This is a genomic window from Empedobacter sp. UBA3239, assembly GCF_002362875.1.
GTDB classification, from domain to species: domain Bacteria; phylum Bacteroidota; class Bacteroidia; order Flavobacteriales; family Weeksellaceae; genus Empedobacter; species Empedobacter falsenii_B.
In genome coordinates, this window is record NZ_DEVJ01000085.1 from 21,218 (window position 1) to 68,943 (window position 47,726).

Sequence of the window (47,726 nt, forward strand, 5' to 3'; positions counted from 1 at the left end):
TGATAAAGGATTTTTTTTATTCATATTATTTATAAAGGAAGAATTGCTTTTTCGTATTTCTGATTAATCATAATTGCAGAAGCTTCGTAAAAAGCAATAAATCCGCAGATGATTCCTGTCCAACCAGCAAAATGTAAAATACTTTGACTTCCTGTAAAGTTACCTGCTGCTAATAACAAGAATAATAAGGTTAACGAACCAAATAATAATTTTCCGACCAAATTACCTTTTAATGTTTGTAAAAAGTTGATTAATGTAAATAATCCCCACATTCCTAAATAACATCCCATTGCATTTCCGTCCGGTTTTTCTACGCCAAACATCGGTGCTAACCATATAAATACAAGTGTTAACCAAAAAGCACCATAAGACATGAATGCAATACTACCAAAGTTGTTTCCTTTTTTCCATTCCATAACGCCAGCCACAAATTGTGCTCCACCTCCAAAGAAAACACCCATTCCCATAATCATACTATTAACAGGAAAAAAGCCTGCATTGTGTATGTTTAATAAAACAGTTGTCATTGCAAAACCAAATAATCCTAAAGGTCCAGGGTTTGCTGTTTGGTCTTTAATCGAGTAAATATTATTCATGTTATTTATTATTTTTAGACAATAATAATCTGAAAATAATAAATAAAAAAGAATTTATTCATAAAAAGTGTGTAACGTACACTACAAAAGTATTTTAAATGAATAAATTATTGATATTTAATAAATTGGTTACTAAAATTTTTATTGTCTTAAATAAATAAAAAAATCCGTTAATTATTATTAACGGATTTTTGAATTTGAAATATAATGTGATTATTTCTTTTTGTTCTTTTGTTGTTGCTCTTGCATTTCTTGAGCTTGTTTCATCATTTCTTGCATTTTCGAAGCAAACTTACCTGTTTTTTTAGGTTTCGTTTTATTTGTTTCGATGATTTGATGAATCTTCGCTTCGTGAATCATATATTTCTTAATATATAACACGATGAAAATATTAATCGCATTGGATACTAAATAATACCAAGATAAACCTGAAGCGTAATTGTTAAGGAATACAAAGAAGAAAACTGGCATTACATACATCATGTATTTCATGAATTGCATGTTTGGCATTCCTTCTTGTTGTGGCATTTGGAAGTTATCCATAGATCCAGAAACTTTAAAATAAATCATCATTGCAACAATGTATAATAAAGCGAATACACTTAAGTGACCATTAAGGAATGGAACCCATTCTGGTAATTTGATTAAATCATCGAATGCTGTTAAATCATCTACGAACCAGAAAGGAACACCTCTCAAGTCGATTAAGTTCGGGAAGAAACGGAATAACGCATAGAAAATAGGAATTTGTAATAATGCTGGTAAACATCCTGCTAATGGATTGATTCCTGCATTACGATAAATTGCCATTGTTTCTTGTTGCTTCTTCATCGCATCTTTTGGATCCTTGTATTTTTCGTTGATTTCATTCAACTCTGGACGAACAACTTTCATCAATGCAGATTGACGGTATTGTTTGTACATAATTGGAGATAAAATCAATTTTACAACGATTGTCATCAAGAAGATTACCCATCCTAAAGGAATACTCATTGCTGCCAACCATTTAAATACATTCAAGAAGAAATATTTATTCAACCAACCAAATAATCCCCAACCAAAGTCAATTAAGTTTTGGAATCCTTTGTCGTTATAATCTTTCAACATTTTATAATCCAATGGAATAAAATCCCATGTGAATTTTGTATTGATTTCATTATTTTTTAACTCTAATTTTGAGTTTAAGTGATAGTGTTTACTATAAGTTAAATCCTCTTTATCAGAGTTTTTAGAACCACCTTTTGTTGTTTTAAACCCTTCATCATTTGATAAAACTGTTGCGAAGAATTGTTGTTTGTTGGCTACCCAAGAAATAGCTTCCTCTTCTTCCCATTCGTCAGAACCAAATAATTCGTATTCGATGTCTTTGTTTCCTTTGAACTGAAAATAAGTATGTGACCAATATTTTTCTTGATCTTTCCCTTTTTCAGTACTGAAACCATCCATTGTCCACGCTAAATCTACATTTTTATCAGAAGTGATGTTAGATAAACCTTGCGTTTTAACTTCGAAATCGATACCATAAGAATCGCCTAATGTATAGATGTATTGAATTTGACTATTTTGCGCATTTGCTGTAAACGTCACAATTGTATTGTTCGCATTTTTCTGTACTTGAGGTACAAAAACTAAATCCGAAACATTAAGAACAGCTCCTTGTTTTGTTTTGAATGATAAATTGAACTTACTTGATCCATCTTTTATCAAATGTAAAGGATCTTTGTGTCCATCTTTTTTGTCATTGTAAGCTGTATATCCAACGATTTGTACGTCAGAAATTTGAGCTCCTTTTGGCGAAAAAGTAACTTTTAGTTTATCATTACTAATTTCAACATCTTTTGCTAATGTAGGATCTACAGTTTGAAAAGCTTGTGTTGTAGCTGTTTTATTTAATTGTTCCTGTTTTTTTGCTTGCTCTTGCTTTTGAACTAATTCTTTTTTCTGAGCTTCGACCTCCGCTTCCGAAGGTTTGTTTAGAAAATAGAATACGCCAAAAAGAATTGCAATTAAAATAAAACCAATCGTTTGGTTAAAATCAAATTTTTTCTCTTGTTGCATTTAATAAATCATTTTGTTTATTCAATAAAGAAGCTTCGATAAAACTTATAAATAAAGGATGTGGCGAAGCAACTGTACTTTTATATTCCGGATGGAATTGTACACCTATATAATATGGGTGTTGATTATGTTCTAAAATTTCTACTAATTCTGTTTCAGGGTTTTTACCAACTGGAATAAAATTGTTTTCAACAAATTCATCGTAAAAATCATTGTTGAATTCATATCTATGACGATGACGTTCTAAGATTTCGGTTGTGTTGTAAATTTTCTCAATTTTTGAATTTGGAGTTAATTCACATTTCCAATTTCCTAAACGCATTGTTCCTCCTTTGTCCGATACATCTTTTTGATCTTCCATCAAACTGATAACTGGATAAGGCGTTGTTAAATCCATTTCTGCTGAATCTGCTTTTTCGTAACCTAAAACGTTACGCGCAAATTCAATTGCCATAATTTGCATTCCCAAACAAATTCCTAATGTTGGAATATTATTTCTTCGTGCATAATTTGCAGCAATTATTTTACCTAAAATACCACGATCTCCAAAACCTGGTGCAATCAAAATTCCCGAAACGCCTTTCAACTGCTCTCCAACATTGTCTTCTGTAATATCACCAGAATATACCCAACGAACTTTTACATTCGTTTCGCAAGTTGCAGCAGCATGTGTAAATGCTTCTGTAATTGATTTATAAGAATCGTGTAACGAAACGTATTTACCAACTAAAGCAATTTCTATTTCGTTTTTAGGATTTTTATGATTTGATAAGAATTTGTTCCAAACTGTAAAATCTGGTTCTTGATCAGTTGGCAAATCTAAGCCTTTTAAAACAACTTCGTCAAAATTTTGTTTATGTAATAAGAATGGAACCTCATAAATTGTGTCTGCATCCATACTTTCGATTACATTTTCTTTGCGAACATTACAGAATAAAGCCAATTTAGCTTTTACATCTTTTGGTAAATGACGCTCCGTACGTGTAACTAAAACATTGGCATGAATACCATTTTCCATTAATGTACGAACAGAATGTTGAGTAGGTTTTGTTTTTAATTCACCCGCAGCAGCTAAATAAGGGACTAATGTTAAGTGAATAACAGAAGAATTATGTTCTCCTAATTCCCAAGTTAACTGACGGATAGATTCGATATAAGGTAAAGACTCAATATCTCCAACCGTACCTCCAATTTCAGTAATGATGATATCATAATCACCTGTATTACCTAATAATTTGATACGACGTTTTATTTCGTTTGTGATATGAGGAACAACTTGAACTGTTTTTCCTAAATAATCTCCACGACGTTCTTTTTCTATAACTGTTTGATAAATACGACCTGTAGTAACTGAGTTAGCACGAGACGTTGCACGGTTCAAGAAACGCTCATAATGTCCTAAATCTAAATCGGTCTCTGCACCGTCTTCCGTAACGTAACATTCTCCATGCTCGTAAGGATTAAGTGTTCCTGGGTCTACATTTATATAGGGATCCAATTTCTGAATTGTTACTCTATATCCTCTTGCTTCTAGTAGCATTCCTAATGATGATGCTACGATTCCTTTTCCTAACGACGATGTTACTCCTCCGGTAACGAAAATGTACTTTGGTGCTTTGTTTGTTTCCATTGAATCTTTAAATCAATGGTTGCAAATTTACGAATAAATAATGGGGTAAAAAAAAGTGGGAGTGAAATTTAGAAAAATAAAAATAGGCAAGCGATCTACATCACACCGCTACGACCGTATACCTTTGCTACGTTCCCGTCCTGGAGGATTCAACAGGAGCTGGTTGTGTAGGACTTGCCTGATGCAAAGGTAAGAAAGTTTTGTAAAAATAAAAGTGTTTATTGAAAAAACTTTCTTGTTGCTTAGGTCTGATTGAATTAATAGATTGATTTACAAATAAAAATTAGAACTAAAAAAGTAATTGATATTGTAAAAAATAATTGAAGAAAAGAATTTATGAAGATAAATTCCTTTTTAAATCATACAATTTAATAGAGAAAGAATTACGAGATATAATTATCTTTGCAGAATGATTAGTTTTAATAAAATTTTCAAAAACTCTTTGGTGCTTACAGCAATTACATTAGCATTGTTTTTCGCGCTTTACTTTTATTTTTCTTTAAACGGAACAGTTTCTGTAAAAGATTATTACACTTACAGCTTCATGATTTGCTGTTTTATTGTATTACCTTTGTATGCATTATATTGTTTTTTAATAATTTTCAATTTATCGAAAAATAAAGCAAAAAATCATCAAACTTCAGAAGAATTAATGACTTTCAAAGAAGGTTTTAAAGTTGGTTTCTACACGATTTTCTTTGCAGGAATCATGAGTTTGATTGTTATTTTTGTATTCTTCAATACTTATGGAGAATGGGCACAAGATAGTTTGAAACAAGGGTTATTAGATACTTTTACGTCTAATATGTCTGATCCAAAAGTCGCAAAAGATATCGAAACATTTAGAAATTCGGATGATTATAAAACACTTAATTTATTTACTGTGAAAAACTTCTTCGGATTATCCTCAATTTTCTTATCTTTCTACATCGCAATTGCAGCGATGTTTTCACAATTCTTAAAAAAACGTGTTTTTTAACATATGGATATTTCAGTTGTTGTTCCTTTACTGAACGAACAAGATTCCTTAGAGGAATTATTCTACAGAATCAAAAAAGTCTGTGAACAGAATGATTTTACATTCGAAGTTATTTTCGTTGATGACGGGAGTACAGATGATTCGTGGCAAATTATAGAGTATATTGCCAACTTCAATACAGAAGTGAAAGGAATTAAATTCCGTAAAAATTATGGTAAGTCTCCAGCACTTAGCGCGGCTTTTAAAGAAGTGAAAGGTGATGTTGTGATTACTATGGATGCAGATTTACAAGATTTTCCTGAGGAAATACCGTCGTTATACAAAATGCTGAAAAACCAAAAAGCAGATATTGTTTCGGGTTGGAAAGAAAATCGTCAAGATAATAAATTGACAAAAAATCTTCCTTCGAAATTATTCAATGGTGTAGCACGTAAAACCTCTGGTGTAAAATTGCACGATTTTAACTGTGGTTTGAAAGCTTATCGTTGGGAAGTAACGCAAAATATCGAATTGTATGGTGATATGCACCGTTATATTCCTGTTTTAGCGAAAAATGCGGGATATTCGAAAATTATTGAGAAAAAAGTAAAACATCAAGCGCGTAAATATGGTGTTTCAAAATTTGGAGCAAATCGTTTTGTAAATGGTTTCTTGGATTTGATTACACTTTTCTTTGCGTCAAGGTTTGGGAATAAACCAATGCATATTTTCGGTTTATTGGGTACATTGATGTTTATTTTAGGGTTTTTCGCTTCATTTTATTTAGGAATCGAGAAATTATATAAAGTTTATATTTCCCATACACCAGCCAGATTAATCACAGATAGTCCTTATTTTTATATTTCGTTAGTTTTTATGATTTTAGGAACGCAATTATTTTTGGCGGGATTTTTGGGCGAGTTAATTGTTCGCAATAATCGCGAAAAACAATTGTATTTAGTTCAAAAAGAATTGAATTTAAACTAATTAAATAACCAACTACTATGAAGAAAATATTTTTATTAGGATTTTTAGGTTTAGTTGCAACTTCGTGTTCATCATCAATTGATGGAGAAGGTGCTGCAACGGCTCAAAAAGAATATACAGCTGATAATATCAAAGATTTGAGCGTTTCGTGTAATTGTAATGTTATTTTAGTTCCAGGAAATAAATCTGGAGTTAAAGTAGAATCGCATCAAAATATTATTGATAATTTAGAAGTTGAAGCAAAAAATAATGCGGTTACAATCAAAGAAAAATCAAATGTAGACCATTATAGTGCCTATGATTTGTACGTTTATGTGACACGAGATTTAGAAAAGATTGATGCAAATAAACAAACTTCTTTGACTACTTCTGGAACATTGAATGTTGATGAATTGACTATCTCTGCGAAAGATCAAGCGAGAATTAATCAAACTTTTTTGATTACAAACAACTTTGATTTGAAAGCAGATGATCAATCTAATATTATGTTAGAAGGAACTGCTGGAACTATGAAAGTGAAAGCTTATGGCGAAGCACAATTGAATTTATTCAAATACGAGGTCAATGAAGCTAATTTCACAACAGATGATAACGCTTTATTAGACATCAATGCACGCCAAACCTTATATGGTTCTGCAAAAGGAAACTCAATTGTAAATTTTATGGGCGATCCTAATAAGGATACAAAAATTGCCGACCGCGCCCAAGTATTAAAAAAATAAAAGATAAGAATGACTTCAAGTTTAGATAATGCTAAATTATGGCTTTCTGACGCTTATGATGCGGAAACAAGAAAAGCTGTTCAAGATTTAATTGATAATAATCCAACCGAATTAGACGATTCTTTTTATAAAAACCTTGAGTTTGGAACAGGAGGAATGCGTGGTATAATGGGTGTTGGAACAAATCGTTTAAACAAATATACACTTGGTGCAGCAACGCAAGGTTTAGCAAATTATATTAATCAACAATTTCCGAATAAAGAGAAAAAAGTTGCGATTGCATACGATGTTCGTCACAATTCGGATACGTTTGCAAAAATGGTTACCGATGTTTTGACTGCGAATGGAATCAACGTTTATTTGTTTGAATCTTTTCGCCCAACGCCAGAATTGTCTTTTACAGTTCGTCATTTAGGTTGTGATGCTGGAATTGTGTTGACAGCTTCCCACAATCCTCCGATTTACAATGGTTACAAAGTTTATTGGAATGATGGAGCGCAAATTGTTCCGCCACAAGATGGAGAAATTATTAATGAAGTAAATAATGTAAAAGTAGAAGAAATCAAATTTCAAGGTAACGATGCATTGTTAACGTATATAGGTAAAGAAATTGATGAAGCTTTTATTGATGCATGTGTAGCGAACGGAAGTTTTACACAAGATGGTAAGGAAGATATAAAAATTGTTTTTACTTCTATTCACGGAACTGCCGTTGCAATTACGCCAAAAGCTTTTGATAAAGCTGGTTTTACTCAAGTTCATCAAGTTGCTGAACAAGCAATTCCAAGTGGAGATTTCCCAACAGTAAAATCGCCAAATCCAGAAGAACCAGAGGCTTTGACTATGGCAGTTACTTTAGCGAATGAAATTGGTGCTGATGTTGTGATTGGAACAGATCCTGATGCGGATCGTGTAGGTGTTGCAACGCGTAACAATGAAGGTGAAATTGTTTTATTAAATGGTAACCAAATGAATACTGTTTTGGCTTATTATTTATTAGAAAAATGGCAAAAATCGGGGAAATTAGTTGGAAATGAATTTATCGGATCGACAATCGTAACGTCTGATATTTTCTATGATATTGCTGCGAAATTCAATGTTGATTGTAAAGTAGGATTAACAGGTTTCAAATGGATTGCTGATATGATTCGCAAATTCGAAGGCAAAGAAAGTTTTGTTGGAGGAGGAGAAGAATCATTCGGATTTATGGTTGGAGACTTTATCCGTGATAAAGATTCTGTTACAACAGCTTTATTGGTTTCTGAAATTGCTGCTGTACAAAAAGCAAAAGGAAGTTCTCTGTACAATAAATTAATGGAAATCTATCTTGAAATCGGAAAAGCATATCAAGAAGATTTAATTAGTATTGTAAAACCTGGAAAAGAAGGTGCAGAGTTAATTGCTAAAATGATGGTTGAATTTAGATCAAATCCTCCAAAAGAATTAGCAGGATCTAAAGTTGTTCGTGTAAAAGATTTTCAATCTTCTATCGACAAAGATTTAATTTCTGGTGAAGAAAAAGCGATTGAGATACCAAAGTCAAATGTATTGATTTTCTATACAGAGGATGGAAGTAAAGTAGCTTGTCGTCCTTCTGGAACAGAACCAAAGATTAAATATTATTTCTCTGTAAATGCTTCACTTTCTAACAAAGAAGATTATCCAGCTGTTCAACAAACGTTGTTAGCGAAAATCGATTTATTGAAAGAAGATTTTAGCAAATAATCATTCAAGAATAAATATTAAAATAAATAGAAAATGGCCGTCAATTTTGACAGCCATTTTTTATATGATTAAATTTTTAATGTTAGAAAAACATCGAAAATAGATAATAAAATCCTGTTGCAATAAGTGCAGAAACTGGAATTGTCAAAATCCAAGCCCATAATAAACTAATTGTAACTCCCCAACGAACGGCAGAAACTCTTTTTACCATTCCAACACCAATAATAGATCCTGTGATCACGTGAGTTGTAGAAACTGGCATTTTGATATGTTCAGTAAAAAATAATGTAATAGCTGAAGCTGTTTGAGCAGTGAAACCTTCGATAGGAGTAATTTTTGTAATTTTATTTCCCATCGTTTTTAGGATTTTCATTCCGCCACCTAAAGTTCCTAAAGCAATTGCAGAGAAACACATAATCGGAACCCAATCGTGAATATCAGTACTACTTGTTGTGATGAACCAATGCTTCCAATTGAAAACATCATTCAAAATCCAATCATTCATATCCGTATTAACAATTGCAGTTTGATTAGCAAGTAAAGCAAACGTGATCACTCCCATTACTTTTTGAGAATCATTCAAACCATGACCAATACTCAACATCGCAGAAGAAACTAATTGCAATTTCTTGAACCAAGCATCTGCTTTATGTGGTTTTGCATTTCGACAAAGATTCAGCGTGATGATGTAAATAACATTACCAGCGACTAAACCAATAATTGGTGCAACCAAAATAAAAGCGATAATCGTTAAGATAATCGTACTGTTAATAGCAGAAAAATCATAACCTGTTGCAGCTAATGCACCTCCAGCTAAACCACCAATCAAGGTGTGAGATGAAGAGGAAGGGATTCCTAATTTCCAAGTTAAAATATTCCAAGTGATTGCTGCAGAAAGCGCCGCCATAACAACGATAGATGGATTGGATCCAAATGCGACGACAACATCTTCTTTAATAATTTTTGCGATTGTGTCTGCAACTCCAAATTCTCCAATGATAAATTTGGCAATGAAGAAAGCAACAAAATTGAAGAATGCAGCCCATATAACGGCTTGAATAGGAGTTAAAACCTTTGTAGTAACAACCGTTGCAATAGAGTTTGCGGCATCGTGAAAACCATTTAAGAAATCAAATAAAATGGCTAAGCCGATAATGATAAATAATACAGTTAATTGCATGGCGCAAATTTAAAACTTTATTAAACTTATCATTTATCAATTTCGAAAATTATTTCAAAAATAAAAAAGGAGCTAATAAAAGCTCCTAAATATTAATGATATTGATTGTTATTTTTAAACAAATAATGTTACGATGTAGTAGATTAATGCAGCTAATAATGCAGAGACTGGGATAGTAAGAACCCACGCCCAAAGTAAACTGATTGTAACTCCCCAACGAACTGCAGATACACGTTTCGTTAAACCTACACCAATAATAGAACCTGTAATTGTATGCGTTGTAGAAACTGGAATTCCGAAATGCTCAGAAATATAAAGCGTCATTGCTCCAGAAGTTTCAGCAACTACACCTTCCAATGGCGTTACTTTTGTAATTTTAGAACCCATCGTTTTGATGATTTTCCATCCACCACCCATTGTACCTAATGCGATAACAACAAACGATGTAATAGGAACCCACATCCAATGCGCTACGAAATACTGGAATTTATCTTCTGCTTGTACATAAGCCGGATCAAAATCGACATTAATGTGATAAAAGATAACCGCTGCTCCAATAATACCCATTACTTTTTGCGCATCATTCATACCATGTCCTAAAGAGAAAAGAGCAGAAGAAACTAATTGTAATTTCTTGAACCACCATTCTGCTTTTGCAGGTTTGGCTCTTTTGCAAATATGAAGCGTGATTATGGTTAATATCGAGGCGATAATCATACCAATTAATGGTGCTAATACGATAAAGCAAATAATTGGAATTACTTTTTTGTAAACAATTACATCTTCTCCACCAGCAGAAAAACCACCGGCGTGAGCTAATGCAGCTCCAATGAAACCACCAATTAATGTATGAGAAGAAGAAGAAGGAATACCAAACTTCCATGTTAATAAGTTCCAAGAAATTGCAGCGATAATTCCAGCTAAAATAACTTCTAGTGTAATAAAATGCTCGTTAATCGACTTTGCAATAGTGTTACCAATCTTAAATTCTCCAATCCAATAAACTGAAATAAAGTAAGCAGCAAAGTTGAATGCGGCAGCCCAAAGTACAGCTTGAAAAGGCGTTAAAACCTTAGTTGCAACAATGGTAGCAATTGAGTTTGCGGCGTCGTGAAAACCATTAATATAATCAAAAACAAAAGCTAAGACGATAATAGTAATCAATAACATTCCTGGCGTAGACGATAACATGCTCGAAAACGCTGAAAAAAAATCTGTCATAATCTTTTAGATTAAGTTTTGGTTATGAATGTTTTACCGCTACAGCTTCCAATACGTTAGCAACACTTTTACACTTGTCTGTTGCAGATTCTAATGAAGATAAAACCTCCTTATACTTGATGATATTTTTAACATCAGTTTCGTTTTCGAAAATTTCCTGAACTGCTTTATCAAAAATACGATCCGATTTATTTTCTAATTTATTGATTCGTTCACATATTTCGTAAATACGATTTACGTTTCTCAAATCTTTCAATTGCTCAATTCCCTCTCCGATTAATTGACAAGCCTCTAAGTTAACAGCTGTAATTTTGCGGATAGATTTTGTAATTTTATCTACTTGATAAATATTGATACGATTCGCTGCTCCATTTAAATTATCTGCAACATAATCGATAGATTTTACTAATTGATAAATATCTTCTCTGTCAAAAGGTGTGATAAAGTTTTTGCTTAACTCTAAATTTGTTTTTTGAGTAAGATATTCAATTTTGCTTTCTATCTTAGAAATTTGCGCGATGTAATCTTCGCGTTCTTCAACTGGAGCGTTTACACATTCATGTAACAATTCAGCTAATTTGATTAAACTTTTTGAAGCTTCCTCGAACAAAGGATAGAATACTTTATCCTTCGGAGTAAATAATTTAAAAAATGAGTTTACCGACATTCAATAATGTTTTGAAGTGCAAAATTAATTTTTCTAATGTAAAATTAACATTAAATAAATATTATGCGAACGTTTTTATTAAAATATATCGATAATTATATGATATTCAGATTAATTAAAAATACGAAAAGTTATTAGCTTAGAGAAAAATAATATAGGATAAAGTTTTAATAAATTTTGTTGTCAATAGATGTAGATAAGATACTATCACTTATCAAAAATTAGGTTTATTGATAATTTACTTGTTTTGTTATTCTTGAATTAAAATTCTGTAAAATATAGTTTATAATTCTTTAAAAAATTATAAATCAATGTAAAATAAATCCATTATTATTTGTTTTTGTATAAATTATTTGTAGTTTTGCATGCCCAAAAAATGGGTTTAATCCAAATTTAAAAGGAAATTTAATTAGTATGCCAACAATTCAACAATTAGTTAGAAAAGGTAGAAAAAAACTAACCAAGAAGAGTAAATCGGCTGCATTGGAATCATGTCCACAACGCCGCGGTGTTTGTACACGTGTTTACACTACAACTCCTAAGAAACCTAACTCAGCAATGCGTAAAGTTGCTCGTGTTAGATTAACAAACGGGAAAGAAGTTAACGCGTACATCGGTGGTGAAGGTCATAATCTTCAAGAGCACTCGATAGTATTGGTTAGAGGAGGTAGAGTTAAAGATTTACCAGGTGTGCGTTACCACATTGTACGTGGAGCGTTAGATACTGCGGGAGTAAACGGACGTACTCAACGTAGAAGTAAGTATGGAGCGAAACGTCCTAAAGATGCTAAAAAATAAATTTAAGGTAAGATGAGAAAGACAAGAGCTAAAAAAAGACCTTTACTTCCAGATCCTAAATTTAATGATCAGTTAGTAACTCGTTTCGTAAACAACTTAATGTACGACGGAAAAAAATCTGTAGCATTCAAAATTTTCTATGATGCGTTAGAAATCGTAGATTCTCGTAAAGAAGATGCAGAAAAAACTTCATTAGACATTTGGAAAGAAGCATTATCTAATGTAATGCCTCACGTAGAAGTACGTTCTCGCCGTGTTGGTGGAGCTACATTCCAAATTCCAATGGAAATTCGTCCAGACCGTAAAATTTCAACAGCAATGAAATGGTTAATCAAATATTCTCGTAACAGAAACGAGAAATCGATGGCTCAAAAATTAGCTGGAGAAATTATTGCAGCTGCTAAAGAGGAAGGATCTGCCGTTAAAAAACGTCAAGATACTCACAAAATGGCAGAAGCTAACAAAGCATTCTCTCACTTTAGATTCTAATACAAGATGGCAAGAGATTTAAAATACACAAGAAACATTGGTATTGCTGCTCACATCGATGCAGGAAAAACTACAACGACAGAGCGTATCTTATTCTATTCAGGTAAGAATCACAAAATTGGAGAAACTCACGAAGGATCAGCTACAACTGACTGGATGGAGCAAGAAGCTGAAAGAGGTATTACAATTACTTCTGCAGCTGTAACAGTAGATTGGACATTCCCAACAGAACAAGGTAAACCATTACCAGACGCTAAAGGGTACCACTTTAATATTATCGACACTCCTGGTCACGTTGACTTTACAGTAGAGGTAAACCGTTCTTTACGTGTTTTAGATGGTTTAGTTTTCTTATTCTCAGCAGTAGATGGAGTTGAACCTCAATCTGAAACAAACTGGCGTTTAGCAGATAACTATAAAGTTCCTCGTTTAGGTTTCGTTAACAAAATGGACCGTCAAGGAGCTGACTTCTTAAATGTATGTCGTCAAGTACGTGAAATGTTAGGGTCAAATGCTGTTCCTATTGTATTACCAATCGGTGACGAAGCAGACTTTAAAGGAGTTGTAGATTTAATTAAAAACCGTGCAATTGTATGGCATGATGAGAATCATGGTTCTACATTTGATGTTGTTGAAATCCCAGCTGATATGGTTGACGATGTAAGACAATTCCGTGGTCAATTAATTGAAGAAGTAGCTGCGTATGACGAGAACTTATTAGAGAAGTACATGGAGGACGAAAACTCTATTACTGAAGAAGAAGTTCACGCTGCATTACGTGCTGCAACATTAGATATGTCTATCATCCCAATGACTTGTGGATCTTCGTTCAAAAACAAAGGTGTACAATTCATGTTAGATGCTGTATGTCGTTACTTACCATCACCAAGTGATAAAGAAGCGATCCCAGGAACTGACCCAAAAACTGACGAGCCTATCTCAAGAAAACCTTCAGTTGATGAGCCATTCGCAGCATTAGCATTCAAAATTGCTACTGACCCATTCGTAGGTCGTTTAGCATTCTTCCGTGCTTATTCAGGTGGATTAGACGCTGGATCTTACGTATTAAATACTCGTTCTGGTAACAAAGAACGTATTTCTCGTATCTTCCAAATGCACGCTAACAAACAAGAGCCTATCGAGAGAATCGAAGCAGGTGATATTGGAGCTGCAGTAGGTTTCAAAGATATCAAAACAGGAGATACTTTATGTGATGAAAAAGCCCCTATCGTATTAGAGTCTATGGACTTCCCAGATCCAGTAATTGGTATCGCAGTTGAGCCTAAAACGAAAGCTGACGTTGATAAATTAGGTATGGCTTTAGCTAAATTAGCTGAAGAAGATCCAACATTCCAAGTAAAAACTGATGAGGCTTCTGGTCAAACAGTTATTTCTGGTATGGGTGAGTTACACTTAGATATCATCGTTGACCGTTTAAAACGTGAATTTAAAGTAGAGGTTAACCAAGGTGAGCCTCAAGTAGAGTACAAAGAATCATTCTCTCGTCCAGCTAATCACCGTGAGGTTTACAAAAAACAATCAGGTGGTCGTGGTAAATTTGCTGATATCGTTTTCGAAATGGGACCAGCAGATGAAGGAAAAGTAGGTTTAGAATTCGTTTCAGAAATTAAAGGTGGTAACGTTCCTAAAGAATTTATCCCTTCTATTGAGAAAGGTTTTAAAGCTGCAATGAAGAATGGACCTTTAGCAGGATTCGAAATGGATTCGTTAAAAGTTACTTTAAAAGATGGATCTTTCCACCCTGTGGATTCTGACCAATTATCTTTCGAGTTAGCTGCTCAAATGGGTTACAAAGCTGCTGCAAAAGCCGCTGGTGCTCAAATCTTAGAGCCTATCATGAAGTTAGAGGTTTTAACTCCAGAAGAAAACATGGGTGATATTGTAGGTGACTTAAACCGTCGTCGTGGTCAAGTATCAGGAATGGATGATAGAAATAACGCTAAAGTTATTAAAGCTATGGTTCCATTAGCAGAAATGTTCGGATATGTAACTTCATTACGTACATTATCTTCTGGTCGTGCTACATCTACAATGGAATTCGATCACTACGCTCCAGCACCAACAAACGTGTCTGAAGCTGTAATCGCTAAAGCAAAAGGTAACGCTTAATTCAAGAAAAATGAGTCAAAAAATTAGAATAAAATTAAAATCTTACGATTATTCTTTAGTTGATAAATCAGCTGAAAAAATCGTAAAAACTGTAAAAGCTACAGGAGCTGTTGTTAATGGACCAATTCCATTACCAACTCACAAAAGAATCTTTACAGTTTTAAGATCTCCACACGTTAACAAAAAATCTCGCGAGCAATTTCAATTATCAGCTCACAAAAGATTATTAGACATTTATTCTTCTTCATCTAAAACAGTTGATGCTTTAATGAAGTTAGAATTACCTAGTGGTGTTGAAGTAGAAATTAAAGTATAGTTAGCTGTATTTTAAATAAATATAAACCCTGAGACGTGCACATCTCAGGGTTTTTTTATGAATTGCTATTAAGAATGCTTTGATTGATATTTTTCGCTGTTTGTAAACTTTTGAAAAATAATCAATTGAAAGTTTGTTGTTTACAAATTAATTCATACATTTGCATGCTAATTTTAGAGAAGATCTCTAGTGGTCGAAAGTCCACATTCTCTGAAATATTAAACAAATTATTAACATATTTTAATCAAATGTCAGGTATCATTGGTAAAAAAATCGCGATGACTAGCTTATTTGATGAGAACGGGAAAAATATTCCTGTGACAATCGTAGAGGCTGGGCCATGTGTGGTTACTCAAGTCAGAACCGTAGAGAAAGATGGGTACGTTGCTGCTCAACTTGGTTTCGATGACGCAAAAGAAAAAAACACGACTAATGCTTTAAAAGGTCACTTTAAAAAAGCAGGAACGACTCCAAAGAGAAAGTTAGTTGAGTTTTACGGTGAAGAATTCGTGAACTCTTTAACTCTAGGAGGAGAAGTTAACGTTGAATTATTCAACGAAGGAGAATTTGTAAGCATTACAGGTACTTCAAAAGGAAAAGGTTTCCAAGGTGTTGTTAAACGTCATGGTTTCGGTGGGGTAGGTCAAGCTACACACGGTCAACATAACCGTTTAAGAGCTCCAGGTTCTATCGGTGCTGGTTCAGATCCATCTCGTGTATTCAAAGGAATGCGTATGGCTGGAAGAATGGGTGGTAAACAAGTTACTGTTCAGAACTTAAAAGTACTTAAAGTGGATACTGAGAAAAATCTTTTAATTGTTAAAGGTGCTATCCCAGGTCCTAAAAATTCATACGTAATCGTTAGAAGATGGAAGTAGTAGTATTAAACATCAAAGGTCAAGAAACTGGAAGAACAGTATCTTTAGACGAGGCAGTTTTCGGAATTGAGCCTTCTACACACACAGTGTACTTAGAAGTTAAACAATATTTAGCAGCTCAACGCCAAGGAACGCACAAAGCAAAAGAAAGAGCTGAGATTGCGGGATCAACTCGTAAAATCAAAAAGCAAAAAGGAACAGGTACAGCTCGTGCTGGTTCTATCAAATCTCCAGTGTTTAGAGGAGGAGGTAGAGTTTTCGGACCACGTCCAAGAAACTACTCTTTCAAATTAAACAAAGCACAAAAGAGATTAGCTAAAAAATCAGTTTTATCACAAAAGTTAGCTGAGAATGAAATCAAAGTTGTTGAAAACTTTTCTTTCGAAGCTCCAAGAACTAAAGAGTTCAAAACTGTTTTAACTGATTTAGGATTAGAGAACACAAAATCATTATTCGTATTAGGTGAATCTAATAGCAATGTATATTTATCTTCTCGTAACTTACAAAAAGTTAAAGTTGTTACAACTGAGGAATTAAATGTATTTGATTTAATCAATGCTTCTCAAATCGTATTTTTAGAAGGTTCTTTAGCAACAGTTCAAGAAAATTTAACAAAATAAGACGAAGAAAATGGGAATCATAATTAAACCAGTAATTTCAGAAAAAGCAACTAATAACAGTGAGTTGTTAGGGCAATATTCGTTTTATGTAGACACAAAAGCTAACAAAATTCAAATTAAAGAAGCTGTAGAAAAAACTTACGGTGTATCTGTAGTTTCTGTTAGTACTTTAGTATCTGCTCCAAAAGTAAAAACTCGTTACACAAAAACAGGTTTTCAAACTGGAAAAACAAATAAGTTGAAAAAAGCGATCGTTAGCTTAGCTGAAGGTCAAGAAATAGAGTTGTTCGGATAATTTAAGAATTAAAAAATGTCAGTAAGAAAATTAAAACCTATCACCCCGGGACAACGTTTTAGAGTGGTTAATGAATTTGCGGCAGTAGATAAAAATGCTAAGCCAGAAAAGACATTAGTTGAAGGAAAATCTAAATCGGGTGGACGTAACAACACTGGTAAAATGACAATGCGTTATATCGGTGGTGGACACAAACAAAAATATCGTATCATCGACTTCAAACGTGATAAAGAAGGTGCTGCAACTGTAGAATCTGTACAATACGATCCAAACAGAACTGCATTCATCGCTTTATTATCTTACGAAGATGGTGAAAAACGTTACATTATTGCTCAAAATGGTTTGAAAGCTGGACAAGTAATTGTTTCAGGTGAAAACGTAGAACCAGAAGTAGGTAATGCTATGAAGCTTAAAAATATGCCATTAGGTACAGTAATCTCTTGTATTGAATTACGTCCAGGGCAAGGAGCAGTTATGGCAAGAAGTGCAGGTACTTATGCTCAATTAGTTGCGCGTGATGGTAAATATGCTATCGTTAAGTTACCAAGTGGTGAATCAAGAATGATTTTAGTGGAGTGTAAAGCAACAGTAGGTGTTGTTTCTAACACAGACCATCAGTTAGAAGTTTCTGGTAAAGCTGGTCGTTCTAGATGGCAAGGTCGTCGTCCAAGAACTCGTCCAATGGTTATGAACCCTGTAGATCACCCAATGGGTGGTGGTGAAGGTCGTGCGACAGGAGGTATCCCTCGTTCTCGTAACGGTATTCCAGCGAAAGGTTACAAAACTCGTGACAAGAAGAAAGCGTCTAACAAATATATTGTTGAAAGAAGAAAAAAATAATTTATGGCACGTTCATTAAAAAAAGGACCATTCATCCACTATAAATTAGAAAAGAAAGTTCTTGCTAACGTAGAAAGCGGTAGCAAAAACGTGATCAAAACATGGTCAAGAGCATCAATGATTTCTCCTGATTTTGTTGGTCAAACAATCGCAGTACACAACGGAAAGCAATTTATTCCTGTTTATGTTACTGAGAATATGGTAGGTCATAAATTAGGTGAGTTCGCTCCTACACGTACTTTTAGAGGTCATGCCGGAGCTAAAAACAAAGGAAAAAAATAGTAAAGGGCCATGGGATCTAGAAAAAGATTAAGTAACGAAAGAATCAAAGAAGCTAACAAGCAGGTAGCTTTTGCGAAATTAAATAATGTTCCTACTTCTCCTCGTAAGATGAGATTAGTAGTAGATATTATCCGTGGAGTTGAAATTCAAAAAGCTTTAGGTATTTTAAAATATACTAAAAACCACGCTTCAATCCGTTTAGAGAAATTGTTATTAAGCGCTATCGCTAACTGGCAAATCAAAAATGAAGGAGCTGATGTTGAAGAAGCTGGATTATATGTTAAAGAAATCTCTGTTGATAGTGCACGTCAATTAAAAAGAATTCGTACTGCACCTCAAGGTAGAGCACATAGAATCAGAAAACGTTCAAACCATGTAACTTTGGTTTTAGGAACTAAAGAAGATAAACAAAAAGTACAAGATTAAGAATATGGGACAAAAAACTAATCCAATCGGAAATCGTTTAGGAATCATCAGAGGATGGGATTCTAACTGGTACGGTGGAAATGATTACGGTGATAAAATTGCAGAAGATGCAAAAATTCGTACTTATTTAAGAGCACGTTTGTCTAAAGCCGGAGTTTCTCGTATTTACATCGATCGTACTTTAAAATTAGTTACAGTAACTGTAACTACTGCTCGTCCAGGTATCATTATTGGTAAAGGTGGACAAGAAGTTGACAAATTAAAAGAAGAGTTAAAGAAAATCACTGGTAAAGAGGTTCAAATTAACATCTTCGAAATTAAGAGACCAGAATTAGATGCAATCTTAGTAGGGGATAGTATCGCTCGTCAAATTGAGAATCGTATTTCTTACCGTCGTGCTATTAAAATGGCAATTCAATCAGCAATGAGAATGAACGCAGAAGGAATCAAAGTTCAAATCTCTGGTCGTTTAAACGGTGCAGAGATGGCACGTTCTGAAACTTATAAAGATGGACGTATTCCTTTGTCTACATTCCGTGCAGACATTGATTACCACATTTCAGAAGCTCATACAACTTATGGTCGTTTAGGGATCAAAGTATGGATCATGAAAGGTGAGGTATATGGTAAGAGAGAATTATCTCCTTTAGTTGGATTACAGAAAAAACAAAAAAAGTCTGACAACAACAGAAAGGGAGGTGAAAGATCTAATAATAGAAAGCGATAATTTAGTTTAACAACTAACATAAAGAATTAAGTAGATATGTTATCACCGAGAAGAGTAAAGTTTAGAAAAACCCAAAAAGGTAAGATGAAAGGTGTTTCTCACAGAGGAACTCAATTAGCTTACGGGACTTTCGGGATCAAATCTTTAGACGAAGCGTTTATTACAGCACGTCAAATCGAGGCAGCTCGTATTGCTGCAACTCGTTTCATGAAGAGAGAGGGTCAATTATGGATTAAAATATTTCCAGATAAACCAATTACTAAGAAACCAGCAGAGGTACGTATGGGTAAAGGTAAAGGTGCACCAGAATATTGGGTAGCTCCTGTACAACCAGGTCGTATCTTATTCGAAGTAGGAGGTGTGCCAGTAGAGGTTGCAACTGAAGCATTGCGTTTAGCAGCTCAGAAGTTACCTGTTAAGACTAAGTTTATCGTTGCACGTGATTTCCAAAATTAATAATTTCAAAAATTAAGAAAAAATGAAAGCAGCAGATATTAGAAATCTAAGTGTTGAGGAGTTACAAGCTAAAATAGCTGAAGAACAAGCGAACTACGATCAATTAAAATTGACAAACGCTGTTTCTCCTGTAGCAAATCCAATCGGTATTAGAGACTTACGCAGAACAATTGCTCGTTTGAATACCGTGTTAAACGAAAAACAATCATAACAGTAATCTGTAACTGATGGAAAGAAAATTAAGAAAAGAAAGAGTAGGTTTAGTTACATCAAACAAAATGGAAAAAACCATTGTTGTAGCTGAAACTAAGAAGCAAAAGCACCCATTCTATGGGAAATTCGTTTTAAAAACGAAGAAATATACAGCGCACGACGAAAATAACGAGTGTAACGAAGGTGACACAGTGCGTATCATGGAGACTCGTCCTTTGTCTAAAAACAAAAGATGGAGATTAGTAGAAATCATTGAAAGAGCTAAATAAGATAAGTTATGTTACAACAAGAATCTAGATTAAAAGTTGCAGATAACACAGGAGCTCGTGAAGCATTAGTAATCCGCGTTTTAGGTGGTACTAAAAGAAGATACGCATCAGTAGGTGACAAAATCGTAGTTGCGATCAAAGAAGCTACACCTTCAGGAAACGTTAAAAAAGGTGCTGTATCAAAAGCTGTTGTAGTTAGAACTAAAAAAGAAGTTCGTAGAAAAGACGGTTCATATATCCGTTTCGACGATAATGCATGTGTATTATTGAACACTCAAGGAGAAATGCGTGGTACTCGTGTATTCGGTCCAGTTGCTCGTGAGTTACGTGATAAAGAATATATGAAAATTGTATCATTAGCCCCAGAGGTATTATAATAGAACAACATGGCAAAGTTAAAAATTAAAAAAGGAGACAAAGTAGTCGTTTTATCAGGATCTAACAAAGGTCAAACTGGTACTGTGTTACGCGTATTCCCTGACAAAGCTAAAGCTATCGTTGAAGGGGTTAATATTGCAAAAAAACGTGTAAAGCCAAGCGCACAAAATCCACAAGGTGGAGTTGTTGAAAAAGAAGCTCAAATCTATTTATGTAAATTGGCTTTAGTAGATCCAGAAACTGGGAAAGCAACGAAAGTAGCGATCAAAGAAGAAGGAGGGAAAAAAGTAAGAATTGCTAAAAAATCAGGAAAAGCTATCTAAGATGAGTACAACAACATACACACCTCGTCCGCAGGTTAAATATAAAGAAGAGATTGTAGCTGCTCTTAAAGAAGAGTTCGGATACAAATCTATTATGCAAGTTCCTAAATTAGAGAAAATTGTTTTATCTCAAGGTTTAGGTGCGGCTACAGCTGACAAAAAAATCGTTGATTACGCTATCGAAGAGTTAGAATTAATCACTGGTCAAAAAGCAGTAGGAACAATTTCTAAGAAAGATGAAGCAGCTTTCAAATTACGTAAAGGAATGCCAATTGGTGCTAAAGTAACTTTACGTGGTGAGAAAATGTACGAATTCTTAGATCGTTTAGTATCTGCAGCTTTACCACGTGTACGTGACTTTAGCGGTATTTCTTCTACAGGTTTCGACGGTAGAGGTAACTATAACTTAGGTATCAAAGAGCAAATTATCTTCCCAGAAATTAATATTGATAAAATCAAGAAAATTCAAGGTTTAGATATTACCTTTGTAACTTCAGCGAACACAGATAAAGAAGCAAAAGCTTTATTATCTAAATTCGGATTACCATTTACTAAAGAAAAATAAGAAGTCATGGCTAAAGAATCAATGAAAGCGCGTGAGCGCAAAAGAGAAGCATTAGTTGCTAAATATGCTGCGAAACGTCAAGCTTTATTAGAAGCTGGTGACTACGAAGCATTACAAAAATTACCTAAAAACGCTTCTCCTGTACGTTTACACAACCGTTGTAAATTAACAGGTCGTCCAAGAGGATACATGAGAACTTTCGGGATCTCTCGTGTAACTTTCCGCGAAATGGCGAACGAAGGGTTAATCCCAGGTGTTAAAAAAGCGTCTTGGTAATTTACCAATAGCTTTAGAAATATTAAATCCTTACTCTTTATTGAGTAAGGATTTTTTTGTTTTTGTAAGGTTTATATTTCTTTGATCAATTCCCTAAAATCAGCTATGTAATTTGGCTGAAGACAAAAATCTGAATTGTTGTAAATTTTATAATTTAAACCAGCATCTTTTGCTGAATTAATTCCGGTGAGTGAATCTTCGATAACTAAAACTTCTTCCTTTTGCTTTTCGCATAATGATAAAGCTTTTAAATAAGGTTCTGCATTTGGTTTGCCTTTTGAAACATCATCTGCTGAAATAGTGTGATCAAAATAGGAATGAAGTTTTAATTGTTGAAAAGCATACTTAATTTGTCTTCTAGAGGAATTGGAAACAAGAACAATTTGAATTTGATTGGCTTTTAAATGTTCCAACATCTCAGCAACGTGGTCATTTAATTGTACAAACTGATGAAAGTTTTCGACATAAAATTTTTCTGTCCAATCGATTATTTCCTCGTACAAATGATTTGTAAAGCGTTGCTGATTTTCTAACATCAATTGGATTGCTTCATTTGTTGTGAAATTCATTCCGTCATTTTCTACCAAACATATCGTATCCAACCGATATATTTTAATGACTTCATCAAACATCAGCTCCCATAATTGTTGACTATTTACGATTACCCCATCAAAATCAAAAAAGATGGCATTTATTTTCTTTCCCATGTGATATTTTCATAAGATGCATTCCAAAACTGAAATTCTAATTCGCTTGCTTTGACAAAAGCTTCTAGCATTTGTTCTTTTATTTTTTCAGTTGCTCCTTCTGCAATCTTATCAACATAACTTTTCGCTTTTTTTACACCTTCACCAAATTCATCTCCACTATAGGTCTCAATCCATTTTTGATATGGATTATTTTCTTTTGTTTGATTTTTGATGATTTCATCACCAACTTCTTTATAAATCCAAAAGCAAGGCAAAACAGCAGCTAATGCAATTTCAATAGGTTCGAATGCAGCTGTACTTTTTAAGAAATGTGAATAATGGTGACAAACAGGTTGTGTTTCGATGATGATGTTTTGCGATAATCCAAAATCCTCAAAATAGGATTCGTGTAAAGCACGTTCAACAATTAATGCATTTTTTCCGAATTCGAAAAAGTCAATGGCTTGTTGATTGTCTTCAGATTTTGATCCAATGGCAGCTAATACTCGCCCAAAATGTTCCAAATATTTTGCATCTTGTAACATGTAAAACTGAAATTTCTCTATTGGTAATGACCCATTTTGCAATTCAATTATAAAAGGCATATTTAGAATATCATTGTAAATAGGCGCGATGGTTTCCCAAGCTTTAGTTGTGAATGTCATAGGTTTTTAATTTTTGTGGATTAAATAAATGATTAAGAGGTCCATTTCCTTTTCCAATTGTTAGGTCTTTACTTCCTAATATTGCTTGTTCAACATATTCTTGTGCTAGTTGTACACTTTGTGTGAGTGAAACCCCCAAAGCTAAATTACACGCAATTGCAGAAGATAGTGTGCAGCCTGAACCATGCGTATTTTTTGTCTCTATTTTTTGAGAGGTATAACTTTGTACAGGTTGTTCTTTTTGAAATAAATAACTGATAATTTTTTCTTGCTGAAGATGTCCGCCTTTTAATAAAAGATTCTGACAACCTAAATTTAAAATCGTTTCTCCATAAGAAAGCATCAATTCAGCAGAATCAATTTTATGATTTACCAAAATACTTGCTTCATCAAGATTTGGCGTGATAAGCGTGGCCAAAGGAAAAAGCTTTTCTATGCAAGCTTCAAGTGTTTCTTCTTTGATTAACCGATGTCCACTTGTCGCAACCATGACAGGGTCATAAACAATCGGTCTATTGTAATTTTTTAATTCCTCTGAAATGATATGAACCAATTCAACACTATGAACCATTCCAATTTTTATTGCATCAGGATAAATATCCTCTAATATGGATTGAATTTGTTCACGAATTGCTTGTGCAGGAATTTCGTAAATATTTTGTACGCCTTGTGTATTTTGAACAGGCAAGGCTGTCAATACATTTGTTGCATAACAGCCATGAGCGGAAATTGTTTTGGTATCAGCTTGTATGCCAGCGCCACCGCTTCCGTCAAATCCGGCAATTGTTAAGACACTATATGCTTTTTGGATGGTATTCATTTTCGTTAATAATTTGTTTTAAAATTTGGGCAGATTTTTTTGGATTTTTGCTTCCGCAAATTGCAGAAACAATTGCAACACTATCTGCACCGGCTTGTATGATTTTAGCAATATTACTTTCATTAATTCCGCCAATTGCAATCAATGGTTTTGATGTTTTAGTTTTCAAAAATTTTAATCCTTCAAAACCCCACTCAGTAATCGTATTGGTTTTTGTTGGAGTCGAAAATATTGGACTTACCCCTAAATGATGTACATATTTCATTTCATCATCATTCAACTGTTTGATAATTTCTAAAGACCAACCAATATTTTTTAGAGCTTGTGCATTTTTGTGAATTTCAGAAGGTAATATATCCGACTGCCCGACATGTATTCCTCAAGCGTTAACAGCGGTTGCGACTTCTAATGAATCGTTAATAATCAAAGGGATATTGTAGTGATCCGTAATTTTTTTTAATATTGTAGCTTTTGAAATATACTCGCTGACAGTGCAATTTTTTTCCCGAAGCTGAATGATATCAACCCCACCTATAATTGCTTGCTCTGCAACATCTAACCAGTGAAGATGCGTACAATCTTTTTCAGAAATGACTAAATACAAAGGATAAGGAAAAGTAGGATTAATCTTCATGAACTGAGATTTTCAAATTTGCTTGAATTTCTTCTGCAGATATATGGTATAACGTGTCATACAAATTCATTTGTAAGGTTCCTGGGCCATTACTTTTTTTCTGTGCCAATTCACCTGCTAAACTAAATATGGCCATGCCGCTAAGCGTTTCGAGGAAAGGATTTTTATTAAGGCCAATAAAAGCACCGATGCTAGCTGTTGCTGAACAACCTAAACCAGTAACTTTAGTCATCAATTCATGACCATTTTTAATTTCAATTATCGGATTGTTGGATACAATAAAATCTGAAGCACCTGAAATGCAAACAACAGATCCAATTTTCTGGTTTAAATTGTGTGCTGCTTTTATCGCTTGATTACTTTGATGTGTACTGTCGACTCCTTTTCCCTGAACAGCTTCGAAGGTATCTAAAGCTAAAATTTCTGAAGCATTTCCTCTTATGACAGTAGGATGATAGCGAAGCAGTTCTTTTATAAGTTCATTTCTGAAAGTTGAAATTCCAGCTCCAACAGGGTCTAATACCCAAGGTTTATTCAGTTGATCTGCTTTTTTTGCTGCAATTAGCATGCTTTCTGCCCAATAATCATCAAGAGTTCCGATATTGATGACTAATGCATTTGAGATTTTGACGATATTTTCCACTTCTTTGTGTGCATGTATCATAACAGGCGATGCTCCAATTGCCAAAAGAGCATTTGCAGTATTGTTCATTACCACAAAATTGGTGATGTTGTGAACAAGCGGATTTTTTGTCCGGACAGCATGTAAATTTTGAATAATTAGATTTTCCATTAATTGATAATTTTTTAGATGAAACAATTAATGGCTAAAGAGGATTTTCTTTGAAAATAAAGCGTTGCAAATATTAAATAATTGCATATATATTGCTTTTCCCTACGTCGGTGTTAACCGTATCAGGTTCAAAGGGACTCTCTCAATTCTTTTCAGAATACCCCTAAAGCCAAATCAAATTTATATAAATTGTTTTGACTTTCAGCTATTTTTTAAGAATAAAAATAGAAGATTACATCAAGAATTAATTGTTGAGATCGATTAAAATGATAAATAAATATAAAGATTGAGTTTCATGTTTTATCTTAATTCCTAGTTATAAAACGATTAAAAATAAATTATTTAGATTAATAGTTTGTAATTAAAAAATATGCAATATATTTGCAACCCAAATGCATAGTGCATTTTGGTAAAAGTTTAATTTTAAAAGTAGTGCTTACGCGCTATACTATAGAATTATTTATGTATACAGATCCAATTTCAGATTTTCTAACTCGCGTTAGAAATGCAATGATGGCAGGACACAAAGTAGTGGAAATCCCTGCATCTAAAATTAAAAAAGAGATCACTAAGATCTTATTTGAACAAGGTTACATCTTGAACTACAAATTCGAAGGACAAGATCAACCTCAAGGAACAATCAAAATCGCTTTAAAGTACGACAAAGTTACTAAAGAGCCAGCTATCCGTAAAATCAAAAGAGCTTCAACTCCAGGTTTACGTCAATACGCAGGATCTAAAGAATTACCTCGTGTATTAAACGGTTTAGGTGTTGCTATCATCTCAACTTCTAAAGGTGTGATGACAGACAAACAAGCTCGTCAAGAGAATGTAGGTGGTGAAGTTTTATGTTTTGTTTATTAATCTTTTAAAAAATTAAGAAATTATGTCAAGAATAGGACACGCACATATCAACATCCCTGCTGCAGCAACTGTTGAATTTAAAGATAACGTAGTTACTGTAAAAGGTAGCAACATTACAATGACAAGAGAGTTAAAAGAAGGATTTGATGTAACGATCGAAGACGGAGTTTTAACTGTAGTTCGTCCAAACGATTCTAAAGATAACAAAGCTTTACATGGTTTATACCGTTCATTAATCAATAACATGATTACTGGTGTAACAGAAGGTTTCAAAAAACAATTAGAATTAGTTGGTGTTGGTTATAGAGCATCTAACAACGGACAAAAATTAGATTTGTCATTAGGTTTCTCTCACAATATCGTTATTGAATTACCTACAGAAATTAAAGTTGAAACTTTAACAGAAAAAGGTAAAAACCCAATTATTACATTATCATCTCATGATAATCAATTATTAGGAATGATCGTAGCGAAAATTCGTTCTTACCGTAAGCCAGAGCCTTACAAAGGAAAAGGAATTAAATTCGTAGGAGAAATTATTAGAAGAAAAGCAGGTAAATCTGCATAAAAATCATTGAAAAATGGCATTATCTAAAGTAGAAAAAAGACAAAAAATAAAAAGACGCGTGCGTCGAAATATTTTTGGAACAGAAACTAAACCTCGTTTATCAGTTTACCGTTCTAACAAAGAAATTTACGCTCAAATTATTGACGATAACAATGGAGTAACTTTAGCTTCTGCATCATCTCGTGAAAAAGGTGTTGCTGAAGGTACAAAAACTGAAGTATCTACATCTGTTGGTAAAGCTTTAGCTGCAAAAGCTATCGCAAAAGGAATTGAAACTGTAGTTTTTGACCGTAACGGTTTCGTGTATCATGGTAGAATCAAAGCTTTAGCTGAAGGAGCTAGAGAAGGTGGATTAAAATTCTAAAAAAGAGAAAGAAATTATGTTAGGATTTAAAAACGTAGAAAGAGTAAAACCAACAGGATTAGATTTAAAAGATCGTTTAGTTGGAGTACAACGTGTTACTAAAGTAACAAAAGGAGGTAGAGCATTCGGATTCTCTGCTATTGTTGTAGTAGGAGATGGTAATGGTGTTGTAGGTTACGGTTTAGGGAAATCTAAAGATGTAGCTTCTGCAATCGCTAAAGCAATCGAAGATGCTAAGAAAAACTTAGTACGTGTTCCATTATTTAACAACACAATTCCTCACGAACAAGAAGCTCGTTTCGGTGGTGCGCAAGTATTCATCCGTCCAGCATCAAAAGGTACAGGGGTAATTGCAGGTGGTACAGTACGTGCGGTATTAGAGTCAGTTGGTGTACATGATGTATTATCAAAATCTAAAGGTTCTTCTAACCCTCACAATGCAGTAAAAGCTACTTTCCGTGCTTTATTAAGCTTACGTTCTGTAGAAACTATTGCACGCCAAAGAGGTATTTCTGTAACTAAAGTATTCAACGGTTAAAAAAAAGTAAAATGAGCAAAGTAAGAGTAAAACAAACACGTAGTGCAATCAACCGTGATAAATCTCAAAAAGCTACATTAGTTGCTTTAGGTTTAAAAAAGTTGAATCAAGTTGTTGAGCACGAATCTACTCCTCAAATCGAAGGAATGATCCGTAAAATCTCACACTTAGTAGTAGTAGAAAGAGCTTAATCGCTTTTAACCTTTTAAAAATTATTAAAAATGAATTTAAGTAATTTAAAACCAGCTGCTGGTTCAGTACAAAATAAATTCCGTAAAGGTAGAGGTGAAGGTAGTGGAAACGGTTTGACAGCAGGTCGTGGACACAAAGGTGCTAAATCTCGTTCTGGTTATTCAAGAAAAATCGGTTTCGAAGGTGGACAAATGCCTTTACAAAGACGTTTACCTAAATTTGGTTTCAAAAACATCAACAGAGTTGAGTACACAGGAATCAATTTAGACACAATTCAACAATTAGTTGATAACAACAAAATTACAGATACTTTAAATAAAGAAACATTAGTTCAGTTAGGATTAGCTCACAAAAATGACTTAGTTAAAATCTTAGGTCGTGGAGAGTTAAAAGCTACTGTTAATGTTACTGCTGATAAATTCACTCAAACAGCTCAAGAGGCTATTGAGAAAGCAGGAGGTAAAGTAGAATTAGTTAACGCTTAAGAATATATTTTATAGATGAAAGGGTTTATACAGACCATAAAAAATATCTGGAGCATAAAAGAATTGAAGGATAAGTTACTTGTAACTATCCTTCTATTGTTGGTTTATAGATTCGGTTCTCATATTCCACTTCCAGGTGTCGATATTAACGAGGTTAATCGTTTTGTTGCAGACCAAGAAAATGCAAATTCAGGAATTTTAGGATTATTAAACTCTTTTACCGGAGGTTCTTTTAAGAGAGCTTCCGTATTTGCGTTAGGAATTATGCCTTATATCTCTGCTTCGATTGTTATACAATTGATGGGATTAGCAGTACCTTACATCCAAAAACTACAAAAAGAAGGAGAAAGCGGACGTAACAAAGTAAATCAAATTACGAGATGGTTAACAATCGGGATTTGTTTGGTGCAAGCACCAGCATACCTTACATTGGTAACTTCTCAAATTTTACCTTACGATCCAACTTCATCATATGCTATCTATGTAATTCCTCCAACCAAATTTTGGTTCTGGTTCCCTTCAACAATTATTTTGATTACAGGGACAATTTTTGCCATGTGGATGGGAGAAAAAATTACTGACAAAGGTATAGGTAACGGTATTTCAATCTTAATTATGGTTGGTATCCTAGCCGACTTACCAAAAGCAATATTTAATGCATTTGAAGTAGACCCTTCAAACGGTATTTTCTTCTTGATAGAAATGTTAGGGTTAATCCTAGTTATTGCAATGTGTATTATGATTGTTGCAGCGGTGCGTAAAGTACCAGTACAATATGTAAGAAGAGCGCAAACTTCAAGTAGTTCATATATGAGATCAGTTACAGATTCTGTACGTTCATATATTCCACTTAAAGTAAATGCAGCAGGTGTAATGCCTATTATCTTCGCACAAGCAATTATGTTTTTACCAGGAACATTGGCAAACTATTTCTTAGACGAAGGAAGTCCAGTAAAAGCATTCTTCGCGAAAATGGCAGATCCATTTACGTGGGAATACAATTTGATCTTCGGATTACTAATTATTATCTTCACATATTTCTATACTGCGATCACAATCCCAGTAAACCAAATGGCAGAAGATCTTAAACGTAACGGAGGAATCATCCCTGGAATCCGTCCTGGAAAAGAAACTGCAAATTTTTTAGACGAAATTTTATCAAAAATTACGTTACCTGGAGCAATTTTACTAACTTTGCTTGCTGTTTTGCCAGCGATTGTAAAATTATTAGGTGTAGAACAGAGCTTAGCAATGTTCTTTGGAGGTACATCAATGTTAATTATGGTGGGAGTTATCTTAGATACTGTACAACAAATTAATACATATTTATTAAATCACCGTTACGATGGTTTAATGTCTTCAGGTAGAACTTCAAGAGATATCTAATAAGATTTTATTAAAAAGATTTATGGCTAAACAAAAACATATTGAACAAGACGGTACGATTACAGAAGCATTATCAAATGCAATGTTCCGTGTCGAATTAGAAAATGGACATGTTGTAACATGTAACATATCTGGTAAAATGCGTATGCACTATATCAAATTATTACCAGGTGATAGAGTTAAAATAGAGATGTCTCCTTACGATTTAACGAAAGGAAGAATATCTTACAGATACTAAAAGAAATAATAACGACTGGTGGTAGAGTTAATGTAGATACGTTAACTCTATCGGATTATAAATAAATTTACAAAGATGAAAATTAGAGCATCCATTAAAAAGAGAAGTGCTGACTGTAAAATTGTGCGTCGTAAAGGACGTTTGTATGTGATCAACAAAAAGAATCCTAAGTTTAAACAAAGACAAGGTTAATTATTTAGAATTATGGCAAGAATTTCAGGTGTAGATTTACCTAAAAACAAAAGAGGGGTAATCGGACTTACATACATTTACGGGATCGGAAGAAGTAGTGCTTCTAAAATCTTAGCTGAAAATAACATTTCAGAAGATACAAAAGTTAGCGAATGGACTGATGAAGAAATCAATGCAATCCGTGCATCGATTAATGAAACTTTCAAAGTAGAAGGTGAATTAAGATCGGAAATCCAATTAAACATTAAACGTTTAATGGATATCGGATGTCAAAGAGGTATTCGTCACAGATTAGGTTTACCATTACGTGGTCAAAGAACAAAAAATAACTCACGTACAAGAAAAGGTAAAAAGAAAACAGTTGCTAACAAGAAAAAAGCCACTAAATAATAAATAGGATCATGGCAAAAAATCAGAAAGTAGTAAAGAAAAGAAAAGTAGTTATTGAAGCTACTGGACAAGCTCATATTCAAGCATCGTTTAACAACGTTATCGTTACTTTAACAAACAAAAACGGTGAAGTTATCTCTTGGTCTTCAGCAGGTAAAATGGGATTCCGTGGATCTAAAAAGAACACTCCTTACGCTGCTCAAGTAGCTGCTCAAGATGCAACAACAGTTGCATACGAAGCAGGATTAAGAAGAGTAAAAGTATTCGTGAAAGGACCAGGTCAAGGTCGTGAATCTGCTATTAGAACAATTCATAACGGTGGTATCGAGGTTTCTGAAATCGTTGATGTTACTCCATTACCACACAATGGATGTCGTCCACCTAAAAAGAGAAGAGTATAATCATTTTTCTCAATTTAATTATTTAATATATTTAATAGTAACAAATCATGGCAAGATATACAGGACCAAAAACTAAAATTGCAAGAAAATTTGGACAACCAATTTTCGGTGACGATAAATCTTTTGAGAAAAAGAAATATCCTCCAGGGCAACACGGACCTAACAAAAGAAGAGCTAAAAAATCAGAATACGCTATTCAGTTAACTGAAAAACAAAAAGCAAAATATACTTACGGTATTTTAGAGCGTCAATTTGCTAACTTATACAAAAAAGCAAATGCTTCTAAAGGAATTACAGGTGAAGTATTATTACAATTATGTGAATCTCGTTTAGATAACGTAGTTTACCGTTTAGGTATCGCAAACTCACGTAGTGCTGCACGTCAATTAGTATCTCACAAACACGTAACTGTAAACGGAGAAATCGTGAACATCCCTTCTTACCAATTAAAAGCTGGTGATGTAATCGCTGTTAGAGAAAAATCTAAATCTTTAACTGCAATCACAAACTCTTTACACGCACGTAGCGAGTACGATTGGTTAATTTGGAACGACGAACAAAAATCAGGAACTTTCACAAAAGCTCCAGAAAGAGTTCAAATTCCAGAAGATATTAAAGAGCAATTAATCGTCGAGTTATATTCTAAATAAACCTTAAAATCAGACTAATAAAATGACTATTTTAAATTTCATCAAACCTGACAAAGTAATCTTAGTAGAGTCTGACTCTAAATTCGGACAATTCGAGTTCCGTCCATTAGAGCCAGGATACGGGATTACAGTTGGAAATGCTCTACGTAGAGTGTTACTTTCTTCATTAGAAGGATATGCGATCACTTCAATCAAAATTGAAGGAGTTGAGCACGAATTTTCAACTATTCCAGGAGTAGTGGAAGATGTTACAGAGATCATTTTAAATCTGAAAAAGGTTCGTTTTAAGAAACAAATTGATGAATCAGATGCTGAAACTGTAACTGCTACTATCTCAGGGCAAGATCAATTAACAGCAGGTGATTTAGGGAAATTTATTTCTGGATTCCAAGTTTTAAACCCTGAATTAGTTATCGCTAACTTAGACGCTAAAGTAAACGTAACAATTACATTTACAATCGAAAAAGGTAGAGGATACGTACCAGCTGATGAGAATAAAAAGGCTTCTGCGCCAATCGGTACTATAGCAATTGACTCCATTTACACTCCAATTAAGAATGTAAAATATGCAATTGAAAACTATCGTGTAGAACAAAAAACTGACTACGAAAAATTAGTTTTTGAAATTACAACAGATGGTTCTATAACACCTCAAGATGCTTTAACTGAAGCAGCTAAAATCTTAATTCACCACTTTATGTTATTCTCAGATGAGAGAATTACATTAGAAGCGGAAGAAGTTGCATCTGGTGAAACTTATGATGAAGAAGCATTACATATGCGCCAATTATTGAAAACAAAATTGGTAGATATGGATTTATCAGTAAGAGCATTAAATTGTTTAAAAGCAGCTGAAGTTGAAACATTAGGCGAATTAGTTTCTTTCGCTAAGTCTGACTTAATGAAATTCAGAAACTTTGGTAAGAAATCTCTTACAGAGTTAGAAGAATTGGTGGACAGCAAAGGTCTTAACTTTGGAATGGACATCGTAAAATATAAGTTAGACGTAGAATAATTTTATTAAAAAATGAGACACGGAAAAAAATTTAACCATTTAGGTAGAACTGCCTCTCATAGAAGAGCTTTATTATCTAATTTAGCTATAGCGTTGATTACTCACAAGAGAATTAACACAACAGTAGCAAAGGCTAAAGCATTACAAACATATGTTGAGCCTTTATTGACAAAGTCTAAAACAGACGATACTAACAACCGTCGCGTTGTATTTTCATACTTACAAGATAAAGAAGCTGTAACTGAATTATTCAGAACTGTAGCTCCTAAAATTGCAAATCGCCCAGGAGGATACACACGTATCATCAAAACTGGATTCCGTTTAGGTGACGGTGCTGATACTGCAATGATCGAGTTAGTAGATTTCAATGATATCTACACTAACACGAAAGTTGAAAAGAAAGCAACTACACGTCGTAGTAGAAAAAGTACGAAAACAGAAGAAGCTGCTCCAGCTGCTGAAACTGAAAGTACAGAAGAAGCATAATCTATTCGATTATAATATGAAAAGCCTCCCAAATTGGGAGGCTTTTTTTGTATTTATTAATTATGACAATTTGTAATACTTTATAATTTTCTAGATTGACAATAAATTCTTTTCAATCATCTAATTTTCTAGATATGATTGTTTTAAAATCTTAATGTTAAAAAATCAACTAAAATCCTTATTTTTGGATTGATTTTGGCAATAAACCAATTATCAAACATAAAATTGATATGAAAAAATTACTATTCATGATGGCTGTCGCAATGACAGTTGTTTCATGTAAAAAAGATGATAAAGTCGTAGGAAAAGATAAAGACGGAAAAGAATTAATTGTGAACGAAAAAGGTGATACAGTTGCCAAAACGGAAACAACAGATTCTTTGAAAGTCGCTGAAACGCCTGTTGAGTCAGAAGTTGTAGCAATAACAAAAGGTGCAGATGACAAATATGCATACAAATACAATTTGGAGATAGGAAAAACTTATCCAATGACGTTGGGAATCAAAACAACTCACACGGCTTCGGATGGGAAACAATCTCAAAAAATGTCAAGTGAAAGTAAAAAACAAATTGATTATACGGTAAAAGATTTCAAAGATGGTGTGTATACATTAGAAGTGAAATCTAAACAATATAGCGAGAAAATGACGGATCCTTCGGGAAAATCAATTTCGTATGATACAAATGCTGTAAAACCAGCGAACAAAGATATTGCGGTTTCTTGGTCGATTTACAAAGCGATGACAGGGAAAACGTATACAATGAAAGTTGATCAGAAAGGAAAAGTTGTAAGCGTTGATGGATTAGAAGGAATCAAAACTTCAATTCTTAATTCTGTGAAAAAACAAGTTTCTGCAGAAGAGTTCAAATTCTTTACACAGATTATCGACAATTCATTAAACAAACAAGCGATTTCTTCTCAGTTTGAAGAAACGATGAATATTTTCCCTAACAAAACTTTAGCGCTTAAAGAATCTTGGAGCGATAGTCAAAAAATTGATCAAGGTCCAATGAAAGGAAATATTTCGATGAAGAGAACTTTAGCAAGTGTTGAGCCTGCAAATACGACAATTACTGTAAATGGAACGCAAAGTTTGAAAGGTAATGAGTCGCAGCAAGGTGTTACAATGTCTGCGAATAGTAGTGCGAATGTAGATGGAAAAATTTTGTTGGATACAAAATCTGGTTGGATCAACAAAGTTAATTTAACGAAAAAGGAAACATTAAAACGTACAGTAGAAGCGCAAGGTCAAAAACAAACGATGACTGAGTCGGTTACAACTGTCACAACAGTTAACTAAAATGAAAACAATTATTTGGATTATAATTTTAAGTATTATTTTCTTAACGATTTTTAGATTTTTAAGAAAAGTATTTGCAGTGAAAAAGGTTTTTCAAGAAGCAATTAATCAGCAAAGAAATGCTTATAATCAGAGCCAAAACTCAAATGATTCGTACAACGAATCGAAACCAAACACATCTTTCGACAAACCGAAATATAATATAGACGCCGAAACGGTGGATTACGAAATAATCGAAGAAAAAAAGGATGAAAAATAAAAAGAATTTACTCTACGTTCTTATCTCATTGCTGCTTTTTGCAGTGATTGCATTGGTGTATTGTTCACCAGTTTTATCGGGAAAATCTGTTATTCAGCCTGATATTATCAACTACAAGGGTAGTGCGCAAGAAATGTTGACGTATCAAGACAAAACAGGAGAAAATGTCTATTGGTCTGATGCGATGTTTGGTGGAATGCCAACCTATCAAACTGGTGCGAAATATAGTTTTGATATCATTAAAACCATTGATGGCGCATTCAGATTTTTACCGCGTCCAGCAGATTACATTTTCTTGTTATTTACAGGATTTTTTATACTTGGATTAACGCTTTTCAGAAAGTGGCAATATGCTTTAGTTGGTGCAATTTTCTTTGCATTTGGCTCGTATTATTTTGAGTTAATTGCAGCCGGACATAACGGAAAGCTACATACAATTGGTTATTTCGCGCCTTTGGTTGCCGGAATTCTTTTATTGTATCGTAAAAAATATATTGCAGGTTTTGTACTCACAACCTTGTTTATGGGATTGCAATTACAAGCCAATCACATCCAAATGACGTTCTATTTGTTTTTAGCGATGTTGGTTTTTGCAATTGTTCAATTTATTGATAGTTTAAAGAAAAAAGAATTACCTGATTTCTTAAAATCATCTGCATTAGTAGTTGTAGCTGTAATTATTGCAGCAGGTTTGAATGCAAATCGACTATTGTCAACTTACGAATACAGTAAAGAAACAACGCGTGGAAAGTCTGAAATGACGTTGTTGAAAAAGAATTCAAACGGATTAGATCACGATTATATCACACAATGGAGTTATGGAAAATTAGAAACATTAAATCTTTTTATTCCAAACTTGATGGGTGGTGGTTCGCAAACGAATCCAGAAGATTTAAAGAATTATACATCCGAATTACAAAATACACAATATAGTCTTGGTGAAGACGAGTTCAATCAGCAAGTTTTTCAAGCTGTGGCAAGTCAACCGAGAAGTGCATATTGGGGAGATCAGCCAGGAACTTCTGGTCCAGCTTATCAGGGAGCTGTAGTCGTTTTTTTGTTTATTATCGGAATGTTTATGGTACGTGGAAAATACGCGACCTATAAAAAATGGTTAGTTGGAGCAACGATTCTAAGTTTCATTTTGGCTTGGGGTAAAAATTTACCATTCGTTACCAACTTATTCATTGATTATTTCCCGATGTATGATAAGTTCCGCGCTGTATCATCAATCTTGGTAATTGCCGAATTTACAATGCCTTTCTTAGCAATTTTGACTTTATATTATTTCTTTAATTCTGACGAATCAGATGAATTTAAAAAGAAAGTACTTTATATAGCTGGTGGTTCTACAGTTGGAATTTTAATTATATTCTTCTTATTCGGTGGAATGATTTTTCCATTTACATCAGAGAATGAAAAATTAATGACTGAACAATTAATCGGACAAATTCAGCAAGCAAATCCAAATGCAATCGGATTTTGGGACGGATTAATAAAACGATTAGATGAAGCATTAATTCAAGATAGAATTTCTATGTTTAAAGCGGATACAGTTCGCACATTAATTTTTGTTTTGTTCACAATGGCTTTGTTGTTGGCTTATTTATTCAAGTTTATCAAAAAACCAATTATCGTTATTTTAGCGATTGGTGCGTTGGCTTTTATTGATGGATTTACGGTGAATAAAAGATATTTGAACGAAGATAATTTTGTGTCTAAATATATTGTTGACAATCCTTTCCCAACAGAAATGTCGCCTCGTTTACAAACCGAAGCTCAGAACAATAATAATGTAGCGCAAATTGCTTACAAAGTTCCGTTGAACAATTTATTATCAAATATTTCAAAACAAGATAAATCGCATTTTCGTGTATACAACACAGTTTTGAGTACGTTTAACGAAGCTGGAACTTCATATTTTGTTCCTTCAATTGGTGGTTATCATGCAGCGAAATTAGGAAAATACCAAGATGTTGTGGATATCTATTTTTCGCAAGATCCACAATTGAAAAAATACGGAATCAAAGATGAAACAGGTTTGATTAATGTATTGAATATGATGAATACGAAATACATTATTCATGGAAGTCCAACTGAGCCGCAAGTGCAGCAAAATCCTACAGCTTTGGGAAGTGCGTGGTTAGCTTCAAATATTAAATGGACAGAAAATGCCAATGACGAAATCTTAGCGATAAATTCTACACCAATTAATAACACGGTAATTTTACGTAAAGATTTGGTTGAGAATAAAAACATGAATGTTTCGGCAGATACTAATGCGAAAATTGAATTGGTTGATTATTCACCGATGAAAATGACGTACAAATCTTCTTCTAACACAGATCAAATTGCTGTTTTCTCAGAAGTTTATTATCCGCACGGTTGGATTGTAACGGTTGATGGAAAAGAAGTTCCGATCGAAAAAGCGAATTATGTTTTGCGTGCAGTTCCCGTACAAAAAGGAAATCACACAATTGTAATGGAATTTAACCCACAAGTTATTTCTACTGGAAATATAATTGTGATTGTTTCTAATATTTTACTTTTAATCGTTGTGGCTGGAGGTATTTATTTGGGATATAAAAAATGTTCTATAAAAGAGAATTTAAACTTAGCCGCTGAAAAGGCTTAATTTTAGAATGAAAAAAATATTAATCATCACCTATTACTGGCCTCCTGCGGGAGGTCCTGGTGTTCAAAGATGGTTGAAATTCACAAAATATCTTCCTGAATTTGGATATGATACGTATGTTTATATTCCTGAAAATCCTTCGTATCCAATTATTGACGAAACCTTAGCCAAGGATATCAATCCGAATGTTAAAATTGTAAAAAATAAAATTTGGGAACCTTATCAGTTAGCAGAAAAACTGAATCCAAAAAACAAAGCATATAAAGGTGGACATTTCGAGAAGAAAGAAAGTCAATCTTTCTTATCAAAACTTTCTGTTTTTGTAAGAGGAAACTTTTTTATTCCTGATGCACGCAAGTTTTGGGTAAATCCTTCTGTCGAATTCTTAAAAGATTATCTTGAAAAAGAGAATATTGATACAATTGTTACTTCTGGTCCACCTCATAGCTTACATTTAATTGGCTTGAAGCTGAAAAAACAATTCCCAAATCTCAAATGGTTAGCAGATTTTCGTGATCCTTGGACACAAATTAGTTACCACAAAGAATTGAAATTAACTTCTTGGGCCGCACAAAAACACGAAAATTTAGAACGTGAAGTGATGCAAAAAGCTGATGTTGTTTTGGCAACAAGCTATGCAGATGCTGAAAACTTCAAGAAAATTGGAGCAAAACATGTCGAAGTAATTACCAATGGTTTTGAAGAAGTAAAACAACAAACAGAAAAAGATCAAAATCACTTTCATTTGACGTATTCTGGAGGTTTGGAAATGCTTCGAAATCCAATCGCTTTGTGGAAAGCTTTAGCTGAAATTAGCAACGAAAATCAATCGTTTCGAGAAGATTTTAAACTTAATTTTTATGGTTCTTTAGCCGATGATGTCAAACAATCAATTCTTGAACAAAGTTTACAAAATAATTTAATTGTTCACGGTTATGTTTCACATCAAGAGTCATTGAACGCTATTAATACAGCAAATGTTTTGATTTTGACCAACTTTGATAATGTTGCATCTAAAGGAATTATTCCTGGAAAGTTATTTGAATATATGGCGACTGGAAATCCTATTTTAGCAATTGGACCAGCTGAGGCTGATGTTCAAAAAATACTGCATAAAACGAAAGCTGGCGATTATTTTAGCCATCAAGATGTTACTGAAATAAAATCTTTCATCCTTTCTATTTATAACCAATGGTTAAGAAATCCTCTTCAAAAATTTGAAACAAACGAAGACGAAGTTCAACAATTCAACCGTAAAAACTTAACTAAAAAGTTGGTTGACGTGGTAAATAATTTAAAAATAAATTAATACTATATTTGTAGAATAAAAATATTTATAGTAATTTCATCATAATTAACAACCTTATAATGAAATTACTATACTATTTTATCATTTTTATTGGTTGCATTGTATATGCACAGCCACAAATAAAAACTGATATATCCTTTGCGCCTATTAAATATTCGCAAACGAATTACGAGTTGTCCAATTACAACATTATTTATGACTACAAAATTGTTCGTAATGTAAAAAAACCTGAAAAAACAAAAACTGGTTTAGCACTTTTACAAATTGGTAAACGTTACAATAAATTCGTCGATTACAATCAAATCGGTACGGATTCTATTCTTGAAAGTTTTAGTCATTTACCTACAATTAAGACGAATGAATTTAATCAAATAATGTCTCAAAGTTTTAAATCTGCTTTTAAATATCAACTTATTCTAAAGAAAGAAAATGATGAACTTACATTTGTTGATAGAATCTCTCCGAATGATTTTCTTTACAAAGAAACGTTACCAAAATTAGATTGGAAACTACTGAATGACACCAAACAAATCTTGAATTATACTGCAAAAAAAGCGACTGTAAACTACGGTGGTAGAAAATGGACGGCTTGGTACACTGACGAAATCCCAATGAATGCTGGTCCGTATAAATTTTATGGTTTGCCTGGTCTTATTTTAGAGATTTATGATGATAAAGAACATTATCATTTTACAGCAAACGCTAGCAACCAAAATCCTAAACAAATCTATTTAGCTCAAGGTGAAAAAACACCTATAAAAGTTAAGAAAACAGAATTCTATAAAGCTGAAAAAGATTATCATGAAAATGCAGCTGAAAGGTTAAAAGGAGTTGCACTTGACGAAAATAAGAAACCTATAACCAATTTTGGTGGAATGCCTTATAACCCTATTGAATTGGAGTAAGAATTTAACATATTTTATTCGTTTTTAATTACTTAAATTACAAAACGATTTGTTTTATTCATTTATTATTATTATTGATGTAATTAACGTTAATGAGGCAATTGTAGGTTGCAAACTATGATTGATTATTAAAAAACTAAATTACTTAAAAAATGAAGAAAATGTTATTAGCAAGTGCTTTTGCACTTATCGGAACTTTTGCAATGGCAAATGAAACAGAAACTGAAGATAAACAAGATGTAACTTCAGTAGAATGCTGGGATGTATCTGTTGAAAGATGTGGAGTTGGATTTGTATATGAAGATTGTGGTCCTTTAGGAGATGTTATAGATTTTGCTGTAGAACTTTATGAAGAAATGGAAGTTTATTGTAATTAAATAATAAGAGGTATAGCATTAAACTTAGTTAATGCTATACTTTATAAATAGAGTTATGAAAAAAATATTCATATTATTTATTTTATCCTCTTTTTTTATTCAAGCACAAACATATAAAGTTGTATATGACGTGAAATTTGTAACTGATTCTGTAAAAAAAGAAGTAAAATATGAAGAAATGGATTTGTATATTGCAAAAGATAGTACAATTTATATAAGTCCAAAAAAGGTAAACTACGATAATTATCTTCAAGGATTAAATGCTAAAAATACTCAAGAATTTATAACAAATAACACACTAAATATAGCTGCTATAAAAGAAAAATACCCATCCCCAATCATTAATCATACTATAATAAGAAATAATGGAACAAATAAAATATTAAGTAAAGTAAATAGAAATATTTACCTATTAAATCAGCCTATTGAGGAAATAAATTGGAAAATAGAAAGTGAGCAAAAAACTCAGCTGGATTTAATTATAAAAAAAGCAACAACAACATATTTAGGGCGAAAATGGACAGCTTGGTACACAGAAGAAATACCAAACAGTGTTGGTCCATACAAATTTGGAGGATTACCAGGGCTTATTTTAGAAATCTATGATGACAATAATTATTTCCATTTTTCTGCAATTGAGATTAATCAAAATAATACAAAACCTGATTTAACAAAAGATTTTACAAAATCAAAAAAAGTGAATTTAGAGGATTACAAAAAAATATATGAAAATAGGGGAGTTGAAATTATACAAAACTTAAAAAGTCTTAATATAACAAGCTCTAATATTTCACCAGCTGAAATGGAAAAAAAGATAGATAATAAATTAAAAAGCGAAAATGTTTTTTTAGAAAAAAGTAATCATATTAATTTTTGAAAGCCCAATTAACACTATTATTTGCTTTATTTTTTCACTTTATTTTTGCACAACTTACCATTTCTGGTGTTGTAAAAAATGAGGAAGGAAAACCTATATCTGGTGCTAACGTTACCATTTCTCCAAGTACTTCGGAAGAAACCTTGGCGTATTTTATTACAAAATCGGACGGTAAATATTCAATAAAAATAGATAATTCATCGCACGAAACTTATGAAATAAAAGTTCGTGCGATGAATTATGCATTCACATCGGAATTAGTTAATGAATCTTCTACAAATTTTGATTTTACTTTACAAGAAAAAGCCATTGAGTTAAAAGAAGTTAAACTAAAAGAATCTCCAATTCGCAAAAAAGGGGATACAATTGCGTATGATGTCAGTAATTTTAAAGATATTCAAGATCGCTCTATAGCAGATGTGATCAAAAAAATGCCTGGAATAGAAATAGAAGCTTCAGGTAGAATTTTATATCAAGGCGAACCAATTAATAAATATTACATCGAAGGAATGGATTTGTTGGGCGGAAAATATGCCTTAGCAAACGAAAATCTCTCGGCACATGCAGTAGATAAAGTACAAATTTTAGAGAATCATCAGCCTATCAAGATTTTAGACAGTTTGGTTTATAGCTCTAAAGCCGCATTAAATATCAAATTAAAAAGCAAAATTACCTATTCTGGTAAAGCAGAAGTTGGTCTTGGCGCTTCACCATTGTTGTATCAGGCGAATATTACACCAATGTTGTTCACAAAAAAGCAACAAATGATAGGTTCTTATCAAGGAAATAATCGTGGAAATGATGTTTCTCGTCAATTAAAAACCTTAAGTCTTGAAGATTTTTTAAATGACTCTGAAAAATTTTCGAACGAAAGTTGGTTATCAATTGCAGGTGTACAAACTCCCAATTTTGATGGCGAACGTTGGTTAGATAATGCAATAAATATTGGTTCTTGGAATCATCTTTTTAAATTAAAAAAAGAGCTAGATTTACGAATTAACTTGTCTTATCACAACGATTTTCAAAAGCGATTCGGAGAAACAAACACACAATATTTTTTACCAACGGGAGATATATTTCTCAACGAAATCAAGCAAAATTATTTGCAAATAGAAAGTCTTAATCTAAAAGCAACATTATCTCAAAATAGTTCGAAAAATTATCTTGAAAATGTCTTGGAATTTAAAGGAGATTGGAATAGTTCGAGAGGAAATCTCTATCAAAACAATAACTATATTTCGCAAAAATTAGCTCAACCGAATAGAGAATTTTCTAATCAATTTAAAACAATCAGAAAAATTGGTAAACAATTAATTACGTTGCGTTCTGTTATTGCATATAAAAATTACAGCGAAAATTTGAGCATTACGCCAGGAGTTTTTACTGATTTTATAAATAACGGAACTGATTATCAAAATGCATTTCAACAAATTAATTTCGATAAATTCTCAACAAATAATTTTGCTGAGTTTTCAAAAGGAATAAAAGCGTTTGTCTTACAGTCTAAAATTGGAATTAAGTACATCAATCATACGATGAAAAGTAATTTGTTGGCAGATGAGCAAACGATAAATTCTTCTTTTGAGAACAATACACGCTGGTCAACTTTAAATCCGTATGTAGAAAATAACTTTTCGTACAGAAAGAATCGACTTAATTTTTCTTTTGGAATTCCTTTTCAGTGGTATAATTTAGAGAATAATTCTTTTGGAAATAAAACTTCATACAATTGTTTTTACATCGAACCAAAATTTAATATAGGTTTAGAATTTTCAAAATTCTGGAAAGTATCAACCTCGCATAATTTCTCTAATGATTTGGGGAGTTTAACACGTTTGCACGAAGGATTTATATTGTATCGATACAATTCTATTCAACAAAATGACGGAAATTTTAACGAAGTAAAAAAATGGAATTCTTCTTTACGTTTCGAGTATAAAAATCCGATAAAATCTAGGTTTATCAATTTTGGATATTCGTACAATTGGTCAGAAAATAACTTAATCTACAATTACAGCTATAATGCGGATGCAAGTACTGTTTTAGAAGCTTTGAACTTAAAAAATCATCAAAAAACACATTCTGTTAATGCTAAAATAAGTCAATATTTTTCTAAAATTAAGACAACATTTAATTTAGCTGGAGGTTATAATTTTACAACCTACGATCAATTATTAAATGATGATTTAATCGAAATTCACAATACCATTTTAACTTCTAATTTTGATGCATCTTTCAGATTATTAAGTTGGATGACGTTTGAGTATAAATATGGTGTAACCAATTATAAAAATAAATTATCAGGAAACTCAAGTTCACGATCAATCACCAATCAAATCCACCAAATAGGATTACATTTTTTTCCTGCAGATCAGCATTATATAAAACTTAATTTTGATTTGTATGTTAATGATGATTCAAGATTAAATCCAAATTCTACTTTCGGAGATTTAATGTATCGTTATTCATTAAAAAAGAAGAAAATAGATTTTGAATTGTCTGCTTATAATCTTTTTAATGAAAAATATTTTTCTCAAAACAGTTTTTCTTCCAATTTCGAACAACGATTTATCTATAAGTTGAGACCAACACAAATTATGTTAACAACGAGATTCAATTTTTAATTTATCAACCTCATAATTATTAACTTCAAAATTATAAAACTCGATAATTTATTTTAATAAAATATTAAAATCTAACATCTGTCATAAGTGGGTTGAATATATTTTACCTAAATTTATTTTGAAAAAATATAAACCACAGAGAAATGAATGACAATCGTAAGAAAGATGCATTGAATTACCATTCGATGGGTCAACCAGGAAAGATTGCAGTAGTGCCTACAAAACCTACGAATACACAACGTGATTTATCGCTTGCTTATTCGCCAGGTGTTGCGGAGCCTTGTTTAGAGATTGAAAAAGACCCAGAAAATGCTTATAAGTACACAGCAAAAGGAAATCTGGTTGCAGTTATTAGTAACGGTACAGCCGTTTTAGGTTTGGGAGATATTGGTGCGGTAGCTTCAAAACCGGTGATGGAAGGTAAAGGTCTTCTATTCAAAATTTTTGCTGATATTGATGTTTTCGATATCGAATTGGATACAAAAAATGTTGATGAATTTATCAATACGGTAAAAGCTTTAGAGCCGACTTTTGGAGGAATCAATTTAGAGGATATTAAAGCGCCTGAGTGTTTCGAAATTGAGAAACGTTTGAAAGCTGAAATGAATATCCCAGTTATGCACGACGATCAACACGGAACAGCTATTATTTCTGGTGCAGCGTTGATTAATGCATGTGAATTACAAGGAAAAGATATTTCTAAAGTTAAAATTGTAGTAAACGGAGCTGGTGCTGCGGCAATTTCGTGTACAGGAATGTATATTTCTGTTGGTGCAACGAAAGAAAATATCGTGATGTTAGACAGTAAAGGTGTTATTCGTTCTGACCGTGATAATCTTGATCCTTCTAAAGCAGAATGGGCAACAGATCGTGATATTTCGACATTGGCAGATGCTGTTAAAGATGCAGATGTTTTTATCGGTTTATCGGCTGCAGATGTTTTATCAGCAGATATGTTGAATACAATGGCAGAAAATCCAATTGTGTTAGCAATGGCAAATCCAAATCCAGAGATTGCGTACGATTTAGCAGTTGCGACGCGTCAAGATATTATTATGGGAACTGGGCGTTCTGATTATCCAAACCAGGTGAATAATGTACTTGGGTTTCCGTATATTTTTAGAGGAGCGTTAGATGTTCGTTCGACGACAATTAATGAGGAAATGAAAATTGCTGCTGTTCGAGCAATTGCAGAATTAGCAAAAGAACCAGTTCCTGAAGTTGTGACGCAAGCATACAATAATCATTCGATCAAATTTGGAAAAGATTATATTATTCCAAAACCTAATGATCCACGTTTGTTACCAGAAGTTTCGGCTGCGGTTGCAAAAGCGGCGATTGAAACTGGTGTTGCTAAAAATATCATTACAGATTTCGAAGAATACAAATTGTCATTGATTAAGCGAATCGGAAAAGAAAGTACGATTATGCGTAATTTGACACAAACGGCAAAATCAAATCCAAAACGTGTTGTTTTTGCTGAAGGAGATCGTTTCGAAATTCTTCGTGCAGCGCAAATTGTAAAGGAAGAAAAAATCGCTATTCCAATTATTTTAGGAAAGAAAAATAAAATTCAACAAATGATTAAAGATTATATGTTGGATTTGGAAGATGTTGAAATTGTTGATACAAATGCAGAAGAAGATTCTGACAGATACAATCAATTCGTTGATTTTATTTATTCGAAACGTCAACGAAAAGGAATCTCAAAATCTGATGCGAAAAAATTATTGAGAGATCGTAATTATTTTGGATCATGTATGGTTGAGTTTGGTTATGCAGATGCAATGATTTCGGGAATGACGAAAAATTATTCGCAAGCGATTCGTCCAGCTTTAGAATTAATAGGAGCAGAACAAGGTCAAAAAGTTGCGAGTATGTATATGATGTTGACAGAAAAAGGACCAGTTTTCTTAGGTGATACAACGGTTAATTTAGATCCAACTTCAGAGGATTTAGTTAACATTACATTGCAATTTAACGAAACAATTAAGAAGTTTAAAATTGAACCAAAGATTGCATTACTGTCTTATTCAAACTTCGGGTCTAACAAAGGAGAAACAGTTTCTAAAGTTCAGAATGCGGTAAATTATTTGCATAAAAATCATCCAGAAATTATTGTAGATGGTGACATTCAGGCAAATTTTGCAGTAAATAAAGAGAAGTTACAAAGCAACTTTCCATTTTCTAAATTAGCAGGAACGCATGCCAATACATTAGTTTTTCCAAATCTTGAATCAGCAAATATTTCGTACAAATTATTACAAGAATTAGGAAATATAGAAGCGGTTGGACCAATTCTGATTGGAATGAAGAAACCAATTCATTTGTTACAATTAGATAGTACTGTTCGCGAAATTGTAAATATGGTAACAATAGCTGTTATTGATGCACAACAACATCAGTAAGTAATATAGTTTTAAATAAAAAATCCACTTAAATCTTTTAAGTGGATTTTTTTTGCTCATTCAACTATTATTTGATGAATTCCTCCTTGAGAAAGAGATTCTATGTTTTTGAACAAAATATTATCTATTTTATTACTTCCACATTTTCCAGGTCATTTTGAAATGTTAACAATAAACTTGAATAGTTTAGGCTCTTTTGTTAGTACAATAGCCTCATAGGATGTAGAACCTACTATCCATTCAGGTTTATTTAAAATAACTCTATTTTCATTATTAATTTCAAAAGAAATTCCAAATTTAGTATCGCCGTTAACTTGTAAGAAATGAAAATGTTCTTTCGTTAAAATTCCTTTTTGAATTAAGTTTTCACCCTTATAATTTACAAATTCTAATACAACAGGTTCTTGAGTTGTAAAACAATCATCATCATTACAAGAAAATAGGATTAATGAAAATACGAGAGTAAAAAAAATAATTTTTTTCATAGTAGATTGATTTCTATAATAATGTGTAAATATAAGATTGGTTGAGTAAAAGATTTCTAATTTGATTATAGTTATAACATTTGTTAAATATATTTATTGTGATGATGATAGAACCTCATTAAAAATTATTTTAATATATTGTAAGCTTTTAATTTAATACAATATGAAGAAAATTTACATTTTATTACTTACTGCAAGTACATTAACATTCGCCCAAAAAAATACGTCTTTTGAAACGAAAGAAGGATATGAATTAGGAAATATCAATACTCAGAATAATTGGGAAGTTGCAGAAGGAAATGGAAAAGTTTTAGATAATCAAATAATTTCGGATGAACAAGCAAGTGAAGGGAGTTATTCTTTCAAAAATGGAGATCAGATTGATTTTGGACCTAAATATTTCCCTGTAATGGGAGTGACAAAAACTTTTGAAAAACCTGTCGATTATAAGGGTTTTACGATTTCCTTTGATGCTTTTGTTACAAAAAGAGATGGTGCAGATTTTGAATTTACTTTATTTACAATTAACCCAGAAACGGATGAATTTAATCCTGTAGCAGGTTTGGGAATGGAGAATAGGGGATATTTGTATATTACAAAAGATATTGAGTATGGTTTCGATTATGCAGATGCTGCAGAAGGTTGGCCAATCAATAAATGGAATAATTTTAAAATTGAAGTTACAGAAAATGAAATCAAGTATTATCTAAATGATAAATTGGTTTATACAGGAGATAATTTTACGAAACTAGATGTTCATGGTTTTACAATGCTTCATAATAATTATGGTGGAGATGCTTATTATGATAATTTTAAATTCAGTACAGATAGCTTAGCGGTGAATCAAATTGGACTGAAGGAATTCAAAATGTATCCAAACCCTGTACAAGATGTTTTAACATTCGATACGAATTTTTATGATCAGATTTCAGGAGTTGAAGTGTCTAATACAGTTGGTCAAATTGTTTTGAAAACGGATAAATCTTTAAAAGAATTGAATATGTCATCATTAAAATCGGGAATTTATTTTGTTAAAATCTATATGAAAGATGGAAAAACAATGACAAGAAAAACTATTAAAAAATAAACACAAAAAAGCCTCGCATTGCGAGGCTTTCCTTATTTTTTTAAGGCACTCTCCTTTAAAGTGT

General features: G+C 32.9%; 57 protein-coding genes, 1 other RNA gene, 1 pseudogene and 1 riboswitch. Of the genes and pseudogenes, 46 read left to right on the plus strand and 13 right to left on the minus strand.

Annotated features, from left to right (window positions below; translation table 11 throughout):
* Positions 1–29: 29 nt before the first annotated feature.
* The 4 genes from B4G36_RS12895 to ffs form a co-directional block, all read right to left on the minus strand.
* The gene (locus B4G36_RS12895) at positions 30–596 is read right to left on the minus strand and encodes an acetate uptake transporter (RefSeq protein ID WP_286495352.1); all 567 of its coding nucleotides are present in this window, start codon (positions 594–596) and stop codon (positions 30–32) included.
* 213 nt (positions 597–809) lie between these two features.
* Positions 810–2,654, minus strand: coding sequence for a membrane protein insertase YidC (yidC, locus tag B4G36_RS12900; protein WP_286495353.1), 1,845 nt, complete (start codon positions 2,652–2,654; stop codon positions 810–812).
* Positions 2,632–4,284, minus strand: a complete 1,653-nt coding sequence (locus B4G36_RS12905; RefSeq protein ID WP_125349700.1) for a CTP synthase — start codon at positions 4,282–4,284, stop codon at positions 2,632–2,634. The genes yidC and B4G36_RS12905 overlap by 23 nt, the downstream gene beginning before the upstream one ends.
* 81 nt (positions 4,285–4,365) lie before the next feature.
* Positions 4,366–4,464: signal recognition particle sRNA small type (gene ffs / locus B4G36_RS12910), an RNA gene on the minus strand.
* Between the two features lie 229 nt (positions 4,465–4,693).
* On the opposite strand from ffs, the gene B4G36_RS12915 reads away from it, so the two are divergent.
* Genes B4G36_RS12915 through B4G36_RS12930 form a run of 4 tightly spaced genes read left to right on the plus strand, consistent with a single transcriptional unit; the run spans position 4,694 to position 8,676 of the window.
* Positions 4,694–5,263 carry a DUF4199 family protein gene (locus B4G36_RS12915; protein WP_114998993.1) on the plus strand — a complete coding sequence of 190 codons (570 nt, stop codon included), beginning with the start codon at positions 4,694–4,696 and terminating at the stop codon, positions 5,261–5,263.
* A gap of 3 nt (positions 5,264–5,266) precedes the next feature.
* Positions 5,267–6,229 carry a glycosyltransferase family 2 protein gene (locus tag B4G36_RS12920; protein WP_114998995.1) on the plus strand — a complete coding sequence of 321 codons (963 nt, stop codon included), beginning with the start codon at positions 5,267–5,269 and terminating at the stop codon, positions 6,227–6,229.
* A 17-nt stretch (positions 6,230–6,246) separates the two neighbouring features.
* Entirely contained in the window at positions 6,247–6,951 is a 705-nt protein-coding gene (locus B4G36_RS12925; RefSeq protein WP_125349699.1) for a GIN domain-containing protein, read from the plus strand.
* A gap of 9 nt (positions 6,952–6,960) precedes the next feature.
* Positions 6,961–8,676 (plus strand): phospho-sugar mutase, encoded by a 1,716-nt coding sequence (locus tag B4G36_RS12930; RefSeq protein ID WP_286495354.1) that lies wholly within the window; start codon positions 6,961–6,963, stop codon positions 8,674–8,676.
* A gap of 82 nt (positions 8,677–8,758) precedes the next feature.
* Here B4G36_RS12930 and B4G36_RS12935 read toward each other — a convergent pair whose 3' ends face one another.
* The 3 genes from B4G36_RS12935 to B4G36_RS12945 form a co-directional block, all read right to left on the minus strand.
* On the minus strand, positions 8,759–9,856 hold the full coding sequence (locus B4G36_RS12935) for an inorganic phosphate transporter (RefSeq protein WP_038335433.1): 1,098 nt from the start codon (positions 9,854–9,856) through the stop codon (positions 8,759–8,761).
* Between the two features lie 114 nt (positions 9,857–9,970).
* The gene (locus B4G36_RS12940) at positions 9,971–11,077 is read right to left on the minus strand and encodes an inorganic phosphate transporter (RefSeq protein ID WP_260509517.1); all 1,107 of its coding nucleotides are present in this window, start codon (positions 11,075–11,077) and stop codon (positions 9,971–9,973) included.
* Between the two features lie 22 nt (positions 11,078–11,099).
* Entirely contained in the window at positions 11,100–11,744 is a 645-nt protein-coding gene (locus tag B4G36_RS12945) for a DUF47 domain-containing protein (protein ID WP_038335434.1), read from the minus strand.
* Positions 11,745–12,158: 414 nt separating this feature from the next.
* On the opposite strand from B4G36_RS12945, the gene rpsL reads away from it, so the two are divergent.
* The 18 genes from rpsL to rpsN all read left to right on the plus strand — a co-directional run bounded on the left by rpsL (position 12,159) and on the right by rpsN (position 22,025).
* The gene (rpsL, locus tag B4G36_RS12950; RefSeq protein WP_019974211.1) at positions 12,159–12,542 is read left to right on the plus strand and encodes a 30S ribosomal protein S12; all 384 of its coding nucleotides are present in this window, start codon (positions 12,159–12,161) and stop codon (positions 12,540–12,542) included.
* Positions 12,543–12,554: 12 nt separating this feature from the next.
* Entirely contained in the window at positions 12,555–13,031 is a 477-nt protein-coding gene (rpsG, locus tag B4G36_RS12955; RefSeq protein WP_019974210.1) for a 30S ribosomal protein S7, read from the plus strand.
* A gap of 6 nt (positions 13,032–13,037) precedes the next feature.
* Positions 13,038–15,161, plus strand: coding sequence for an elongation factor G (gene fusA / locus B4G36_RS12960; RefSeq protein WP_219034156.1), 2,124 nt, complete (start codon positions 13,038–13,040; stop codon positions 15,159–15,161).
* A 10-nt stretch (positions 15,162–15,171) separates the two neighbouring features.
* Positions 15,172–15,477 carry a 30S ribosomal protein S10 gene (gene rpsJ / locus B4G36_RS12965; RefSeq protein WP_019974208.1) on the plus strand — a complete coding sequence of 102 codons (306 nt, stop codon included), beginning with the start codon at positions 15,172–15,174 and terminating at the stop codon, positions 15,475–15,477.
* A 248-nt stretch (positions 15,478–15,725) separates the two neighbouring features.
* Positions 15,726–16,355, plus strand: a complete 630-nt coding sequence (rplC, locus tag B4G36_RS12970; RefSeq protein ID WP_038335606.1) for a 50S ribosomal protein L3 — start codon at positions 15,726–15,728, stop codon at positions 16,353–16,355.
* Positions 16,346–16,975 (plus strand): 50S ribosomal protein L4, encoded by a 630-nt coding sequence (gene rplD, locus B4G36_RS12975; RefSeq protein WP_038335460.1) that lies wholly within the window; start codon positions 16,346–16,348, stop codon positions 16,973–16,975. The genes rplC and rplD overlap by 10 nt, the downstream gene beginning before the upstream one ends.
* A gap of 10 nt (positions 16,976–16,985) precedes the next feature.
* Positions 16,986–17,270, plus strand: a complete 285-nt coding sequence (gene rplW / locus B4G36_RS12980; protein ID WP_038335466.1) for a 50S ribosomal protein L23 — start codon at positions 16,986–16,988, stop codon at positions 17,268–17,270.
* Positions 17,271–17,285: 15 nt separating this feature from the next.
* The gene (gene rplB, locus B4G36_RS12985; protein WP_038335472.1) at positions 17,286–18,110 is read left to right on the plus strand and encodes a 50S ribosomal protein L2; all 825 of its coding nucleotides are present in this window, start codon (positions 17,286–17,288) and stop codon (positions 18,108–18,110) included.
* A gap of 3 nt (positions 18,111–18,113) precedes the next feature.
* On the plus strand, positions 18,114–18,392 hold the full coding sequence (rpsS, locus tag B4G36_RS12990) for a 30S ribosomal protein S19 (RefSeq protein ID WP_019974202.1): 279 nt from the start codon (positions 18,114–18,116) through the stop codon (positions 18,390–18,392).
* A 9-nt stretch (positions 18,393–18,401) separates the two neighbouring features.
* Positions 18,402–18,818, plus strand: coding sequence for a 50S ribosomal protein L22 (rplV, locus tag B4G36_RS12995; RefSeq protein ID WP_019974201.1), 417 nt, complete (start codon positions 18,402–18,404; stop codon positions 18,816–18,818).
* A 4-nt stretch (positions 18,819–18,822) separates the two neighbouring features.
* Entirely contained in the window at positions 18,823–19,545 is a 723-nt protein-coding gene (rpsC, locus tag B4G36_RS13000; RefSeq protein ID WP_019974200.1) for a 30S ribosomal protein S3, read from the plus strand.
* 36 nt (positions 19,546–19,581) lie between these two features.
* A complete protein-coding gene (rplP, locus tag B4G36_RS13005) occupies positions 19,582–20,001 on the plus strand; it encodes a 50S ribosomal protein L16 (RefSeq protein WP_038335490.1) in 420 nt (139 codons plus the stop codon).
* A 22-nt stretch (positions 20,002–20,023) separates the two neighbouring features.
* Positions 20,024–20,212 (plus strand): 50S ribosomal protein L29, encoded by a 189-nt coding sequence (gene rpmC / locus B4G36_RS13010; protein WP_038335494.1) that lies wholly within the window; start codon positions 20,024–20,026, stop codon positions 20,210–20,212.
* 16 nt (positions 20,213–20,228) lie between these two features.
* Complete coding sequence (rpsQ, locus tag B4G36_RS13015; RefSeq protein WP_019974197.1) at positions 20,229–20,483, plus strand: 30S ribosomal protein S17; 255 nt, start codon at positions 20,229–20,231, stop codon at positions 20,481–20,483.
* A gap of 8 nt (positions 20,484–20,491) precedes the next feature.
* On the plus strand, positions 20,492–20,860 hold the full coding sequence (gene rplN / locus B4G36_RS13020; RefSeq protein WP_019974196.1) for a 50S ribosomal protein L14: 369 nt from the start codon (positions 20,492–20,494) through the stop codon (positions 20,858–20,860).
* A 9-nt stretch (positions 20,861–20,869) separates the two neighbouring features.
* Entirely contained in the window at positions 20,870–21,184 is a 315-nt protein-coding gene (gene rplX, locus B4G36_RS13025; protein WP_038335509.1) for a 50S ribosomal protein L24, read from the plus strand.
* 1 nt (position 21,185) lies between these two features.
* The gene (gene rplE / locus B4G36_RS13030; RefSeq protein ID WP_038335516.1) at positions 21,186–21,749 is read left to right on the plus strand and encodes a 50S ribosomal protein L5; all 564 of its coding nucleotides are present in this window, start codon (positions 21,186–21,188) and stop codon (positions 21,747–21,749) included.
* Positions 21,750–21,755: 6 nt separating this feature from the next.
* A complete protein-coding gene (gene rpsN, locus B4G36_RS13035; RefSeq protein ID WP_019974193.1) occupies positions 21,756–22,025 on the plus strand; it encodes a 30S ribosomal protein S14 in 270 nt (89 codons plus the stop codon).
* Between the two features lie 71 nt (positions 22,026–22,096).
* Here the strand turns inward: rpsN and B4G36_RS13040 are convergent, their stop codons facing one another.
* The 5 genes and pseudogenes from B4G36_RS13040 to thiM all read right to left on the minus strand — a co-directional run bounded on the left by B4G36_RS13040 (position 22,097) and on the right by thiM (position 25,626).
* Positions 22,097–22,732: an HAD family hydrolase gene (locus B4G36_RS13040; protein WP_125349695.1), complete on the minus strand. Its 636-nt coding sequence runs from the start codon at positions 22,730–22,732 to the stop codon at positions 22,097–22,099.
* Positions 22,717–23,379 (minus strand): thiaminase II, encoded by a 663-nt coding sequence (gene tenA / locus B4G36_RS13045; RefSeq protein WP_038335522.1) that lies wholly within the window; start codon positions 23,377–23,379, stop codon positions 22,717–22,719. Before tenA ends, B4G36_RS13040 begins: the two co-directional genes overlap by 16 nt.
* Positions 23,363–24,199 carry a bifunctional hydroxymethylpyrimidine kinase/phosphomethylpyrimidine kinase gene (thiD, locus tag B4G36_RS13050; protein ID WP_038335524.1) on the minus strand — a complete coding sequence of 279 codons (837 nt, stop codon included), beginning with the start codon at positions 24,197–24,199 and terminating at the stop codon, positions 23,363–23,365. The genes tenA and thiD overlap by 17 nt, the downstream gene beginning before the upstream one ends.
* Positions 24,174–24,833 (minus strand): annotated as a pseudogene (gene thiE / locus B4G36_RS13055) (thiamine phosphate synthase). The gene thiD and the pseudogene thiE overlap by 26 nt, the downstream one beginning before the upstream one ends.
* Positions 24,823–25,626 (minus strand): hydroxyethylthiazole kinase, encoded by an 804-nt coding sequence (thiM, locus tag B4G36_RS13060; RefSeq protein ID WP_291064281.1) that lies wholly within the window; start codon positions 25,624–25,626, stop codon positions 24,823–24,825. The pseudogene thiE and the gene thiM overlap by 11 nt, the downstream one beginning before the upstream one ends.
* An 82-nt stretch (positions 25,627–25,708) precedes the next feature.
* Positions 25,709–25,801: riboswitch (TPP riboswitch) on the minus strand.
* A 287-nt stretch (positions 25,802–26,088) separates the two neighbouring features.
* On the opposite strand from thiM, the gene rpsH reads away from it, so the two are divergent.
* The 23 genes from rpsH (at position 26,089) to B4G36_RS13175 (ending at position 46,090) form a co-directional block, all read left to right on the plus strand.
* Positions 26,089–26,490 (plus strand): 30S ribosomal protein S8, encoded by a 402-nt coding sequence (gene rpsH / locus B4G36_RS13065; RefSeq protein ID WP_019974187.1) that lies wholly within the window; start codon positions 26,089–26,091, stop codon positions 26,488–26,490.
* Positions 26,491–26,512: 22 nt separating this feature from the next.
* Positions 26,513–27,058: a 50S ribosomal protein L6 gene (gene rplF, locus B4G36_RS13070; protein ID WP_038335531.1), complete on the plus strand. Its 546-nt coding sequence runs from the start codon at positions 26,513–26,515 to the stop codon at positions 27,056–27,058.
* Between the two features lie 13 nt (positions 27,059–27,071).
* Positions 27,072–27,422 carry a 50S ribosomal protein L18 gene (gene rplR, locus B4G36_RS13075; protein WP_038335534.1) on the plus strand — a complete coding sequence of 117 codons (351 nt, stop codon included), beginning with the start codon at positions 27,072–27,074 and terminating at the stop codon, positions 27,420–27,422.
* A gap of 16 nt (positions 27,423–27,438) precedes the next feature.
* Positions 27,439–27,960: a 30S ribosomal protein S5 gene (rpsE, locus tag B4G36_RS13080; RefSeq protein ID WP_038335536.1), complete on the plus strand. Its 522-nt coding sequence runs from the start codon at positions 27,439–27,441 to the stop codon at positions 27,958–27,960.
* Between the two features lie 11 nt (positions 27,961–27,971).
* Positions 27,972–28,151 carry a 50S ribosomal protein L30 gene (rpmD, locus tag B4G36_RS13085; protein ID WP_038335538.1) on the plus strand — a complete coding sequence of 60 codons (180 nt, stop codon included), beginning with the start codon at positions 27,972–27,974 and terminating at the stop codon, positions 28,149–28,151.
* A gap of 30 nt (positions 28,152–28,181) precedes the next feature.
* Positions 28,182–28,637, plus strand: coding sequence for a 50S ribosomal protein L15 (gene rplO / locus B4G36_RS13090; protein ID WP_038335541.1), 456 nt, complete (start codon positions 28,182–28,184; stop codon positions 28,635–28,637).
* Positions 28,638–28,652: 15 nt separating this feature from the next.
* Complete coding sequence (gene secY, locus B4G36_RS13095; RefSeq protein WP_291064282.1) at positions 28,653–30,023, plus strand: preprotein translocase subunit SecY; 1,371 nt, start codon at positions 28,653–28,655, stop codon at positions 30,021–30,023.
* Between the two features lie 22 nt (positions 30,024–30,045).
* Complete coding sequence (infA, locus tag B4G36_RS13100; protein ID WP_019974180.1) at positions 30,046–30,261, plus strand: translation initiation factor IF-1; 216 nt, start codon at positions 30,046–30,048, stop codon at positions 30,259–30,261.
* 75 nt (positions 30,262–30,336) lie between these two features.
* Positions 30,337–30,453, plus strand: a complete 117-nt coding sequence (gene ykgO, locus B4G36_RS13105; protein WP_013598490.1) for a type B 50S ribosomal protein L36 — start codon at positions 30,337–30,339, stop codon at positions 30,451–30,453.
* Positions 30,454–30,465: 12 nt separating this feature from the next.
* Positions 30,466–30,843, plus strand: coding sequence for a 30S ribosomal protein S13 (gene rpsM, locus B4G36_RS13110; protein WP_038335547.1), 378 nt, complete (start codon positions 30,466–30,468; stop codon positions 30,841–30,843).
* A gap of 11 nt (positions 30,844–30,854) precedes the next feature.
* Complete coding sequence (gene rpsK, locus B4G36_RS13115; protein ID WP_019974178.1) at positions 30,855–31,244, plus strand: 30S ribosomal protein S11; 390 nt, start codon at positions 30,855–30,857, stop codon at positions 31,242–31,244.
* A gap of 47 nt (positions 31,245–31,291) precedes the next feature.
* On the plus strand, positions 31,292–31,894 hold the full coding sequence (rpsD, locus tag B4G36_RS13120) for a 30S ribosomal protein S4 (protein WP_114999018.1): 603 nt from the start codon (positions 31,292–31,294) through the stop codon (positions 31,892–31,894).
* Positions 31,895–31,916: 22 nt separating this feature from the next.
* On the plus strand, positions 31,917–32,909 hold the full coding sequence (locus B4G36_RS13125) for a DNA-directed RNA polymerase subunit alpha (protein ID WP_038335552.1): 993 nt from the start codon (positions 31,917–31,919) through the stop codon (positions 32,907–32,909).
* A 12-nt stretch (positions 32,910–32,921) separates the two neighbouring features.
* Positions 32,922–33,395 carry a 50S ribosomal protein L17 gene (rplQ, locus tag B4G36_RS13130; RefSeq protein ID WP_171623156.1) on the plus strand — a complete coding sequence of 158 codons (474 nt, stop codon included), beginning with the start codon at positions 32,922–32,924 and terminating at the stop codon, positions 33,393–33,395.
* 230 nt (positions 33,396–33,625) lie between these two features.
* Complete coding sequence (locus B4G36_RS13135; RefSeq protein ID WP_291064283.1) at positions 33,626–34,696, plus strand: DUF6263 family protein; 1,071 nt, start codon at positions 33,626–33,628, stop codon at positions 34,694–34,696.
* A gap of 1 nt (position 34,697) precedes the next feature.
* Positions 34,698–34,955, plus strand: a complete 258-nt coding sequence (locus B4G36_RS13140) for a hypothetical protein (protein ID WP_125349691.1) — start codon at positions 34,698–34,700, stop codon at positions 34,953–34,955.
* Positions 34,945–37,590, plus strand: a complete 2,646-nt coding sequence (locus B4G36_RS13145; RefSeq protein ID WP_291064284.1) for a YfhO family protein — start codon at positions 34,945–34,947, stop codon at positions 37,588–37,590. The genes B4G36_RS13140 and B4G36_RS13145 overlap by 11 nt, the downstream gene beginning before the upstream one ends.
* A gap of 7 nt (positions 37,591–37,597) precedes the next feature.
* Positions 37,598–38,899: a glycosyltransferase family 4 protein gene (locus B4G36_RS13150; RefSeq protein WP_291064285.1), complete on the plus strand. Its 1,302-nt coding sequence runs from the start codon at positions 37,598–37,600 to the stop codon at positions 38,897–38,899.
* 59 nt (positions 38,900–38,958) lie between these two features.
* On the plus strand, positions 38,959–39,804 hold the full coding sequence (locus B4G36_RS13155) for a GLPGLI family protein (protein WP_219034153.1): 846 nt from the start codon (positions 38,959–38,961) through the stop codon (positions 39,802–39,804).
* A 152-nt stretch (positions 39,805–39,956) separates the two neighbouring features.
* Positions 39,957–40,181 carry a hypothetical protein gene (locus B4G36_RS13160; protein WP_125349688.1) on the plus strand — a complete coding sequence of 75 codons (225 nt, stop codon included), beginning with the start codon at positions 39,957–39,959 and terminating at the stop codon, positions 40,179–40,181.
* 55 nt (positions 40,182–40,236) lie between these two features.
* On the plus strand, positions 40,237–41,058 hold the full coding sequence (locus B4G36_RS13165; RefSeq protein ID WP_291064286.1) for a GLPGLI family protein: 822 nt from the start codon (positions 40,237–40,239) through the stop codon (positions 41,056–41,058).
* Positions 41,055–43,682: a carboxypeptidase regulatory-like domain-containing protein gene (locus B4G36_RS13170; RefSeq protein WP_291064287.1), complete on the plus strand. Its 2,628-nt coding sequence runs from the start codon at positions 41,055–41,057 to the stop codon at positions 43,680–43,682. The genes B4G36_RS13165 and B4G36_RS13170 overlap by 4 nt, the downstream gene beginning before the upstream one ends.
* Positions 43,683–43,825: 143 nt before the next feature.
* Positions 43,826–46,090: an NADP-dependent malic enzyme gene (locus tag B4G36_RS13175; RefSeq protein WP_291064288.1), complete on the plus strand. Its 2,265-nt coding sequence runs from the start codon at positions 43,826–43,828 to the stop codon at positions 46,088–46,090.
* A gap of 152 nt (positions 46,091–46,242) precedes the next feature.
* Here the strand turns inward: B4G36_RS13175 and B4G36_RS13180 are convergent, their stop codons facing one another.
* Positions 46,243–46,575, minus strand: coding sequence for a hypothetical protein (locus tag B4G36_RS13180; RefSeq protein ID WP_291064289.1), 333 nt, complete (start codon positions 46,573–46,575; stop codon positions 46,243–46,245).
* A 163-nt stretch (positions 46,576–46,738) separates the two neighbouring features.
* On the opposite strand from B4G36_RS13180, the gene B4G36_RS13185 reads away from it, so the two are divergent.
* Positions 46,739–47,662 (plus strand): T9SS type A sorting domain-containing protein, encoded by a 924-nt coding sequence (locus B4G36_RS13185; protein WP_291064290.1) that lies wholly within the window; start codon positions 46,739–46,741, stop codon positions 47,660–47,662.
* Positions 47,663–47,726: the final 64 nt, after the last annotated feature.

Excerpts from the sequence above, each read along its gene's own strand:
- B4G36_RS12895 (WP_286495352.1), bottom strand. The coding sequence starts at position 596 with ATGAATAATATTTACTCGATTAAAGACCAAACAGCAAACCCTGGACCT.
- yidC (WP_286495353.1), bottom strand. The coding sequence starts at position 2,654 with ATGCAACAAGAGAAAAAATTTGATTTTAACCAAACGATTGGTTTTATT.
- B4G36_RS12905 (WP_125349700.1), bottom strand. The coding sequence starts at position 4,284 with ATGGAAACAAACAAAGCACCAAAGTACATTTTCGTTACCGGAGGAGTA.
- B4G36_RS12915 (WP_114998993.1), top strand. The coding sequence starts at position 4,694 with ATGATTAGTTTTAATAAAATTTTCAAAAACTCTTTGGTGCTTACAGCA.
- B4G36_RS12920 (WP_114998995.1), top strand. The coding sequence starts at position 5,267 with ATGGATATTTCAGTTGTTGTTCCTTTACTGAACGAACAAGATTCCTTA.
- B4G36_RS12925 (WP_125349699.1), top strand. The coding sequence starts at position 6,247 with ATGAAGAAAATATTTTTATTAGGATTTTTAGGTTTAGTTGCAACTTCG.
- B4G36_RS12930 (WP_286495354.1), top strand. The coding sequence starts at position 6,961 with ATGACTTCAAGTTTAGATAATGCTAAATTATGGCTTTCTGACGCTTAT.
- B4G36_RS12935 (WP_038335433.1), bottom strand. The coding sequence starts at position 9,856 with ATGCAATTAACTGTATTATTTATCATTATCGGCTTAGCCATTTTATTT.
- B4G36_RS12940 (WP_260509517.1), bottom strand. The coding sequence starts at position 11,077 with ATGACAGATTTTTTTTCAGCGTTTTCGAGCATGTTATCGTCTACGCCA.
- B4G36_RS12945 (WP_038335434.1), bottom strand. The coding sequence starts at position 11,744 with ATGTCGGTAAACTCATTTTTTAAATTATTTACTCCGAAGGATAAAGTA.
- rpsL (WP_019974211.1), top strand. The coding sequence starts at position 12,159 with ATGCCAACAATTCAACAATTAGTTAGAAAAGGTAGAAAAAAACTAACC.
- rpsG (WP_019974210.1), top strand. The coding sequence starts at position 12,555 with ATGAGAAAGACAAGAGCTAAAAAAAGACCTTTACTTCCAGATCCTAAA.
- fusA (WP_219034156.1), top strand. The coding sequence starts at position 13,038 with ATGGCAAGAGATTTAAAATACACAAGAAACATTGGTATTGCTGCTCAC.
- rpsJ (WP_019974208.1), top strand. The coding sequence starts at position 15,172 with ATGAGTCAAAAAATTAGAATAAAATTAAAATCTTACGATTATTCTTTA.
- rplC (WP_038335606.1), top strand. The coding sequence starts at position 15,726 with ATGTCAGGTATCATTGGTAAAAAAATCGCGATGACTAGCTTATTTGAT.
- rplD (WP_038335460.1), top strand. The coding sequence starts at position 16,346 with ATGGAAGTAGTAGTATTAAACATCAAAGGTCAAGAAACTGGAAGAACA.
- rplW (WP_038335466.1), top strand. The coding sequence starts at position 16,986 with ATGGGAATCATAATTAAACCAGTAATTTCAGAAAAAGCAACTAATAAC.
- rplB (WP_038335472.1), top strand. The coding sequence starts at position 17,286 with ATGTCAGTAAGAAAATTAAAACCTATCACCCCGGGACAACGTTTTAGA.
- rpsS (WP_019974202.1), top strand. The coding sequence starts at position 18,114 with ATGGCACGTTCATTAAAAAAAGGACCATTCATCCACTATAAATTAGAA.
- rplV (WP_019974201.1), top strand. The coding sequence starts at position 18,402 with ATGGGATCTAGAAAAAGATTAAGTAACGAAAGAATCAAAGAAGCTAAC.
- rpsC (WP_019974200.1), top strand. The coding sequence starts at position 18,823 with ATGGGACAAAAAACTAATCCAATCGGAAATCGTTTAGGAATCATCAGA.
- rplP (WP_038335490.1), top strand. The coding sequence starts at position 19,582 with ATGTTATCACCGAGAAGAGTAAAGTTTAGAAAAACCCAAAAAGGTAAG.
- rpmC (WP_038335494.1), top strand. The coding sequence starts at position 20,024 with ATGAAAGCAGCAGATATTAGAAATCTAAGTGTTGAGGAGTTACAAGCT.
- rpsQ (WP_019974197.1), top strand. The coding sequence starts at position 20,229 with ATGGAAAGAAAATTAAGAAAAGAAAGAGTAGGTTTAGTTACATCAAAC.
- rplN (WP_019974196.1), top strand. The coding sequence starts at position 20,492 with ATGTTACAACAAGAATCTAGATTAAAAGTTGCAGATAACACAGGAGCT.
- rplX (WP_038335509.1), top strand. The coding sequence starts at position 20,870 with ATGGCAAAGTTAAAAATTAAAAAAGGAGACAAAGTAGTCGTTTTATCA.
- rplE (WP_038335516.1), top strand. The coding sequence starts at position 21,186 with ATGAGTACAACAACATACACACCTCGTCCGCAGGTTAAATATAAAGAA.
- rpsN (WP_019974193.1), top strand. The coding sequence starts at position 21,756 with ATGGCTAAAGAATCAATGAAAGCGCGTGAGCGCAAAAGAGAAGCATTA.
- B4G36_RS13040 (WP_125349695.1), bottom strand. The coding sequence starts at position 22,732 with ATGGGAAAGAAAATAAATGCCATCTTTTTTGATTTTGATGGGGTAATC.
- tenA (WP_038335522.1), bottom strand. The coding sequence starts at position 23,379 with ATGACATTCACAACTAAAGCTTGGGAAACCATCGCGCCTATTTACAAT.
- thiD (WP_038335524.1), bottom strand. The coding sequence starts at position 24,199 with ATGAATACCATCCAAAAAGCATATAGTGTCTTAACAATTGCCGGATTT.
- thiM (WP_291064281.1), bottom strand. The coding sequence starts at position 25,626 with ATGGAAAATCTAATTATTCAAAATTTACATGCTGTCCGGACAAAAAAT.
- rpsH (WP_019974187.1), top strand. The coding sequence starts at position 26,089 with ATGTATACAGATCCAATTTCAGATTTTCTAACTCGCGTTAGAAATGCA.
- rplF (WP_038335531.1), top strand. The coding sequence starts at position 26,513 with ATGTCAAGAATAGGACACGCACATATCAACATCCCTGCTGCAGCAACT.
- rplR (WP_038335534.1), top strand. The coding sequence starts at position 27,072 with ATGGCATTATCTAAAGTAGAAAAAAGACAAAAAATAAAAAGACGCGTG.
- rpsE (WP_038335536.1), top strand. The coding sequence starts at position 27,439 with ATGTTAGGATTTAAAAACGTAGAAAGAGTAAAACCAACAGGATTAGAT.
- rpmD (WP_038335538.1), top strand. The coding sequence starts at position 27,972 with ATGAGCAAAGTAAGAGTAAAACAAACACGTAGTGCAATCAACCGTGAT.
- rplO (WP_038335541.1), top strand. The coding sequence starts at position 28,182 with ATGAATTTAAGTAATTTAAAACCAGCTGCTGGTTCAGTACAAAATAAA.
- secY (WP_291064282.1), top strand. The coding sequence starts at position 28,653 with ATGAAAGGGTTTATACAGACCATAAAAAATATCTGGAGCATAAAAGAA.
- infA (WP_019974180.1), top strand. The coding sequence starts at position 30,046 with ATGGCTAAACAAAAACATATTGAACAAGACGGTACGATTACAGAAGCA.
- ykgO (WP_013598490.1), top strand. The coding sequence starts at position 30,337 with ATGAAAATTAGAGCATCCATTAAAAAGAGAAGTGCTGACTGTAAAATT.
- rpsM (WP_038335547.1), top strand. The coding sequence starts at position 30,466 with ATGGCAAGAATTTCAGGTGTAGATTTACCTAAAAACAAAAGAGGGGTA.
- rpsK (WP_019974178.1), top strand. The coding sequence starts at position 30,855 with ATGGCAAAAAATCAGAAAGTAGTAAAGAAAAGAAAAGTAGTTATTGAA.
- rpsD (WP_114999018.1), top strand. The coding sequence starts at position 31,292 with ATGGCAAGATATACAGGACCAAAAACTAAAATTGCAAGAAAATTTGGA.
- B4G36_RS13125 (WP_038335552.1), top strand. The coding sequence starts at position 31,917 with ATGACTATTTTAAATTTCATCAAACCTGACAAAGTAATCTTAGTAGAG.
- rplQ (WP_171623156.1), top strand. The coding sequence starts at position 32,922 with ATGAGACACGGAAAAAAATTTAACCATTTAGGTAGAACTGCCTCTCAT.
- B4G36_RS13135 (WP_291064283.1), top strand. The coding sequence starts at position 33,626 with ATGAAAAAATTACTATTCATGATGGCTGTCGCAATGACAGTTGTTTCA.
- B4G36_RS13140 (WP_125349691.1), top strand. The coding sequence starts at position 34,698 with ATGAAAACAATTATTTGGATTATAATTTTAAGTATTATTTTCTTAACG.
- B4G36_RS13145 (WP_291064284.1), top strand. The coding sequence starts at position 34,945 with ATGAAAAATAAAAAGAATTTACTCTACGTTCTTATCTCATTGCTGCTT.
- B4G36_RS13150 (WP_291064285.1), top strand. The coding sequence starts at position 37,598 with ATGAAAAAAATATTAATCATCACCTATTACTGGCCTCCTGCGGGAGGT.
- B4G36_RS13155 (WP_219034153.1), top strand. The coding sequence starts at position 38,959 with ATGAAATTACTATACTATTTTATCATTTTTATTGGTTGCATTGTATAT.
- B4G36_RS13160 (WP_125349688.1), top strand. The coding sequence starts at position 39,957 with ATGAAGAAAATGTTATTAGCAAGTGCTTTTGCACTTATCGGAACTTTT.
- B4G36_RS13165 (WP_291064286.1), top strand. The coding sequence starts at position 40,237 with ATGAAAAAAATATTCATATTATTTATTTTATCCTCTTTTTTTATTCAA.
- B4G36_RS13175 (WP_291064288.1), top strand. The coding sequence starts at position 43,826 with ATGAATGACAATCGTAAGAAAGATGCATTGAATTACCATTCGATGGGT.
- B4G36_RS13180 (WP_291064289.1), bottom strand. The coding sequence starts at position 46,575 with ATGAAAAAAATTATTTTTTTTACTCTCGTATTTTCATTAATCCTATTT.
- B4G36_RS13185 (WP_291064290.1), top strand. The coding sequence starts at position 46,739 with ATGAAGAAAATTTACATTTTATTACTTACTGCAAGTACATTAACATTC.